At 45.4% G+C, this 57,671-nt stretch carries 56 protein-coding genes, 2 tRNA genes and 1 pseudogene (1 of these 59 running past the window's edge); 17 read left to right on the forward strand and 42 right to left on the reverse strand.

What is annotated here, in order from left to right; translation table 11 throughout:
* Positions 1-53: 53 nt before the first annotated feature.
* Positions 54-1,214, forward strand: a complete 1,161-nt coding sequence (locus OGY04_RS03430) for an IS30-like element ISCfr4 family transposase (protein ID WP_286584749.1) — start codon at positions 54-56, stop codon at positions 1,212-1,214.
* Between the two features lie 776 nt (positions 1,215-1,990).
* Here the strand turns inward: OGY04_RS03430 and OGY04_RS03435 are convergent.
* Genes OGY04_RS03435 through OGY04_RS03445 form a run of 3 tightly spaced genes read right to left on the reverse strand, consistent with a single transcriptional unit; the run spans position 1,991 to position 4,816 of the window.
* Positions 1,991-2,710, reverse strand: a complete 720-nt coding sequence (locus tag OGY04_RS03435) for a DUF554 domain-containing protein (RefSeq protein ID WP_286584751.1) — start codon at positions 2,708-2,710, stop codon at positions 1,991-1,993.
* Positions 2,707-3,321, reverse strand: coding sequence for a UbiX family flavin prenyltransferase (locus OGY04_RS03440; protein WP_277201530.1), 615 nt, complete (start codon positions 3,319-3,321; stop codon positions 2,707-2,709). Before OGY04_RS03440 ends, OGY04_RS03435 begins: the two co-directional genes overlap by 4 nt.
* Before the next feature lie 10 nt (positions 3,322-3,331).
* Entirely contained in the window at positions 3,332-4,816 is a 1,485-nt protein-coding gene (locus OGY04_RS03445; protein ID WP_286584755.1) for a UbiD family decarboxylase, read from the reverse strand.
* A 188-nt stretch (positions 4,817-5,004) separates the two neighbouring features.
* Between OGY04_RS03445 and OGY04_RS03450 the strand changes: the two genes are divergently transcribed.
* The gene (locus tag OGY04_RS03450) at positions 5,005-5,886 is read left to right on the forward strand and encodes a LysR substrate-binding domain-containing protein (RefSeq protein ID WP_172408787.1); all 882 of its coding nucleotides are present in this window, start codon (positions 5,005-5,007) and stop codon (positions 5,884-5,886) included.
* 826 nt (positions 5,887-6,712) lie between these two features.
* The gene (locus OGY04_RS03455) at positions 6,713-7,657 is read left to right on the forward strand and encodes an ArdC family protein (RefSeq protein ID WP_172408788.1); all 945 of its coding nucleotides are present in this window, start codon (positions 6,713-6,715) and stop codon (positions 7,655-7,657) included.
* A 159-nt stretch (positions 7,658-7,816) separates the two neighbouring features.
* Here the strand turns inward: OGY04_RS03455 and OGY04_RS03460 are convergent.
* Positions 7,817-8,218 (reverse strand): annotated as a pseudogene (locus tag OGY04_RS03460) (site-specific integrase); the annotation flags it as partial.
* A 282-nt stretch (positions 8,219-8,500) separates the two neighbouring features.
* Between OGY04_RS03460 and OGY04_RS03465 the strand changes: the two are divergent.
* Both OGY04_RS03465 and OGY04_RS03470 read left to right on the forward strand, forming a co-directional pair.
* The gene (locus OGY04_RS03465) at positions 8,501-9,295 is read left to right on the forward strand and encodes a glycosyltransferase family 32 protein (RefSeq protein ID WP_286584758.1); all 795 of its coding nucleotides are present in this window, start codon (positions 8,501-8,503) and stop codon (positions 9,293-9,295) included.
* A 15-nt stretch (positions 9,296-9,310) separates the two neighbouring features.
* Positions 9,311-11,512 (forward strand): family 16 glycosylhydrolase, encoded by a 2,202-nt coding sequence (locus OGY04_RS03470; RefSeq protein WP_286584759.1) that lies wholly within the window; start codon positions 9,311-9,313, stop codon positions 11,510-11,512.
* 278 nt (positions 11,513-11,790) lie between these two features.
* Here the strand turns inward: OGY04_RS03470 and hchA are convergent, their stop codons facing one another.
* The 7 genes from hchA to virB11 all read right to left on the reverse strand — a co-directional run bounded on the left by hchA (position 11,791) and on the right by virB11 (position 18,772).
* Complete coding sequence (gene hchA / locus OGY04_RS03475; protein WP_172408791.1) at positions 11,791-12,642, reverse strand: glyoxalase III HchA; 852 nt, start codon at positions 12,640-12,642, stop codon at positions 11,791-11,793.
* 665 nt (positions 12,643-13,307) lie between these two features.
* Positions 13,308-14,060: a MobC family replication-relaxation protein gene (gene mobC / locus OGY04_RS03480; RefSeq protein ID WP_172408850.1), complete on the reverse strand. Its 753-nt coding sequence runs from the start codon at positions 14,058-14,060 to the stop codon at positions 13,308-13,310.
* 11 nt (positions 14,061-14,071) lie between these two features.
* A complete protein-coding gene (locus OGY04_RS03485) occupies positions 14,072-15,949 on the reverse strand; it encodes a type IV secretory system conjugative DNA transfer family protein (RefSeq protein ID WP_286584763.1) in 1,878 nt (625 codons plus the stop codon).
* A gap of 707 nt (positions 15,950-16,656) precedes the next feature.
* Entirely contained in the window at positions 16,657-16,962 is a 306-nt protein-coding gene (locus tag OGY04_RS03490) for a hypothetical protein (RefSeq protein ID WP_044711683.1), read from the reverse strand.
* Positions 16,963-17,010: 48 nt separating this feature from the next.
* Entirely contained in the window at positions 17,011-17,313 is a 303-nt protein-coding gene (locus OGY04_RS03495; protein WP_172408792.1) for a TrbM/KikA/MpfK family conjugal transfer protein, read from the reverse strand.
* Positions 17,314-17,357: 44 nt separating this feature from the next.
* Positions 17,358-17,756 carry a cag pathogenicity island Cag12 family protein gene (locus tag OGY04_RS03500; protein WP_172408852.1) on the reverse strand — a complete coding sequence of 133 codons (399 nt, stop codon included), beginning with the start codon at positions 17,754-17,756 and terminating at the stop codon, positions 17,358-17,360.
* Positions 17,753-18,772, reverse strand: a complete 1,020-nt coding sequence (gene virB11, locus OGY04_RS03505; RefSeq protein ID WP_286584765.1) for a P-type DNA transfer ATPase VirB11 — start codon at positions 18,770-18,772, stop codon at positions 17,753-17,755. Before virB11 ends, OGY04_RS03500 begins: the two co-directional genes overlap by 4 nt.
* A 37-nt stretch (positions 18,773-18,809) precedes the next feature.
* On the opposite strand from virB11, the gene OGY04_RS03510 reads away from it, so the two are divergent.
* Positions 18,810-19,817: a hypothetical protein gene (locus tag OGY04_RS03510; RefSeq protein ID WP_057067601.1), complete on the forward strand. Its 1,008-nt coding sequence runs from the start codon at positions 18,810-18,812 to the stop codon at positions 19,815-19,817.
* Here OGY04_RS03510 and OGY04_RS03515 read toward each other — a convergent pair.
* The 17 genes from OGY04_RS03515 to amiA form a co-directional block, all read right to left on the reverse strand.
* Positions 19,748-20,134: a hypothetical protein gene (locus OGY04_RS03515; protein WP_071941327.1), complete on the reverse strand. Its 387-nt coding sequence runs from the start codon at positions 20,132-20,134 to the stop codon at positions 19,748-19,750. The genes OGY04_RS03510 and OGY04_RS03515 overlap by 70 nt on opposite strands.
* Positions 20,127-21,377 (reverse strand): VirB10/TraB/TrbI family type IV secretion system protein, encoded by a 1,251-nt coding sequence (gene virB10, locus OGY04_RS03520; RefSeq protein ID WP_172408795.1) that lies wholly within the window; start codon positions 21,375-21,377, stop codon positions 20,127-20,129. The genes OGY04_RS03515 and virB10 overlap by 8 nt, the downstream gene beginning before the upstream one ends.
* A gap of 19 nt (positions 21,378-21,396) precedes the next feature.
* Positions 21,397-22,296: a P-type conjugative transfer protein VirB9 gene (gene virB9, locus OGY04_RS03525; protein WP_202888930.1), complete on the reverse strand. Its 900-nt coding sequence runs from the start codon at positions 22,294-22,296 to the stop codon at positions 21,397-21,399.
* Positions 22,296-22,979: a VirB8 family type IV secretion system protein gene (locus OGY04_RS03530; RefSeq protein ID WP_286584768.1), complete on the reverse strand. Its 684-nt coding sequence runs from the start codon at positions 22,977-22,979 to the stop codon at positions 22,296-22,298. Before OGY04_RS03530 ends, virB9 begins: the two co-directional genes overlap by 1 nt.
* Positions 22,972-23,109, reverse strand: coding sequence for a hypothetical protein (locus OGY04_RS03535; protein WP_181919763.1), 138 nt, complete (start codon positions 23,107-23,109; stop codon positions 22,972-22,974). Before OGY04_RS03535 ends, OGY04_RS03530 begins: the two co-directional genes overlap by 8 nt.
* 83 nt (positions 23,110-23,192) lie before the next feature.
* Positions 23,193-24,257 (reverse strand): TrbL/VirB6 family protein, encoded by a 1,065-nt coding sequence (locus OGY04_RS03540; RefSeq protein WP_206159633.1) that lies wholly within the window; start codon positions 24,255-24,257, stop codon positions 23,193-23,195.
* Between the two features lie 10 nt (positions 24,258-24,267).
* Complete coding sequence (locus OGY04_RS03545) at positions 24,268-24,495, reverse strand: EexN family lipoprotein (protein ID WP_057067596.1); 228 nt, start codon at positions 24,493-24,495, stop codon at positions 24,268-24,270.
* A gap of 11 nt (positions 24,496-24,506) precedes the next feature.
* Entirely contained in the window at positions 24,507-25,211 is a 705-nt protein-coding gene (locus OGY04_RS03550) for a TrbJ/VirB5 family protein (RefSeq protein ID WP_057067595.1), read from the reverse strand.
* A gap of 20 nt (positions 25,212-25,231) precedes the next feature.
* Positions 25,232-27,976: a VirB4 family type IV secretion/conjugal transfer ATPase gene (locus tag OGY04_RS03555; protein WP_286584772.1), complete on the reverse strand. Its 2,745-nt coding sequence runs from the start codon at positions 27,974-27,976 to the stop codon at positions 25,232-25,234.
* A 10-nt stretch (positions 27,977-27,986) separates the two neighbouring features.
* The gene (locus OGY04_RS03560; RefSeq protein WP_057067593.1) at positions 27,987-28,280 is read right to left on the reverse strand and encodes a TrbC/VirB2 family protein; all 294 of its coding nucleotides are present in this window, start codon (positions 28,278-28,280) and stop codon (positions 27,987-27,989) included.
* Entirely contained in the window at positions 28,280-28,987 is a 708-nt protein-coding gene (locus OGY04_RS03565) for a lytic transglycosylase domain-containing protein (protein ID WP_286584778.1), read from the reverse strand. Before OGY04_RS03565 ends, OGY04_RS03560 begins: the two co-directional genes overlap by 1 nt.
* Before the next feature lie 640 nt (positions 28,988-29,627).
* Complete coding sequence (locus OGY04_RS03570) at positions 29,628-29,837, reverse strand: TraR/DksA family transcriptional regulator (RefSeq protein WP_044711713.1); 210 nt, start codon at positions 29,835-29,837, stop codon at positions 29,628-29,630.
* A gap of 1 nt (position 29,838) precedes the next feature.
* The gene (locus tag OGY04_RS03575) at positions 29,839-30,411 is read right to left on the reverse strand and encodes a DUF2857 domain-containing protein (protein WP_057067592.1); all 573 of its coding nucleotides are present in this window, start codon (positions 30,409-30,411) and stop codon (positions 29,839-29,841) included.
* 17 nt (positions 30,412-30,428) lie between these two features.
* Positions 30,429-30,614 carry an AlpA family transcriptional regulator gene (locus tag OGY04_RS03580; protein WP_057067591.1) on the reverse strand — a complete coding sequence of 62 codons (186 nt, stop codon included), beginning with the start codon at positions 30,612-30,614 and terminating at the stop codon, positions 30,429-30,431.
* Between the two features lie 134 nt (positions 30,615-30,748).
* Entirely contained in the window at positions 30,749-31,669 is a 921-nt protein-coding gene (locus tag OGY04_RS03585; RefSeq protein WP_057067590.1) for a hypothetical protein, read from the reverse strand.
* A 268-nt stretch (positions 31,670-31,937) separates the two neighbouring features.
* Positions 31,938-32,978, reverse strand: a complete 1,041-nt coding sequence (locus OGY04_RS03590; protein WP_199963909.1) for a porin — start codon at positions 32,976-32,978, stop codon at positions 31,938-31,940.
* 105 nt (positions 32,979-33,083) lie between these two features.
* Complete coding sequence (gene amiA / locus OGY04_RS03595) at positions 33,084-33,938, reverse strand: N-acetylmuramoyl-L-alanine amidase AmiA (RefSeq protein WP_045379335.1); 855 nt, start codon at positions 33,936-33,938, stop codon at positions 33,084-33,086.
* 424 nt (positions 33,939-34,362) lie between these two features.
* On the opposite strand from amiA, the gene OGY04_RS03600 reads away from it, so the two are divergent.
* The 5 genes from OGY04_RS03600 (at position 34,363) to OGY04_RS03620 (ending at position 39,503) form a co-directional block, all read left to right on the forward strand.
* Entirely contained in the window at positions 34,363-35,745 is a 1,383-nt protein-coding gene (locus OGY04_RS03600; protein ID WP_057069100.1) for an MFS transporter, read from the forward strand.
* A 68-nt stretch (positions 35,746-35,813) separates the two neighbouring features.
* Positions 35,814-36,893, forward strand: coding sequence for an ABC transporter substrate-binding protein (locus OGY04_RS03605; RefSeq protein WP_057069103.1), 1,080 nt, complete (start codon positions 35,814-35,816; stop codon positions 36,891-36,893).
* Positions 36,894-36,936: 43 nt separating this feature from the next.
* Positions 36,937-37,950 carry a FecCD family ABC transporter permease gene (locus OGY04_RS03610; RefSeq protein WP_057069105.1) on the forward strand — a complete coding sequence of 338 codons (1,014 nt, stop codon included), beginning with the start codon at positions 36,937-36,939 and terminating at the stop codon, positions 37,948-37,950.
* Positions 37,934-38,689 (forward strand): ABC transporter ATP-binding protein, encoded by a 756-nt coding sequence (locus tag OGY04_RS03615; RefSeq protein ID WP_057069108.1) that lies wholly within the window; start codon positions 37,934-37,936, stop codon positions 38,687-38,689. Before OGY04_RS03610 ends, OGY04_RS03615 begins: the two co-directional genes overlap by 17 nt.
* 196 nt (positions 38,690-38,885) lie before the next feature.
* Entirely contained in the window at positions 38,886-39,503 is a 618-nt protein-coding gene (locus OGY04_RS03620) for a helix-turn-helix transcriptional regulator (protein WP_188093464.1), read from the forward strand.
* Between the two features lie 26 nt (positions 39,504-39,529).
* Here OGY04_RS03620 and OGY04_RS03625 read toward each other — a convergent pair whose 3' ends face one another.
* Genes OGY04_RS03625 through OGY04_RS03655 form a run of 7 tightly spaced genes read right to left on the reverse strand, consistent with a single transcriptional unit; the run spans position 39,530 to position 45,400 of the window.
* Positions 39,530-40,459: a transketolase family protein gene (locus OGY04_RS03625; RefSeq protein ID WP_100194248.1), complete on the reverse strand. Its 930-nt coding sequence runs from the start codon at positions 40,457-40,459 to the stop codon at positions 39,530-39,532.
* Positions 40,456-41,187: a thiamine pyrophosphate-binding protein gene (locus tag OGY04_RS03630; RefSeq protein ID WP_057069166.1), complete on the reverse strand. Its 732-nt coding sequence runs from the start codon at positions 41,185-41,187 to the stop codon at positions 40,456-40,458. The genes OGY04_RS03625 and OGY04_RS03630 overlap by 4 nt, the downstream gene beginning before the upstream one ends.
* Positions 41,174-42,334: an MFS transporter gene (locus OGY04_RS03635; protein WP_286584786.1), complete on the reverse strand. Its 1,161-nt coding sequence runs from the start codon at positions 42,332-42,334 to the stop codon at positions 41,174-41,176. Before OGY04_RS03635 ends, OGY04_RS03630 begins: the two co-directional genes overlap by 14 nt.
* 13 nt (positions 42,335-42,347) lie before the next feature.
* Positions 42,348-43,043 carry an HAD family hydrolase gene (locus tag OGY04_RS03640; RefSeq protein ID WP_057069162.1) on the reverse strand — a complete coding sequence of 232 codons (696 nt, stop codon included), beginning with the start codon at positions 43,041-43,043 and terminating at the stop codon, positions 42,348-42,350.
* A complete protein-coding gene (locus tag OGY04_RS03645) occupies positions 43,040-44,272 on the reverse strand; it encodes a beta-ketoacyl-[acyl-carrier-protein] synthase family protein (RefSeq protein WP_057069160.1) in 1,233 nt (410 codons plus the stop codon). Before OGY04_RS03645 ends, OGY04_RS03640 begins: the two co-directional genes overlap by 4 nt.
* Positions 44,273-44,274: 2 nt before the next feature.
* Complete coding sequence (locus tag OGY04_RS03650; RefSeq protein WP_057069159.1) at positions 44,275-44,514, reverse strand: acyl carrier protein; 240 nt, start codon at positions 44,512-44,514, stop codon at positions 44,275-44,277.
* A complete protein-coding gene (locus OGY04_RS03655) occupies positions 44,507-45,400 on the reverse strand; it encodes an AfsA-related hotdog domain-containing protein (RefSeq protein ID WP_286584789.1) in 894 nt (297 codons plus the stop codon). The genes OGY04_RS03650 and OGY04_RS03655 overlap by 8 nt, the downstream gene beginning before the upstream one ends.
* Positions 45,401-46,051: 651 nt before the next feature.
* On the opposite strand from OGY04_RS03655, the gene OGY04_RS03660 reads away from it, so the two are divergent.
* Complete coding sequence (locus tag OGY04_RS03660; protein WP_057068822.1) at positions 46,052-46,567, forward strand: GNAT family N-acetyltransferase; 516 nt, start codon at positions 46,052-46,054, stop codon at positions 46,565-46,567.
* Between the two features lie 332 nt (positions 46,568-46,899).
* On the opposite strand, the gene OGY04_RS03665 is transcribed toward OGY04_RS03660, so the two are convergent.
* The 5 genes from OGY04_RS03665 to mtfA form a co-directional block, all read right to left on the reverse strand.
* Positions 46,900-47,160 carry a hypothetical protein gene (locus OGY04_RS03665; RefSeq protein WP_141711930.1) on the reverse strand — a complete coding sequence of 87 codons (261 nt, stop codon included), beginning with the start codon at positions 47,158-47,160 and terminating at the stop codon, positions 46,900-46,902.
* Between the two features lie 255 nt (positions 47,161-47,415).
* Positions 47,416-48,690 (reverse strand): porin, encoded by a 1,275-nt coding sequence (locus OGY04_RS03670; protein ID WP_349596118.1) that lies wholly within the window; start codon positions 48,688-48,690, stop codon positions 47,416-47,418.
* Positions 48,691-48,954: 264 nt separating this feature from the next.
* Positions 48,955-50,226, reverse strand: a complete 1,272-nt coding sequence (locus OGY04_RS03675; RefSeq protein WP_286584791.1) for a tyrosine-type recombinase/integrase — start codon at positions 50,224-50,226, stop codon at positions 48,955-48,957.
* Between the two features lie 160 nt (positions 50,227-50,386).
* Positions 50,387-50,462 (reverse strand) — tRNA-Asn (locus OGY04_RS03680).
* Positions 50,463-50,594: 132 nt separating this feature from the next.
* Positions 50,595-51,359 carry a DgsA anti-repressor MtfA gene (gene mtfA, locus OGY04_RS03685; RefSeq protein ID WP_032943883.1) on the reverse strand — a complete coding sequence of 255 codons (765 nt, stop codon included), beginning with the start codon at positions 51,357-51,359 and terminating at the stop codon, positions 50,595-50,597.
* 93 nt (positions 51,360-51,452) lie between these two features.
* Between mtfA and OGY04_RS03690 the strand changes: the two genes are divergently transcribed.
* Positions 51,453-51,542 (forward strand) — tRNA-Ser (locus OGY04_RS03690).
* Between the two features lie 169 nt (positions 51,543-51,711).
* Here OGY04_RS03690 and OGY04_RS03695 read toward each other — a convergent pair.
* Complete coding sequence (locus OGY04_RS03695) at positions 51,712-52,869, reverse strand: porin (RefSeq protein WP_020996646.1); 1,158 nt, start codon at positions 52,867-52,869, stop codon at positions 51,712-51,714.
* A gap of 441 nt (positions 52,870-53,310) precedes the next feature.
* Here OGY04_RS03695 and OGY04_RS03700 point away from each other — a divergent pair, with 441 nt between their 5' ends.
* The 3 genes from OGY04_RS03700 (at position 53,311) to OGY04_RS03710 (ending at position 55,958) form a co-directional block, all read left to right on the forward strand.
* Entirely contained in the window at positions 53,311-54,003 is a 693-nt protein-coding gene (locus OGY04_RS03700) for a phosphohydrolase (RefSeq protein WP_111465419.1), read from the forward strand.
* A gap of 76 nt (positions 54,004-54,079) precedes the next feature.
* The gene (locus OGY04_RS03705) at positions 54,080-55,510 is read left to right on the forward strand and encodes a DNA cytosine methyltransferase (protein ID WP_395227200.1); all 1,431 of its coding nucleotides are present in this window, start codon (positions 54,080-54,082) and stop codon (positions 55,508-55,510) included.
* Positions 55,491-55,958 (forward strand): very short patch repair endonuclease, encoded by a 468-nt coding sequence (locus tag OGY04_RS03710; RefSeq protein ID WP_286584793.1) that lies wholly within the window; start codon positions 55,491-55,493, stop codon positions 55,956-55,958. Before OGY04_RS03705 ends, OGY04_RS03710 begins: the two co-directional genes overlap by 20 nt.
* Here OGY04_RS03710 and yedA read toward each other — a convergent pair.
* Positions 55,950-56,870: a drug/metabolite exporter YedA gene (gene yedA / locus OGY04_RS03715; protein ID WP_003834062.1), complete on the reverse strand. Its 921-nt coding sequence runs from the start codon at positions 56,868-56,870 to the stop codon at positions 55,950-55,952. The genes OGY04_RS03710 and yedA overlap by 9 nt on opposite strands.
* A gap of 178 nt (positions 56,871-57,048) precedes the next feature.
* Here yedA and OGY04_RS03720 point away from each other — a divergent pair, with 178 nt between their 5' ends.
* Positions 57,049-57,671, forward strand: the 5' portion of a protein-coding gene (locus OGY04_RS03720) for a DUF808 domain-containing protein (protein ID WP_100272212.1). It continues 289 nt past the right edge of the window; 623 of the gene's 912 nt are visible here — the first part of the coding sequence; its start codon is at positions 57,049-57,051; the stop codon falls past the right edge of the window.

The following is a 57,671-nucleotide window of genomic DNA, read 5'->3' on the forward strand; positions in this document are numbered from 1 at the left end:
TGTGAGTTCAATGGGTCGATGCAACGCTATCCTTAATCAAGGGGGACGTTGCCATGAAACGAAGAACGCGCATTTACTACACGCCTGAACAGAAAGCGATTATCTGGGACAGATATAAGCAAGGTGATTCCCTGCATGATATCGCAAGGATGTTCGACAGATATCATTCTTCTATCATGCCCACTATCCACCAGACTGGTGGATACCGTCCCCCTGTCCGAAAGCGACACCGATTAGCGCTTTCGCTAGACGAAAGAGAAGAGATATCCAGAGGGCTGGTAGCAAAACGCAGCATCAGGGACATCGCTGCCAAATTATCAAGAGCGCCCTCAACGATTAGCCGCGAGGTCAGTAGGCACGGTGGTGCAAAACAATACCGTGCAGCAAAAGCCGATGCTACTGCGTGGGAAAATGCCCTGAGACCAAAACCTTGCAAGCTAATTGAAAGCCCCGCATTGTGTAAAATTATTGCAGAGAAGATGCATCAGGACTGGTCGCCGGAACAGATCGCCGGTTGGCTGAAACGCTGTTATCCGGATAATCAGGAAATGCATGTGTCACACGAAACGATTTATAAAACGCTTTTTATACAAACCCGGGGAGCATTAAAAAAAGAGCTGCAGCAATGCCTTAGAAGCGGAAGAGTCGTGCGTAGATCCAGAACGTCATCGCTTAAAGGGAAAGGATTAGGGTCAATCCCGAACACGATACCTATCAGCGAAAGGCCACCAGAGGCGGCTGACAGAGCTATTCCAGGTCACTGGGAAGGTGACTTGATTCAGGGCTCGAAAAACTCCTATATCATCACCCTCGTAGAACGTCATTCCCGTTTTGTTATGCTGGCGAAGATCAGAGACAACAAGACCATAACAGTTATATCTGCACTCATCAGACAAGCCCGGGAATTACCTGCTGAGCTTTATAAAACATTAACTTGGGATCGTGGCGCTGAAATGACCAGCCACACACGATTTACTATAGCGACAGACATTCAGATTTATTTTTGTGATCCTCAATCTCCCTGGCAACGTGGCTCAAATGAAAATACGAACAGATTGCTCAGACAATATTTTCCAAAAGGAACTGACTTATCGGTTCACAGCCAGCAAAGACTTAACAGTGTTGCCAGACAGCTCAACGAAAGGCCGAGAAAAACGCTAGACTATGAATCACCAGCAGAACGGTTCAATAAGTGTGTTGCGTCCATCAGTTGAACTCACAGTTCAAAGCTGACTCTCAACACCCGAAGGAGATCTTTAGGTGTTGTTTAGTAAACTTGGCCCTCACTCCTTCTGGTGAAAATCGTAATCCGATTGCGTAGGGTAATTACATCCCGGAATCGGGCTAGCATTACAGCCCCCTAAAGGCGTTGTTTGCAAAGGTTCATGTTTATCTGAGTAACTATATTCCTGAATGTGTTGCTCCGAATTTACGGATTGCCTTGTAGAAAAGGGCTGTTCTGGCGGTGTGCTTTGAAAGGCGTACACCTGAGTTGCACAGAGCCACAGTAAGGGCGGTAGGGTGCAGCGGGTGAGTACATTCATATATTCTCCAGACAAAAATTATACCAATTATATGATATATCCGATTGACTCAATAAAGCGTTAACGATGAACGGGAAATATAAGACCAGGCATAGATCTCAACATGCCGATAGTCGCCGGGAAATATTGTGCTCAGATTTTTCGTTAATGCTCATGGTCAGGTAACAAGGGGCGCTGCAGTAATGACTTATGAACCTAATAAAAAATTTCGGCACGACACTTTATCTTTTTATTCATAATAAAATCTCCTTTTTTTTGTGTTAATTACCCTCCGGATGTTTCGGACATTGGATGCCCGTAACACCCGGGGGCTGCGGGTGCGGGCGGCAAAGAGCCCGTGAAGATGCCCGGAATGAATGACAAACCCCCTCAGGAATGAAGAAAATACATAATCAATGCGGGGTACGCCGCTTTGTTGACCACTTTTACTGAAGTACTTTTCTATCTCAGAAGTAGGTTGTCCAGAAAGAGGAAACTGGCATCGCCAGTACCAATGCAGGAAGCATACTGGCTACCGGGAAGACCTTGATACCGGAAATACGCAGGCCAGTCGCCACCATTAGAACGCCACCCACAGCTGAAAAGTCGGCCTGCATAGCAGGCGTGGTCAGAGGTAATATATGTATCGCGCTGTATGCGAGAGCTAACTGGATGATAAGCTGGGGGACAGCGACTAATGCCACGGCGTAACCAAGGGTTGTGGCAAAAATGAGGGCTGTCAGCAAATCCAGGAACGCTTTCGCGATAAGGATACTCGAGTCCCCGGTCATGCCTTCGTGCATCGCACCAAAAATACCGGTGCCACTGGCACAAAAAAGGACGATGATCGCTACATAGTTTTGTAAAAACTGCGCCTGTGAGTCTTTGTCTCCGGGATCGCTTTTCACGACGAGCTCCACCAACCCACGGGCTTTTCCGCCCAGCTGGTTTATCCCTTTTTCCAGATAGCAGAGTTCGCCCACCAGTGTGCCGAGAAGGACGGAGAGAACCATGACGGGCATATGGCTGACACTTGTCACCAGGACGATCCCCATACACAGGGAGGCCGCACCAAAAATGAGCGGCATTGAAGTACGTAACCTTTCAGGTAGACGTGAGCTAATGATGGCGCCTGCCATCCCGCCGATCACGACGGCAGAGCCGTTAAGCCATGGGCCTGTAATCATAGCGATTTACTCCTGTTATTCAGGTTGGGCGTTTCACCCCAGCGCGGCAATGTGTCGCAATCAAGGTCGAGTAAACTCAGCGCCCGCGCAACACTATGGGCGATGATGTTCTCAGTACTGGCAGGGCGTGCATACCAGGCAGGCACGGGGGGAAAAATGATGCCACCGGTTTCGCTAACCTGAAGCATGTTACGAAGGTGCCCGGCATGCAGCGGCGTTTCCCGGACCATCAGAACCAGCCCCCGGCGCTCTTTCAGGGTTACATCGGCTGCCCGCACCAGCAAATTACTGGTAAAGCCTGCCGCAACAGCGGCGAGGGTGTTCATCGAGCAGGGGGCAATCAACATCCCGGATACCCTGAACGAACCGCTGGCGATGTCGGCTGCAATATCATCAAAGGGATAAATTACATCAGCCAGCCCATGAACGTCGTCTTCTGACAGAGTGGTTTCCAGACTGCGGGTCAGATGAGCGGCAGGAGAAATCACAACGTGACTTTCCACGTGAAGTTGTCGCAGATAATGCAGGGCCTGCACTCCATATAAAAAACCGGATGCACCACTGATCCCAATGATGACGCGCTTGCGAGGAGCACATTCAGATGTCGACATTATGGCGTCCTCAGTACTTGAAGTTATCCGGGAGGAAACGACTGATCTCGACCTCCATGAATTCGCTGCGGCGAAACTGGCCTTTCATCGTGAACGGAACGGTACAGTCGAAAATAGTTTTACAGGCGATCCCGTGGTCGCGGACGGAGTAACTAAAAGCCGGGTCAGAGGACGGATCGAGGGGATGGCACCTTACGCCGGGTATGAACACCGTGCTGATATCCCCCTGATAGCGTGTCGTCATTGCCCATATCACGTCATTGAGATCGAAAATATCCACATCGTCATCAACCAGAATCACATGCTTGAGTTCCGAGAATGCGGAGAAGGCCAGAAGAGCCGCCTGGCGCTGACGACCTTCATCGTTTGGCAGACGTTTTTTCACCTGCAATACGGCAAGATATTTTCCGGTCCCGGGTGACGGGCAGTGAACATTTTGCACAAAGCCGGGAAGGGCGCGCTCCACCAGTTGCAGAATACTGGCCTCGGTGGGGATCCCTGCCATATTGGTATGCTCGTCACTTGGACCAATGCAGGTCTGTAGAATTGGGTGACGGCGGTGGGTGATGGCTTTCACTTTTATCACTGGCACCATTTGCTGTGCCTGTCCGGTATAGCCGGGGAATTCCGGCATGGCTTTACCACTGTTGGTATTTTGATCCTCCCTGACCCGATAGTTAGGAATGAGTTCCCCCTCGATAACGACTTCGGCGTTCGCAATGGCCCGGGCATTCACGGTCAGACACTGGCACAGCTCAACAGGCTGTTTACGCAAGCTCCCTGCCACTGACAGTTCGTCAAAACCAAGTGGAGTTGTGGGCGGTTCGAAGCAGGCACCGATTTCAATGGCTGGGTCAACACCAATGCTGATCGAGATGGGAAGTGGGGCCCCATCTTCCTCTGCTTTCTGACGGAACAAATCCAGATGCCGACCGGGAACGAAGTACATGGATATTTCATCCCTGTTTTGCACGCACAGTCGGTGAATAGTGATGTCATGCTCGCCGGTATGTGGATCGGCGGCGTAGCACATACCGAGAGTGAAGTAAGGACCGGCATCCTCCGGCGTATTCGTGGGTGCTGGCAGGATATTGAGGATACTGAAATCCGGATCGGATGCCAGATGGACTACTTCCTGACAGACGGCATTTTCCTGCGGAATAACGACAGGACTTATCGGGGTGCTTACCGCGTCTTTCAGTAAAAAGGCCAGCTTATCGGGTGTGGTATTCAGTAGCCGGGCCACGCGTTTTCGCGAGGCGAGAAGACCTATCAGCACTCGCATATCGGTATAGCCTTTAATCCGGTTAAAGAGCATGGCTGGACCGATACGAGTCGGACGCATGACCGTACCGTGTGCCCCAATGTAGCGGTACACCCCTGACAGTTCTGCACTTGGATCAACGGGTTCATCGGTTTCGATAAGCTCATCATCAAACTTGCGCAGTACGGCCAGCGCATTGCGTAGGTCAGTCACTTTTTGTGTTTGAGACATTACGTTTTCCTCAGTAAGTCGCCGGGAGACAGCATGCCCGGTGTGCTTTTATCTTCATCCTGCAGGCAATCACAGGACGAGCCGTTACATCACTGACAGTATGTGAGGCAACATAAATCCCCGTCTAATCACATTAACGACGTTTTTAATGTGGGATTGTTATCGAAAAATAGTGATTGGAGGAACGTGTGGACTATCGGTATTTGCATGCATTTGTGGTGCTTGCCAGAGAACTGCATTTTGGAAAAGCCGCACTGCGGCTCAACATCACGCAGCCAGCCTTAAGCCGTCAGATTAGAGTGCTGGAAGATCAGCTTGGCATGGTGCTATTTACGCGTGATCGTCGTCATGTGGCGCTGACTGTGGAAGGAACTCAGCTTGCAGCGGAGGCGCGGAGCGCCGTCAGTCATTACGAAAAAATGCTGAGCCGTGCGAGTAGCCTTCGAAAAGGCTATAAAGGACAACTCATACTGGGTTATGTCGGATCTTCCATTCTTGATCCCGCCCTGACACGGTTAATCACCTGTTTTCGCGAGACTAAACCGGATGTTGAGATTGTTATTGAGGAGCACAACGTTGACGAACAGCTCACCCTCCTGCTCGACCATCAACTGGATATGGGGCTGCTCCGATCGCCTGTTCCGCATTTTGCCAACCTGGACTACGTGGATATCGCCACCAGGTCACTCATCGCCGCAGTACCGCACACGCATCCGCAGGCAGGAGTCGGTAAAATAGAGCTGGAGACGTTGTCCGGGGATACATTTATGATCCAGAAAGATCCGCCCGGGGTCGGGCTAGGCTGGTCTGCATTACATGCCTGTGAGATGGCCAGTTTTGTCCCACCCAAAATCTATTTTACTCGCGATGTTGCGGTGGCTATTGGCATGGTGTCGATGGGAATAGGAGTTACGCTGGTGCCAGAAACCCAGCGTTCTGTAACGTTGCCTAATGTCTGCTACTGCCTGCTGCACGATCCCGAGGTCACAACGACCTTAACGCTTTGCTGGCCGAAATTCAGGAAAAGCAGGGAATTGATAGAGTTTGTACGCTCTTTAACGCTTGGTTGAATCTTAAGAAGCTGCAGTTGAGTCATAGCCAGCGATCAAAATTGAGAAGACAAAACCGGGGAGAGGTGCCCGCAGTTTCTGCCCCAGCTCCCATCTTCAGGAAGATGTGTTTCAGGAATGCATTCGTGATGCTGGGGATAGCGGCAAGACGATTTTCTCATCGGGTAACTCTGCGGTATCGGAACAGTTGACGACGGCAGGGTGGTGAATGGGAACCTCAGGATGAAGCGCTCGGGCAAGAGGGATGGACTGTGCTGAAGAGAACACTGACAGAACGAGCATGATGCTTGCAAAAAGGGGACTCTGGATATTCATTGTTTATCTCCTGATGATATTCATCGCTCCAGAGAATACGCTTGCCACTCTTTTTATTTGTTTTCCTGAATTAAAAATGCCCGGTTTTATGTGGTTCTTCCGTAAACGTTATTACATTAATTAACATCTAGTTTCTATCTCCGAAATGAGGTAAAAAAATAATTGTCGTGGTTTTTATCAAACAAATTTACCGGCAGTTCAGATCCGAACTAATACCTGGAAATTCAAACCCCAAACCCCAAACCCCAAACCCCAAACCCCAAACCCCAAACCCCAAACCCCATTTCACCGCTGGCGTGTAAGGGGCTCTATATCTGTTTATTCAGGGATAGTTTTTTCTCCCGTGTGATTTCCGTTCATGTATCTGCTTCCGGTTAATCGTTTCCCAGCACAACCCGTCCCGCAAGGGTAAATGGCACGCCTGCTGCGCCCTTGCGGGATGGAACGATGCCGGGAAAGCGAACCGTCAGGCGATACGAAGACGAAAATCACACCACTGACGGAGAAAAAAATGACTATGTCCCTGCATACCAAGATAAGTGCCCCTAACACGACAGCGGCGACCAGCGTATCCTCGCTGGATCTGTCAGGCTCCTCAAAAACGAAATGTTCAACAGCCAGAACCGATATTTATCAGACTGTTACCGACAGCATAATTGCGGCGCTGGAAACCGGAGTAAAACCTTGGGTGTGTCCTTGGCAGCGAGCTCCCGGTATGTCCGGTTTACCGTCCAATTACGCCACTGGTAAGGCTTACAGCGGAATGAATATCATGTTGCTTTGGTGCAGCGCGTCAAAACAGGGATTCTGTGATTCACGCTGGATGACCTACAAACAGGCAAAAGCGGTAGGTGGGCAGGTGCGCAAGGGAGAACACGGCACTACCGCGATTTTCTATACCACGCTGGAAAAGGAAAATGATAACGGAGAAACTGACTATATTCCTATGCTGAAAGCATTCACTGTGTTTAATGTTGAACAAATTGACGGTTTACTCCTGAGTGATGATGCCGTTTTTCCGGCAGAGATCTTTGAGCCATTACCACGTGCAGAAGCACTTTTTCGTAGTAGCGGTGCAACCATTATTGAAAAAGGACAGAATGCTTTTTTTACACCATCAACCGACGAAATTCGCTTACCTGAACGGTATCTTTTTATTGATGCTGCTAATTTCTACGCAACCGGCCTGCATGAGCTCGTTCACTGGAGTGGGGCAAAAAGTCGGCTGAACCGTGAAATGAAAGGGAAATTTGGTAGCGAGGGGTATGCGTTTGAAGAGTTGATCGCTGAGCTGGGGAGCGCATTCCTGATGGCGGATCTGGGGATAGTTGGAGAAGTTCAGCATGACAGTTATATCGCTTCCTGGCTTAAAGCACTGAGGAATGATAAACGCTATATTTTCAAGGCCGCCAGCGCGGCATCGAAAGCACATCGCTATTTGATGGATAAAAGCTGAGTAGCAAAAAGCCGCAAAGGAATGCGGCTTAATGGGCTGGGGGTACTAAACCAGTAAAGGTTTAGTCAGTAATATTAGTGAAGCAGAGCAAGTACCGAACAGTCATATTCCTGTAGTGGTATTAAGACAACCTTAAGAAGGGACTGATGTATAGCTACTCTTGTATACCCATCCATGGAAAATTCGGTTGTATTGCCGGGTTGATATGTGCAGGTTGGTCCCGACCCAAGAAGTTTTTACTGTGAAAATTGTCAAACTATATCAATGTGGTAACAGCTTCTCTTGTCCCTTTGGTTATTTCAAATTGGACCGGGCTATCTGTTGCAACACGGTTGCTCTGCTTGAAACAGAGTTAACATATGCAACATCAGATACTTTGAGTTTGATCAGATCATAGCCTCGTAGCTTACTGTCCAAGGTCATATTGAACAGAGTTAAATCGCACATTTTACCTTCCATTTCAAGCCTGATTCGGATCCCCCCTGATATGAGATATCTGAAGTGGTCTTTTTGGTCAGTGATACTTACAATACGGTCTTTGTCCCACGGTGACGTGTTCATACTCAAAGCTCCTGTAATGTTGGAGATTTGAGCATGGTTATCCCTCATGAGCGAGGAACGGACAATGTCCCTTGCGCGATCCAAGATTGATTTTTCTTATTAAATTAAGCTATGGCTGACCTACGAACGATAGGCAAAATGCTCCTAAAGCTACGGCTTATGACAGTAAAAAACATATTGATAAAAATCTGAGCTGGTTTAGAATGCTATAATGGAATAATTATTTATTTTCGGCCTTCAGTTTGATCATTTTTAGAAATCACCCTTTTGAAGGAATCTACAATGGAATCAGAAGAAACGAAAGAAGAGAGTTATCAACAGCGTTCGGAGTTTATCAGAAAAATAATTCAACAGCCTGTTGAGGGTGTCATATCTTCATGCACTATACCAAAAAAAATAATTCAATTTTGGGATTCATCCAATACTATCCCTAATGATGTCAGACATTGCATGAAATCATGGCGTATCTTAGAACCTTTTGGGTATGAGTATTTACTATATGATTTCGTTAGCGCCCAAGAATTTATTAAACATAATTTGGGTGAAACATACAGTGAAGCTTTTGCCAAGTGTACTCATCCTGCTATGCAATCAGATTATTTCCGATTATGTTATATCTCGGTAAACGGGGGATTTTATGTTGACACTGATGATGTTTATCTGGGTAGTGAGATAAGTAGTTTTTTCACGGATGATAAGTTAAAAATACAACCTTTATGCTACGATATTTCCACCGATTCTATGATTCCACCAGAAATTTTTACAAAGGAAAATACTTATGAAGAATCTTGGATTTTTTATTTCAACAACAACCCGTTAATTGCTCCGCCTCATCATGTTATCATTGCTAAGGCACTAGAGCAATCCACATACTTACTTAATAAATCAAGCTATCCTCTCACAGATATTCAGTCAACAACTGGTCCTGGTAATCTATCTAAATCTATTTTCTCGTGTCGCGAGGAAATAGATTTATTATCCCAGATTACGGTAGTATCAAACTGGCAAGATATTGCAGAAACTAAGTGGGATTTAGAATACAGAGCTGATTCTAGAAATTGGCGCTTGATGAATTAACATGGATTTTTAATAATGAACATTAAAAATAATTTGAAAGGCATTAGCCGTTTTTTTTATTCTTTTTACTTACGCTCTCGGTTACTTCTCCCAGCGCAAAAATCATCGACCTTTAATACATTAAATCAGAATGAAGGCGTTATTAGCAGGATTTACGCTATAAACTTAGAACGGGAAGCGATTAGATGGGCAGATTTAAATAAAGAACTGGGTAAAATACTAGATAAATCTAATAAAAAATTAACGAGCCAATTAACCAGATTCTCTGCTATAAACGCCAAAGAAATGTCAGACATTCTCAATGAGGAAGAGGTTATTCCTTATTATACTTTAGCAGACCAGTTGTACGTTGACCCTCAACCAAAAATCTTACCCGATAAATTTGATCTCGATGTCCCTATAAAAATGAGTAAAGCGGAAATTGCTGTAGCATTATCGCATCTAAATGTTATTAGGCTTGTTGCAGAAGGTTCTGATGCATATGCTTTAGTGCTTGAGGATGACGTGTATTTTGAAAGAGATTTTGCCAAAACCTTAGATGCTGCTTGGTCTGAAATGATTCAAGCTGACAGATCTTCACCTGGTTTTGATATCTTATATTTGTCATTTAAAGAGGTTATGAATGGCGCGAAAAAGAAAATTATTTCGAAAAGCATATTTAAACCAGAGCGAGGGTTATGGTATTTTTCAGGATATGTATTATCTAAGAAAGGAGCAAATAAAATCCTCTCACTCCTCCCAACTTATGGACCAATTGACTTATGGATAAATCATCAATTTGAGAAACTCGATGTGAGGGCAGTATATAAGTCGATCATTTCTCAGAGGTTGGATTTTAACTCTTCAAATTCCTATTCAATATTACCTACCTTAGTGAAGATTGGTATTATTGACAATGAAAAAGCTTCCAGTTTTAATGAACTTCCAAATTATTGGCCTGTTTTTGCATTTGGTGTAAGTGGTTCGGGTATTTCTTCTTTGGGTATGGCACTATCAATGCTTGGCTATAAGTGTTGTAGTGATATTGATAGACTTCCCAATGCAGACTTAAAAAATCTATTAAGTAATTCAGAGCAGAATGAATTCAATGCTTATGTAAATGTTGGCTGTCTCAGTAAGTATATCGGCATATTAAAAAAACAATATCCAAAAGCAAAATTTATAATTACCACGAGTGAATCAAAAGAAATCGAAGATGTTATTTTTAATATAATTGAGGAGATCGTTGATACTGACTATGTTGTATTGCATTCAGATGAAAAAAACAAATGGAAGGTTATATGTGAATACCTTCAATGCCCACCACCTATTTCAGCGTACCCAGAAATGGCTGACATTATTCCTAGGCAGATTATAGATATCACCAGTGCAGCACAAATCAATAATTCAGAAATTAACATGATACATGACATTTCCCCTTGGATATTAGAAAGAAAGAATTTTTCAGGAAATGGTTTTTTTATAAAAGATAATCCGAAGAGAATTGAAAAAGAGCTTGCTGATTTCTTCATTAATGATTCACTACAAAATATTAATAATAACTATTGGGAAATTCGCGATGATACTTTCCCTGGAAATCTTGGACTGTTTCGACCTCAAAATGTGATTCAAAATGATATTAGTGGTTTAGGTCTTGTAGTTAAGGAGGAACAGTTAGGCGTTAGAGAGTTTAGTGCTGCTGCGATTTCAAGTAGAATGAAGTTCCTATATGGCAGATTTGAAGTGTCCCTACGAGCGGCAAAAGTTGCAGGGATAGTAACCGGCTTCTTTTTACATAGAGATTCGCCTCGTCAAGAAATCGATATTGAGTTTGTTGGAAATCGATCTGATCATATGTTGATCAATGTTTTTTATAATCCTGGTGATGAAGGTGCAAAGTTTGATTATGGATATCGTGGTACACCAACTCTTATTCCTTTAGGTTTTGATGCTTCTGAAGAGTTTCATGATTACATGATTGAATGGAGTCCTGATGAGATAAAATGGTTTGTGGATGGAGTTATGGTTTATCGTAGAGGAGTTTGGGGGCCTACACCTATACCTCATTTACCCATGACCCTTCATGCTAACACTTGGCCAACCCGTTCCAAGGAACTGGCGGGACGTCTCCACACGCGTTCCTTACCCTGTATCACTTATATTAGGAAAATATGTATTGATGCAACAATGGATGTTAATAATCCAAAATTAAATGACCAGACAGTAGTGGCTGGTTAATCATTAGAGTGAAAAGTAAATCTTAGTAAGGCACTGGTAAAAATGTAGACACTATCAGTGCCTTAGTAGTTATCCCTCTGGATGGTTTTTTGACAATAATTTCCGTTTCTGGCACGGAACGGACAGAAAGCAGGGCCACCAAATCTCTCACGAGCCAAAAACCTAAATTATGATCTGACAGATACATGTATCAATGAAACTGTCGCTGTCAGATCAATTACGCCTTACTATCTGAAAATTATTTGATTTTCTGCATCGTGCATTCAAATTAACAATGTTCAGGAGGCATAAACTGAAAGGAGTTCTTTAGCTGCCAATTGACCAAGTGCGTTGGCTGCAAAAGGACTGTCACCTGTCAGTACCTTACGATCTTTGTATACGCTTCCTTTAATATCATCATTAACAATATTCATCCCCATTTGCTTAAGTGCATCGCCAAAATACCATGTGAGATGGCCCGGCATATAACCAATGTCAGGCGTCTGCTTATCAGCTGAATCAGGGAAAGCGCAAATAGAATACTCTTTTAGAGGGTTTTCACCATTGCGCAGCGAAAGGAATGCTGCTGGGCCATGGCAAAGGGATATGACGAAGCGGTCATTGTCCATGAACCAGCGAAGAGTATCGGCTACTGCGCTGCTTTCTGGCAGCCCAATCAGTGCGCCGTGGCCACCAGGAATAAACACGGCAGCATATTCACTTTGCTTGTTCAGGCTATTCAATACATCAGACAATTTTTCAGGATTTTGGAACTTGTCTCTATACCGGCTGAAAAATGGCATAACTTTCTCATCCTTGTGCGGCATGGCCCAGTATTCGAACTTTGTCATGTAACCTGAGATTGTCGCAATGTCAAAATCAAAACCAGCAGCATGCAGGTGATACATTGGAATAAGCGTTTCAACAGGATGGTTTCCCGTTGAGAAAAGAGCCCCGCTATCAGTCATCAGGTAACGCTCATCCGCAGCGATGACCAGCACCTTCTTCCCTCCCATGCACTGTTTGGGATAGTCGTAGTCACTAAGGTCAGATACGGGGCTGGTAAACTGACTAAGGGAATAGTCAGAGGGGAAAAATGCGTTTTCTTCAGCATGATCCACTTTCGGATGTTTACTTTTATCATTTGTCATTACGTATTCCTCGTTGATTGGTGTTAACTCTCTTTCTCGGGCCTGAATTCGCCTGTTATATGGGCGACCAGGATAGCCTGAGTAGTGGTAGTCTCTTCCATACGGTTGCGTACGTATCTCAGGTGATTTGCTACAGCATGCGGAGATAGTCCCAGTAAACCAAGAACCACTTTAGCTTTTGATGACTCATACCCCCAATCTGAACACTCCTTTAATACCCATATTGCCGAATACAGGAATCATAATGTCGTGCAAAATACCACTAACAAAATTATGACAATTTAATAAATTTGAACGTGGCTTTGTGTTCCAGTTTTATGCCAGGAGAAATCATTCGATATCTTTATAAAATATCGTTCTAACTGTAAGTAATTAATATGATTTTTCTCATAAAAAAAACTTAAAATCAGTTAACTTCAGCCCGGAATATGCGTTCACTGAGCGGCCTCTTCATGAACGAAACCGAGAAAAAATAGGCTACAGTCACAACCACACTGTAGAGCAACTTCTCTCACGTGCTGTTTCAGAGAATAGATCTTCTTGCATCTGAAGAATGGTATCCAGAGCTATCCTGATCACCCCTGAATGCAATAGTTGCGTATACTAGGCGCATGACAGAATCATAAAATGAGAGCTATCCCTTATTATCATGACTTCAGTAAAATTTAAATTTGCATTGAGGTAGCGATATCGAGACGTTGCAGTTCGTCAATCGTGTAGATGCGGAACACATTCCTGTGGCGGGTTTCCAGTGGGATGTGTTGATGATTCACGATGACGTACTGGATGCTGTCAAACAGCCGTTCAAGACCGAGTTTTTTTTGCGGGTCTGGCACAATATAAAAAACGTAGATCCAGTCTTTACGCGTTCGGGCCAGTAAATGACTGGCTATGATCGACTGGTAACGGGCTTTGGTTTTCAGATGGCGCTCGGTCTCGATGGCGATCACCGTGCCGCTGGGGAGGGCAATTAGCCCGTCCGGGCGGTGACTGACCTGATAACGACTCAGGAAAGTTGTGCGATCGCCATGTATCCAGCCGCATGCGCCTTTTTTTTCGAGGATGATCCGCGCCATCTGATTATCAAGGTGATGTTCCAGCGTCCAGCCTGTGAGTTTTGAAGGCTCAAACCGGGCCGGGAAAATTTCATCATCAGGCTGTATTACGACCGCCAGCCCGTCGTTGGTTATTCCCCACAATGAAATTTTCTTCGTACGTGATACCAGGACGTGTTTTTGTATTAACCCCATTCCCTCAACTTTTGAAAGCAGGGAATACAGTGATTTATGATCCCTGAAGCCGAACAGCAGCATCAGTGTTGTAAAATCACTGTACGTTTCTTCTTTCAGGAAATTCAGCAGTCGTATTATCTTCTCGCGATGTCGGGTCTGGCGCTCGCGGTATGCGGTGATAAGCATCATTTCCCCTTCTAAAAGTTCAGTAACGAGGGATGATCCTCTTTACCTGCACCTGCACTTGTTGTTGTGTGTTTCTCGTCCGGCTTGTCAAAAAAGAGATCGGGTTGTGTTGTCGTGATAACTGATGTTGATGACGGTCCGGATGACATTTCTTCCTCGTCAAAATTCAGGGCAATGTTGACTCTTGCGGCGGTGGCGGCAACAGCGGGCGATACGGCACAGATCGCCAGTTCCCTTTTTTTAACCCTGATGGGAGAAATTAGTGAAGCAGAGGGGAGGGCTTTGGTGGTGAATATAAAACTGACAAAATCAGGCAGGTTCAGCACCATATTACTGTCGATAAAGAAACGCTCGGCCTGCCTGATGGTGCGTTCACTATCGATAGTCTCTGTCAGCACCGCATCTGTTTTGGCTTTGCGGACTTCGTCATCGACTAATATGGTGCCTGACATTCTTGCCACCCAGTCAGCGGTATCAGGGTCCATGACACGATAAACCAGCTTGAATTTGGCATTCTCCACAACTGCACCCACCACGGCATCGCTTTTCAAATCCGCCGGGCAATCTTTTAAATCGGCAATGGATTGGTGGTCCATAATAATGTGTACACCTTTATCCCGTGCCGCACCTAAGCCTTCCAGCGCAGGCTTGGATAAATGGTATTTCAGTTCGGAAAGGTAAATAGCAATAGGGCGGGGTGTGTGGTTTACCCGATCGCGCCTTTCTGCCAGCTGGTACAGGCGAACCAGCAGCATGCGCTGAGCGGTAATAATTTTGCTGTTGCGCATCGAGCCAATCACATAGCAGCAACCACCGTTATCAAATATTGTATTGAGGGAAAATCCTGCCGGTGCATTGATGGCATTGAGTAAGGCCAGCTCCTCAATTTTCCCGAAAAAGGCTTTTATCTTATCAGCGATACTTTGGACGTATTCCCCGTTATACACATCCCGAATGGTTGAGGTCGTATTACGGGCGACAAATTGTGCAGCTATTCGGGCTGCTTTGCGATCGTCAATGCGATAAAAGTCAGACTCTTGTCCTTTCTCTGCCAGACTGAAACCCGCGACAAAAAGTTCTTCCAGTTCATCAGCGGTGATATCGTTAATCAGGTTTAGCTGGTATGCCTGTTTCCTCAGGTCAATTAGGGCAAAGGATTTCCCTGCATCCTCGCAGGCTTTCCGGTAAAGGTGTGGGGCCCACTCATCATCTTTGGGGTCCATAACAAATACGCCTTCACCGGCCAAAATACTCTGATAAAGTAATATCCCGGTGGCCACCCCTTTACCGGCCCCCGTGGTCCCGATGATATCGGCATGTTGTTTTTGCCAGTCTTTTAACGGCAGGTACATCGGCTGTTTCATTCTGTTCATGCCGATAAAAATACCTTTACTCAGGTTAATATAATCCTCCGGGTTATAGTGCAATGTTTCCGGTAGCAGCGATTTCACCGTTCGGACATCAGTACGTAATTCCCTTTCCAGAGTGGTTTTTCTGACGAACCGACTTTTTACTTTATCGAGTTCAGGTGTTAACACCCTGCGCAGAAGAATATGGAAAACAAAACCGGCTGCGGTAGAGGTAATCAGTATCAGCCAGGAGAGGACAGTATTGCTGGTGGCTATCTTTATTCGGTATATCCATTGAAATAATTCGTTCACCACGGGCGCTATTGTGCCAAACAAAAAGCACAGTATGGAAAAAACTATCACCAGCTTTTTCCATAAAGGGGCTTTGAGTCGTTCATCGCTTTTCATCGACGCGAAGAATGGCATGGTCAGCCCTGAGAATAGCGCTAAAATAGGTTGATGCTGGTGCATAAAAACGAGCAGTCCCAGCATGCCGTCCACTATCGGTGATAGTGAAACGATCAGCTTATTTAACACCATAATGCTTCCTTTATCGGCCATTCGCCCCACGACATCGCCCCCTCAATTCGCCCCACGGTGTTGGGCGAAAAGCTGGGGTGAAAGCAGGGGCAAACAGAGGTGGCTGCGGTGCAGCCATGTGCCGGTAGATAGACTTTCCGGCCCGAAACGACGTGCACCAGTTCATGCGGGCTGGACGCCCTTATTGCCTGGCGCATGGGGGTAATGGCGTGGCTGTACGCCGCGCCAAAACCCCCAGGGTCAACGGCGGCACACCGTCGCCCGCTACGCGCGACCAACCCCTTTAAGACGCGCGTTTCGCCTGTTTTTTTCTCGCAAGCTCCAAAAAACGGGAACGCTGCTTTAAAGGGGTTGGTCGCGCCTGATTGGTAATATCCCCGCTGGGGCGGGAAATATTACCTGGCTTGACGGTGTGCGGGGCAAGCCCCCCACAAAAAACGGCACGTGGGCGTGCCTTTTTGCTCGCTGGGGCGGCAAAATTTTTGCGGCTCCCCCGGCCTGCTTAATTCGCTGTGGGCGAATGTGCGCAGATGGATGCGGTACCTGAAAATTAACAATTTCTGCGAAATTGAATTTTCTGTCCGCGTTCCACTGGCTTATTTCACGGCTTAACAATTTCTCCGAAATTGAAGCCAGAAATTAGCCAGCCTCAACCCCGCCGTCTGTCAGTCTGTGGCGCTGTGAGGCATAGTGTAATGTCCGGTGGTTCACACCTGTTCGCGATATATTTCAGCCCGGCATTCCTGTTCAGCCTTTAATACCTCCCGGTAGGTTTCATCATCGACTTTCGTTCCCTGATTTTCGGCGTATCGTCTGAGTTTGTCAGCATCCTGTTCATTAAGACGCGAAAGATGATGTCGCAATAAACTGATCAGTCTACTTTCATAGATCTCATAGTAAAGGCCGCATCCCTGATTCGCTTCCTCAGAGAACTTTCTGTACACGGCTCCGACCGATATTCTGTCATGATGCATTGAGTGGATGTTGGAAATAAAAAGGTTTTCTTTATCCATATTTATTTCTCCCCAAAAAAAGGTACTAACATAATGGCCGGGGGTTTATTATCCTCTGAGCCTACCAAATCTGGACAGGATTTTATTCACCGCCTCTGGGTCGGCACTGGCACATTCTCCGAGGAAAGCTTTTCTGGCATTCAGTGTATGACCGGGTAAAAATCCGTGTTTATTCTTTTTGACGATATTAAAGAAAGTTTTTTCAGCTGAATGGCACTCACTCCCTCCACTGTTTCCGGTCGCTTTCCCGTACATACAAAGCACGACTTCGCATGGGTCAGAGGCGAAGCAATAAACAGGGAGCACAATGGCAATGCACAGCATTACCGTCGCAATGGAGGCGTATTTCATGATGAAGTCCTTACCATAATTTCTGTACCAGGATATCGGTATATTTAATGTGAAAAATAAATATAGGTATCGCTACACGTCAGGCACTGAGTTGCAGGTTGATATTCAATAACACCATTTGCGCCATGCTGGCGAAGCCAGCTTGTTGCAGTAAAGAATGCTGTGCCTGATGGTGCAGCAACAACAATACGCGTCGAATGCGCAACTGCGTAAAATACGTCGGGGGTCCAAAGTGTCTCGTTAAACTGCGTTGAGTGAACGGACAATAACCACTTCCCATTAACGACTGGGGAAGGATTAATAACGGGGGTGTCATTCCATTGCGATAAATTGATATTCACTGACTCGCCCGATTTATCCCATTCAACAGATACCGGTGGGGGTGGTGACGAACAGCCGGTAAGCACCATTAAAAATAACAGTATATTGATGGTTTTCATTATGCTTTCATCTCCTCGAAGAAGGCATTACGGTGCAGTGGCCGGAAATAGATATCATTCATTCGGCGCACGTTGCCGTCTAAATCAATACTGACAATAACATCCAGACTGTCCAGCACTTTGCGTAACATAAACGTGTAGGGCAGCCGGGCGCATTGTGGGTTTTCATAACAGCGAGTAATAAAACCGTCTACCGCTTCTATTGCTGAACCCGCATGCAGGGAAGTCATACTGCCTTCATGGCCGGAGCCGGTTATTTTGAGAAAATCCCAGGCTTCACCACCGCGCACTTCGGTTAACAATATACGGTCGGGATTCATGCGATAATTCCAGCGCAGAAGACTGGCTGGCGTCACAATCGAGCCTTTTTCATCTGCTGATTCGGACGGATAGAAGAGGTGGACATAGTTTTTATGAACAAAAAAGGTGATTTCCGGATTATCTTCAATGGTCGTAATACGCAAATGGCGAGGAATAAAACCAATCAGCATCTTCATGTAGGTTGTTTTCCCGGTACCGGTTTCCCCGGCCACCGCGATAGTTTTACCGTACTCCACGCACTTCTCCATAAAGCGCGGGATATCTTTGGCGGTATACAGGCTCAACAATTCCTGATCGTGCGTCTGGGTGGTTTCTGCGCCCGTCACCCTGTTATAAAAACCGGCGTCGATATAGCTCTGGTGGGGAATTTGTACCTGTGACGGCTTTCGGATAGTAATGGAGACGGTGTTGCGCTCACAGGCCGGAGGGACAATAACCTGACAACGTTCACCGGATTCCAGCGTGGCTGACAGCCCCGGTTTGATATCTTCAATATTGTCGCAGTGATGCTTTGCCAGGCATCTGGCGAAGTTGTAACACCCCTCATAATCCAGCGAAACACTGTGCAGCTCCCAGATACCATTAATTTTGGTAAATAGCTCGCCCGGGCGGTTGACGGCGATTTCTGTTAGTCCAGGATGAGCAATAAAATCGCCAAAAAATCGCTGTGTATAGCGATCGAGAGAGATGTTTTTCATGTGATATCCTTGTATCGGATACATTTGTGGAGGGAGTATGTCGAAGACGAAAGTACTGTTCGCTTATTGCCATGAACTCGGGCGCTGTTTGTCCATTGATGAAGCGCGAATGGAATTTTTTTCCAGAAAGCCGGAAGAAAGGAAGCGGTTCACTTTTTCATGTAGCGATCGCAACTGTGATGTCACCATTAGCGGTGTTAACTATCACGTCAAAGCTGAAGATGGTGAGAAATTCAAGGCTGCGCACTTCCGTTCACCTCATCCTCACAAGTTCGGATGTGAATGGCTCGAATTCACCGAGGATGCGGATCAGGACCGGCGTCCAGACGAGTCAGAGGCTGATTTCACAGAACGAAAAGCAAAGCAAAAGCTGACGGACTATATCAACTGCTTTGACCCTTCAATAGATGATCCTGATGGCGAACCATCCGATCCCGTGAAGCTTGTTACGCCTGTTCACACAAGAAAAACGGTCGGGGATGATGATAAAACGGGTACAAATGAAGAGCCCCGCTGGAGTCGCTACACGCGAACCAACCAGCTTCAGCGACTTATCGACACATGGCAGGAAGCGAAAGAAACGCTGCCTCAGGATGAGTTCCGGGCGTTGAGACTCAGGATCATGCACCATGATCAGGTCTATCTACATGAATATATAACGCATATACAGCGTGGATTGGCTAATCCGTATTCGGGCGTCATCTATGGTGGTGGGACCCTAATGCATCGGTATGGTCGGGGTTTTCTGATTAATTTCTTTGATAAACATGAGGGGAAGCCTGTTCGCCTGTATGTCAGTAAAGATCTGATGGCGAAAGGACGGTTTGGTCATTATATCGATGAGATTCTGGACACTAAAAACGTCAGATATTTCCGTATATTTTTACTCAATCCGGTTGTTTCCGAACGGGAAAACAGCACAGGAAAAAGCGTTATCAACCTTGAAATATCAAAGCTGCGTCAACTGGCCATTTACTACGAACTGAACTCCAGCAGAGAAGATGAATCTTCATCGGTGGAGACGGAGGGGGAAAGTCCGGCGTAGCGGGCTAATGTTGTCACAAGAATGAGTATATCGGTGACGTCAGGCAGCGATATCTGCTTATGTGCCAGCCGGATATCGTCCGGGGAAAAAGGCGGTGCATCCAAAGGGCCTTCACTGATGGTGATACAGAACGGTTGCTCTTCTCCTGAGTCAATACTGAGTTCTATCAATGCGCCCCCGGCACGATAGCATGTCATGACTATTCTTCTGATTCCGGTAAGGTGTGACAGTAAGTCGTTGACGACAGCGTTGCTGAAATCGTCCCTTACGATGACGTCTGTCGCCGTAACACCAAACAAAAACTTTCGATTACTCACTCTTCATCCTCAGCGTGTAGATGCCTGAAAAATCAATATCCTGCCCTGTGACCAGGTTGATGATTTCACCCTGATTTTTGTAGAGCGTCGGTGGGATATTAATGCTGTTTTCCAGCGTGGTACGTGCCATATCCGCCATAGCCTGACGGCTGTTTTCTGTATAGTCGGTATTCCGATCTTTCTGACCGGCGCTGTTGGATGCCCATGCCCCAATATCAGGGATCATACCGACCAGTAATGCACCTCCAAATCGCTCCCTGAAATGCGAGTCTATCCAGCCATCAACGCCAGCCTCGCCCAGTTCTCCGGCAGCATTCGTATCGACCAGCGGAATATCAAGGAAAGGGGGCTGGCGGGTACGCAGTTTCGTGATGATGATGAATGCGCGTCCCTGTCCATGCGTCATTCCTGTTTCTGCACCAGTCTGGTACATCCCCGTGGCGGTGGTCCCTTTTTCTATCAGCTTTGTATTACCGCTGGCGCTCCAGATGTCTTCGGCGATCGTGCAGCGGATTTTTCCAGCCCGATCTGAGACAAAACGGTAATCCAGTGAGCAGGGAATAGCGGTATTTTCCGGCACGTACAGATCGGGATTATAAGGAATTCGCCGGACCGCTGTCGGGGACTGTTCCGGCTGTGGCGACGAGGTGTTTAGCGGCTGACCGGTATCAGAATATTGTGTCTCTGACGGCTGCCTGGCTGAGGATGCCTGCGTCATTTCCTGATGCCGGGTCCGCACCGGATTTCGTACCGCTGAACCTGAACCCTCCCGGCGCACCAGAAAACGGGCTTTATCTAAGTCGGGCAGAGCCTCCGATCCGTTGGGTGTCGTACTACCAGGGTTGTTGTCCGCCGGTTCTGGTGTTTTCGCGTCGATATAGTGCGTACCCAGATCGGTACGCTGTCGAGAATCGGTCCGATCTGTCGGGGCCACAGTTTCCTGAGGCTTTTCTTTACCTGGCTGCCAAAGAAGATTGTGGTATATCCAGTTACCCCCCCACGCCAGTGCAATCAGGGCAACGGCAGCGAATGCCAGAAAAGCGGTGGCTTTCCCCTGCTGGCGCTTTTTCAGTTTATTGACAGCCGGCTGTATTGGATCGTTATTGTCATCATCCTGCCAGGTGTGAAGCACAGCTTCACGCTTTGCGCGGGCCTCGCGCTCAAGCGCAGCAATATCATCATCCTTCTGTGTCGGACAGGACCTGGATTCATCTGGCACAGGATGCAGATGTTCGTCATTCATGTGTACAGTTCCTCAGCTGTTAATTGGTTGCGGTTTTTACCACTCGCTCAACTTGCGGGGAGACTGTGGCACCATCTGCGACCTGAACCCTGCCGAAACCACGATTTTCCAGGCCGACCACAGCGCCACCGGAACGGAGGACCAGACGGGGGGTAACTTCCTGAATAACCAGTACGGTGAAGTTGCCTTTCCTGCGGACACTGCTGTTAACCACATGCTCCTGGCCGTTTAGCTCTTTTGTCAAAGAGGGAATGGATTTGGCTGGGGAGAAGCCCACGAACGTAAAGCGACCATCGTCATAGGCGAAGTCCGGAACGATACGTGTGCTATTGCTCCCCGGATATTTGAGATAGTCCCAGTTTCGTGGCGTCTGCGCGGCGTTAAGAGCCTGCTGGATATCGGCCTGCTGTTGTTTCTGCTCCCGTTCCCGCGCTTTGGTTGTGACTTCACGGCCCGATTTTTCGTGTGCTTCATCGGGATAGCGATAACTCACCTGAAAAGCAGGCTGCTGCGATGATTTTTCATCGATGACGTTTAGCTCGACGTTATACAGCCGCCGAGTGGTAACGATTAGCATGTTGGTATGCCAGTCGTGACTGTTGGGAGGAATGACCACCTGCGCAGTATTACCGTCCACTCCGGGGGCACCCTGAATCAGGGCTACCGGGCGGATACTGACCCGGTTTGCGTCTGTTGTGGCTTCCCATGCGTCCTCAAAACCTGGTTTAGCACTGATAACCGCTTCGTCATTGTCAAAGATGAGCGTGGTTACGAAACCGGGTCGGGTATTGACGACAGTGACGTTAAACGGGTTATAGACAACCTGCTGGAGACGGGCGTCGTAGCGGCTTGCTTGTGGTATTGCAGCACCCCAGGCTATACCGCACATCGCCAGTGCGAAAAGGATGATAATTTTCATTATTCAACTCCTCTGATTTCACGATCTGCCTGCCAACTGGTCACCGTAAAACCGAACGGGTTAACTTCCCGCTCTGTATCGCTCATTTCCTTACTTGGGTCGGAGTGGAATGTCAGGTGGGCATCCCAGTATTCTGTACGCGTACTGCTATCAGCGAGGCGGCGGATAGTTTTTTTGTAACGGAGGGTGGCGACTTTATCGGGGGCAGTGCCTTCGGTGATCTGATTAGACAGGATGTCGATATGTACGGTGTGGGCCTCATTCTGGTACACCTTATCCGGGGCGTCTTTTCCTGCATAAAGTGCCAGATAATCATCATTAACCTGAGGGCTGTTATAGACCTGTACCGTTGAATAATCGTCCTGTAGGGCAGGGTAAATGTAACGTTCACGCACTCTGACGTAACTTGAGGTCATCGCCTTCTGATAAGCTTCTTCCGCTGTCAGACTCGTTTGTGACGCTCGGGTGACGTGTTCCAACCGTCCGGTATGATTATCAACAGCATACAGCTCAATAACTGTCTGTTTCAGCGGTAATATCAGCACCACAGTGGTGAGTGCCAGTATGGCAATGAGTAAGCCCGCGCCGCCAACCATAAATCCCGCCTTCGTGGCGCGTTTGTCCCGCTCAATCATTTTCTGCTCAAAGGTGCGGGAATCAGCAATGATTGACTGTTCACTCATGATTGTTTAACTCCGCCATCATCTGAGGCGTGTTTACCGGGATGCCATGCCCACTAAAGGCCAGGGGATGGGGTGACTGTGCACAGCCGTAAAGCGCGCACAGTAAAATCAGCGCAATCAAGCGTTTCATGGGATGTTTCCTCAGTGGGTTGGATAGAGGGTAGTGTTAGCGCCGGGGGGATTGACGGAAATAGTATGCAAGGGATGACAAGTTTAACGATGAAATTTCTGAACGGTTGTTTCTCTTGATTTTGCCAGCCGTCGGGCCTCGTTCCTGGCGATCATTTGCTCAATGGCATACTTACGTGCCTGAGCAGCTCTGTATCCCGGGCCGCTGCCGGGTTTATCTGTACTGGCATCTCTCCATCCCTGAAGATTGTCCTGAATTGCGCGGTTTGTCTGCTTCCCGGCTCCTGCGGCTAATTTCCCTGCACCAAACGCCGCTGCGCCTATACCCACGGCGGACAGTCCCTGCATGGAGACAGTCGCTCCCGCCCCGGCTAGTGCTCCGGCCAGTTTTGCAGAAAGGTATACCATTATTGCCGCGCAGACCCCGGCGAGACAGACCTGAGCGCCTAGCTCCACAATATTAGATTGTGCAGATATTTGTGTGGCAATATCTAAGCGGGAGTTTAAATAATTAACGACCACTCGTAGCGACAATGCAGAAAACAGAACCGTTAATATGGCTGCGAAAATATTTTGCAGCCAGTTGTTAAACATGGGACGTAAAAAGCCATACATGAGACAAAAGATGAAAACGGGGGCTGTGATGCTGAGCAGCAAAACCATGACCTCTGCGATCATTGCAACAAAGGCTGTAATAGTCATTAAAACGAATATCCCAAGCCACACATAAAATTGAGCTGTGATGCCCTCGTCTTTTATGTACGTTGAATTATCCATGTCGTGTAACGTTTTGCCTAATACCTTCGCTTTATCCCATAAGCTATCCAGTAGTTGCCATATATTATCGTTGCCGGAAAAGCCGTCTTTTAAGCCATTGATAGCGTCAATGACCCCGTCGAGATAACCGCTGACATTGGCCACAAAGGACAGGATGATGGCCATTCTTATGATGTCCCACATGACGTCCTCCATGGGTGTGGACAACTTACCTGCCAGGCTCTGGTATCCACGCCACATGATATAAAGTGTCGCTGACGTTGCCGCCAGTCCCAGCATCATGGCGGAGTATGACATCATCAGTCCCTTTGTTGCGTCGGTGACTCCCCCTATCAGGTGTTTTTCAACACCGATAAATACACCACCAGGCATATTAACCTCACTATGAATTCAGGTTGGGAGTGGGGGCATTTAACTGTTGAATCTGAAAATGAGCTTCATTGGCATTTTTACAGTTTTCAGAGGCATCGCCGGTTTTCAGGCATTTTTCATATACTGTTTTCAGCTCATCGGGATGATCTTTGTACCACTGGGTCGTTTTGGTTTCGTCTCTGCAGCCGCAAATGATGAGGAATAAAATGGACAGGAACGAAAGGGTTAATAAACGCATGTGAAACTCCTTTAGCGGTTTAAATCGGGGGTTGGTGCAGTTAACTGCTGCTGGTTCCACTGTTTGAGACGCTCATCCTCCAGCACTTTCCCGCGTTTTTCTGCCGCCTTCACACTCATTTCCCACTGATCAGTGAGCGTGTTCAGCATCACTGATTTCAACTGAATACTGTTGGCAAGGTCCTGCGACTCCTTTGAGTCTTTAGAGAGTGCAATACGGTTCGACAGGTTGTTGATCTCGCCCAGTGCCTGGCTGACCTGATCCTGGATCTCGTTAGTCTGCTCAAATTGAATTGCCTTATTGATGACCTGTTGTTTGCAGATATCGGCATAGCTTCCGGACTGCGCCGCGTTGCACGTATCGAAAACCCGGTACTTTGCGTATAGCGCATCGAACTGCCCGGCGGTGCCACCAGAAAGTAGCAGGTCGTTGAGTGTCTGGCCCGGCTTACGCAGTTTTTCCAGATCTGATTTAAGACTCTTCGCCTGATCAACGAAATCAACAATATTCCGGACACCGGTGGCCGTTGCTAACTGGTCTTTATATGCCTGAATTTGGCTCTCATAATGCTGCGCTGTTTGTATCCAGCGTTGTGCCTCTTTCAGCCATTCGAGCTCACGTAGTGGGTCAGCATCCACCAGAACAGGAATACCTGCATGTGCCAGCGGGCTGATGATCACACACGCAATAATTAATGAATGAAAACGCCGTTTCATCATGAACCTCCTGTGGGGTTTCAGAGTGCCTGAGCCAGGTAGGTATCCAGCCATTCATGGGGCTGCATCCCTTCACGGTACAGAGAGTCGAAGATTTCCAGGTTGTCGGCGCTGCCGCTCATGACTTTTGTGTACTTGCCGATACCGGAAAGATCGAGCGTCACACGTGCAGCAAAACGCTTTATGTCGCCGCGTCTAAATTGATTTTTTACCACTACATACTGGCGGGCCTGCGGATCCAGGGCTTTCACGACGTCGAACACCTCCGGCTCAAACTTCATTCCGTCGACATAATGTGCCCGGTCAGCACTGGGGTTAGCTGCCAGGATCTGCGTCCCGCACTGCTCAATCACGGCAGGCGCAATTTCATCCCTGATGATCTCCGCCGGGGACTGTGTTCCTACAACCAGCATCCCGTTTAGCTTGCGGATAGTTTTCAGCCGGTTATAGGCAAAATCCTTAAATACCGGATCCCGTAGCCATTTCCAGAACTCATCCATGAAGATAACCAGTCGACGTCCGTCGAGTAAGCTGGTAATGCGGTACAGCAGATAAAAGGAGATCGGTGCGCAGATATTCGTATCGTCAAGAAACTCTGTGCCGTCAATGCCAAAGTTATCGCAGCGACTGATATCGAAGGTGTCTGATGCGTTATCAAACACCCAGCCAAACTCGCCACCCTGCGCCCACTGTGACAGGCGAATACTCAGGCCATTCTCCTGGGCTTCTCGGGTCGCAGGCTCCGGAAGATTCTCCAGTAAACGGGTGATCCCATGAATACGGTACTGTGGTTCATTACCGATCACCGCCAGTATGGCATCATTTAGACGTCGTTCATTGCGGGGCGTGATGGTCGCACCGTTACGCGTACACAGCAGTTTCATCAGCTGACTGATAAAACTGATATTGCGTTTCGTGGGCGATAGCGAAAATGGGTTCCACCCGGTGGGCTCGCCATGTGTAATACGGTAATAACGGCCTTGCAATGCCCGGATATTCATTTCAGCGCCACGATCCTTATCCAGATAAACGGTTGTCAGTCGTTTGGTTTTTGCGTCGGGAGAAAAACTCTCCGTACGGCTATATTTCTGCTGCATGTTTTCCAGAAACGTCATGAGCATGGTTTTACCCGAACCGTTGGTACCGAGAATGCAGGTACTGGCTGGATTCTTCTCGTTGAATTCATCCTTATCCGCCAGCGTATTGTGAAGGTTCAGATAGTAGCCATCCCCTGATGGGGCACGCAGTAAGGCCATCGCATCCCCCCAGGGCGCATTATCGCGCTTGCCGGGATAGAAATTGTGTAGCGAAGCCAGCTCGACAAAATTCTGACTGCTCAGCTCACCCTTGCGGGGCCGCAAATGATAATTGCCAGGCAGTTGCGCCATATACCCGGCTGAAAGAGAAAGCGCGGCGGGAACCGATATAATGCCGAGGTTGTTCAGGGCATTGCTGATTTCGCTGGTATCGGCTACCAGACTATCCAGCGTCTGGGAAAACACCATGATGGAAAAATGGTGTTTTCCATACGCAATTTTTCCCGATGTCAGCAGGTCAAGCGCCACATCCAGATCCAGCCGCTGAGACACCGCATCATCATCTGAACTCATTAACAGACGTCGGGTGCGTTTGATGGCCTTCCGGGCTTCTTCCCGTGACATGCAGGTGTAGGACTGTGTGATGACATAATCACAGGGGGCATAAAGCAGAGAATCCATCATTCCAGTTGCTGTTTCTTCAGGGAACTCTTTAACTTCCAGACCCCGGAAATACTGGGTGCCGCCGGTATGGTTTATCTGTCCAGACTCCCCGGAGAAAAACAGCGCCGCCGATCCCATGACGGAATATGCAGGAGCACGGGTGACGCGGATCCTGCGCCATTGGTGCGTCAAGAGATACTCGTAAAAGGATAACTGGGAGGAGAATACCGCCTGTTCTTCGCTGAAAGTACCAAGAGAGTGTGCGGCGTAGCGTGACAGAGCGGTATCGAGGGTACCTTTAATTTCCAGCATCCCCTGCAACACACCGTCAAGCTCTTTCAGTTTCTGGCCGTCTTTCATACGCCGGTGTCCGGCTTTTTCCAGACTGGCAAAAGGGCGGTAGCAGGCAGTCAGGAACAAGCGGTTACGGCGAAACGGGTTAGCCTCCAGCGAGGCATAATACAGACGGCTGACTTCATCAGCGTAAGGGTTGCCGGATACCTTATGTAGCGAATCGGTAAATGGCTCCCTTACGTTATGGATATAGAAGGTGACCGGCATCCCCTCGAAAGAGCGGATAATTCCGTGCAACTGGTTACGGTCAATATTGAGCGTTTCTTCTGATTCACAATCGAACGGAGTGCCCGTCAGTTCCCAGGTACAGTAGAGGTCACTATTGGGTGAGCGGACGACATGTTGATGAATATGCGATGAATACGGAATGTATTTCCTGAGCGTGGCACTCTGATTCAATTTCATGACGTTGAGAAACTCCGTGATATCAACAGCATCATGCTCAATGGGCATAAATGCTGTTGCGCCAAATAGACGGTTTGCCGCAGGTTTTCCTCTTGCCCTGAGCCAGACGGCTATCAGGCTGAACCGCATGGGTTCATTCTTGGTAAGCGATTTCATCAGCAGAAATTCAATCGGGAGTAGGGCGAGGAAAGCGACGGAGGTCCAGACAGCAATGATGATGGTGATACCCGTGACAGCCAGTAGAGGCACCATCGGCACTCCCCATAGTGCCGCCGGACGTCTCATTGCCTTAAGCAGCTTTGCCATAGATAACCTCTCAGCTCATCAGCAGTGCGCCGATTTCACTGCCTCCACCAATCAGGATGCCGCCAATGATGATGTAGGCGCACTGGGACAGGCTTTCGCCTTTCCAGAGTGTCTTGTAACCTACCCAGATCACGGCCACGGTAATGGTGATGGCCGCCAGGCCATTAAGGCCGGTGGCGACTTTTTCCATCACGGTATTTGCGCGTTGAAAGCCATCGGCAAAAACCGGAGGTACAGAACAAACGATGAGTGCAAATGCGGAAACATGACTGAAAGCGGCCTTAAGTTTGCAGCAAAGTGTCATTATTCTTTCTCCTCACGGGGTGACAGGGAGAGGCTCCGGCGCAATGACGGCGTAGAGATCTTTTCTATGGCAATTTTCTTCTGGCGGAATTTTGAGGGGACGCCACGAACCACGCCCTTCGGCCAGATCACGCAGGGACGTAACTGGTCACCTGCAGGCGTAGGCTTCAGGAACGGCGGGGGTGTCAATTTATCCTCGTGGGTTCCGGGTACGGCATAGTGGGGAGCAGCAGCGTAACCGATTCGTTGCACATAGCTGGTTCCGGAAAAAGCCGCTTCCGGCTGTTCTCCGGTACGGAAATTGCCGGAGTAGTAGCAACTCAGTGCTCTTTTCAGCGAGCCGCCGCGTCGGTAACAGTCGTTGAGGATGTGTTCGAAAACAGACAAATTGGTACAGGGATCAAGCAGCTCAGAGGCTGTCACACCGTAATGATGGAAATTGGTGCTGGTAATTTGCATCAGCCCCACAGAATAACGGCGGCTCTGCGCCATAAGGCGACCTATGATTCGCTCGGCTCTTTCCCGGCTGGTGGGCTGATGAGAAATGATTTTATTGTGACCGGAGGTGCCTGAGCCCTTTGGGATAATTTCGGCGATCGCATAAGGGTTAAAATTGGACTCCACCCTTACGACGTCGAGTGCTGTGGACGGATGAATGCTGGTGGCACACTGCATGGCCACCGCCAGAAAGGCAGATGTGGAAAGCATAGTAGCCTCGGGAATGCGGGCAGCGTACATAGCCAAAGAACCATGCATGCTGAGGGAAACTTGAAGGGGTAATGTGTGGTTTCGAGATTGTGAGCACTTTGCGCCGGATTTCCGAAGCCATAATAAAGGGTTTCATGAGATATTCTTTACAGGGCTTTTGATTCGGGTAAATGCGGCACTAATGTTTTTGAAGTAGATGTTTTATTTCAGCGTGTCTGTTGAAAATTCAAGACCGACAAAATGATGTCACTTGGTTTTATCTGGATAGTCTCTAATCAAAATAATAATTAATGGGTCACATCCCAATTCTGCATTCCGATTTCAACGGGTCAGCGAGAACATTCAGCGGCACACTGAATTAAGGTTGTGTGATAGCCTGATATAAATTATTAAAGAACGGTGCTCGACCAAGGCTGAATAAATTCCTTACTGTCAGGTCGATGAGCAGAAACACTATCAGGATGGATTTAATTAATATAAATTGGAATGATAAAGTGAAAATGAAATGCTAAGAGTTTTTTGGGGATGAATTTTAGTAGTGTAGGGGGGAGGGGAGATATAATCGGTGATTGTATTTTTACTAATAGTGAAATATAAAGACGTGCGGGGTTTTAATTCCCTGCACGTCTTGCTGTTAAAATTATCGTTTGCGTCGCTCAAGCATTTCCTGGCATTCTCTACACGTTGTTACTCCTGGGAGAGTGCGCCTCCGCTTTTCAGGAATTGGTCTGCCGCAGAACTGACAGTGATACAGGGAAGGCGTTGCTGCTGGTTTGAAACGGCTTTGTTCAATCATTTCCTCCAGACGTTGCTCATTGAATTCCTGGTCGCGATCAACTTCGTCAGGCATATCATGTCCTCCTGTCTGTCCTTCCCTGCTCGCAAAATGTGATTCGGTTACAGACAACAGTGAGTGAGGGGGGATTGGGCTCCGAGGCTAATTCTTCGGTGATCTGCATCATGATATTAAGTGCTTCATTAGCATCAGGGCTTTTTCCTTTTAACGCCTTCCATCGACACCATATTGTGGCATCCATGGTTTCATCAGGAAGAGGTGTGCGCCCATACGGTACAGATATGCCTTGTAATCTGCGGTTGAGACAGACATCGTTAGAAGTAAGACCGAAATAATGCTTTAGTAATGCTATAGATCCACCTAACCGGATCGCCCGATTAATTTGCTGATGATACTGGGTTTCAGTACGTACTCTTTCCAACCGTTTGCGTAAAATGTCATGGTGAATTTTTACCGCAATAAATGATACGGGAGAGTGGCAGATAGAAAATAATGAATCAAAGGGTAACTGACTGATTTCGTTTATTTCTTCAAGGGTAAATCCAAGTGTTTCAGCGTAAGATAAGTCACCTTCCTTCAATGCATATATTACATCCGTAAGTACGTAATAATTCAGCGAGGGAAACATAAGTTATCTCTCTTGTCTTAGCGGTTAGCTAATTTACGATTAATCCATTCGTCAATCTCCGACTCGAGCCAGGCTACGCTGGCTGGGCCGATTTTTATTGAGAGTGGGAAACGCTTGTCTTTCATATACAGATAGATTTGTGAACGTTTAAGACCTGTTTTTTGCTCGACTTGTCTGAGGCGTAATAATTGATGAGATGGCATTTGTTCCTCCAGGGGCTTATGGCATTGCTATCATAAAGGAACACAGAATGATGTTTAGATAAAGACCGTGAACCCGTATCACGAAAATATTGACTCGTAATACGGATCTGAGCGATATATACACTGAGGATGTACTACTTCACTGTAGTTTTATACGATAAAGGGGAGCCACGCTCCAGCGCCGTTTTTAGCGTATCACCGCTGAGATGATCGGTGATGCCATCAGCAATTGCCCATTCCTCAAATATAGACAAGAGTTTGTAAGGTTGTTTCACCAGAGGGCGTATAACCTCATTATGATGACAGGCTAACCAGAAAAGCCGGGATAAGGGCGTAGATATTCTCGTCGGAGATAACGTGGAGTTTTTGTCAATGGTTAGCTTTTCTATTAATCTCTCAATTTCAACACATTTGATAACGAAACAAGCATCTTGTGGCAAGTCATGCATTGGGAAGTAGCATGGAGCCGTATATTCCCGCTTTTCATTCCGCCAGGAAGACTCTTTGATTATAGAGGTGGCCTCATCCGATAAGTATTTTATCTTGCTCTGAATTTGTTCTTCCCATGATATTTTATTGAAAAGCAAAAATAGATCATTTGCATTCGTAACAGTAATGCCAAAATTAATGGCGTCAGGATTGTTAATAGGTGGTGATATTCTGAGTGAGTCTGCTAGATATCTTTGAATGATAATGTATTCAAATCCAAATAGGTTAGTATCAAAAATATTTCTGCGAGATGAAAAGTAATCACCTTCAGTAGATATGATAAGATTCCTATTATTTATGAAACACTGCTTATCAAGAAAGCAGAGTCTCTTTAGTTCTGAATTGTCCAAAATAGATATTTTTACCTTTTCTCCATTTTTAGCTATTTTTCGTAATATTACCGGAGACTGGAAGTAAATGGATAGATTGATTTGCCCATAAAGTGCACATCGATATATGGTACTTTCTGTAATTGAAGTGTCGAATGTCTCATTAATCACTTGCACAGCTTCGTGTATTGTTAACCAGTTTTTTGCCATAAGCTTGAGATTGCTATTCCAGGACATGAATAATTTTCCTTTATTTGTTTTTTTTTGGTATTATCTGATGCTATATGTTAATTGATTGCTATCAATGTGGGGCATACTCCAGTGTTTATAGGCATGCGAGGTTCAGAAAAATAAATTATCTTATTGATGTTTCTTCTTTATAGCTTGTAAGTGGCTGTCACCAATGGTGCAAGGGAAAGGGTCTTTATGGGCATATATCCTATCCGTTAATTTTAGCCATGCTCTGTTGTCCAGAGTCAGAATCCATCTAACTCTGGATACGTTTTCACCAGTGATAACTTATCCCTGTATCAAGTTTATCTGCACAGTCAATCCCGGCAGGGCTATTTCTGATGTTATTAAATTTATAATCTAAAAAGATCTGCATATTTTTGTTGAAGTAGTAGCTAAAGCCTATTTCTTCATAATCCAGTACTCGGGTTCGTTGGCCAGCGATTGTTTGCGTCAGGTGAGTGTAACCAATGCTGGGCTGAAATTTGTCGGTCAGCGTATATTTACCCAGGGCTTCATAGCTGAAGGCGTTGGTATTATTATTGTGAGGTTGGGGGTTGATGGCATCATTACTCTGCGTGAAAACAGTGGCCAGATAAAGTTTTTTGCTCTGGTACTTAAGCCCCTCTGCGAAAGTCCGAATGTTTTTTTTGTAACCGGCATTTTGTTGCTGTGAAAATGTGGTCTCGGAAGATGACGCAGCAAAAATTGCACTGAGCTTTGGCGTAAAGAACCAAGACAGGGAAGTACCAATACCATTGCCGTTCTGTTGTCTTAAGGCTCGATTTTCGTTGTTACTTTTGAACTGGTATTGCATCGCTAATTTCACAGTCTGTTGAAAGACCGATAATTTTTTGCGCCACGTCATAAGATTAAGGGCTCGGCCACGCATGAAGTTGTCAATGTAGTTATAGGACATTTCCCTGAATAAGGGAGAGCGGTCTGTTATTGAGGTAACGTCGTACAGTACCCCCCAGTTCCGGCCGATATCCAGGCTTCCCCAGTACGGGTTGTCTACACCCAGAAACGCGAGCCGGGTTGCATTTCTGCTGGCATCTGATGCACTAACCGTATATTCCCAGTGAGCGTAGGTTTGCCAGTTGTGGGTAAGGTCATGCTTTCCAATCAACCCAAAATAGAGATAGCTACGATCGCCATCATCTTTGATGTTATTACTGGTAAAACGTCTCGCAATGATAGTGCCATAAAAATCGAGACTTTTACCGTCTTGGTTCAGAACGTTGACCGCAAAAGAGTACGGTGAGAAGAGTAGTGTGATTGATATAAAATAATAGCGTAGGTCATGCAATGTCATGATAAACATCCCTAAAGATGGCTCAGCATCTGAATGGTGGCAGGGTGGACAACTTACCGAGACATATGCTCATTGCTTAAATCCAATAGAATGAGATTATTATCGTTATGCTGAAACGTTTTGTTTGTGGCTAAAATAACTGATGATGCCATTAGAAATGGCGGATGCAATTTTGTTGCGGAATGCCGTTGTGCCTAATAATTTCTCCTCCTGTGGGTTGGTGATAAAAGAGGTTTCAACCAGGACAGATGGAATATAGGGTGATTTAAGTACTGCAAAAGCTGCCTGTTCTGTATGGTTTGAATGCATATGGTGGACTGGAGAAATGTGGTGAACTATATGTGATCCCAGTAAAAGACTTTCCCTGATGGTTTCAGTCTGTTCAAGATCGAAGATGATTTTGTCGAGATACTTGTCCCTGTGAATGATTTGTTTTCCAGCAATATTATCAGCAGCATTCTCACTTTTGGATAGATACCTTGCCATAGCGCTGCTGGCTCCCCGTGTTGAAAGTGCAAAAACGGAAGCTCCATGGGCTGCAGGACTAGCGAAACCATCGGCGTGAATGGACATAAATAGATCGGCTTTGTGTGCATGAGCAATCTGTACGCGATCGTATAGTGGAATAAAAGTGTCATCCGATCGCGTCTGTAGTGCATTTATACCGTGACTATTGAGAATGGCTTTTATCTTAAAGGTAATATCCAGTACAACATGTTTTTCCAGAGAACCTTCACAACCCACTGCGCCAGAATCAATCCCCCCGTGTCCAGGATCTAGCATTATCGTAAATTTCCTGCGCCCATTTATTGGGAGGGAGGTATGCTTATGATTTAGCTGAGGTCGTATATGTGCGTATGTAAGCGGTATAGCCAGTGTATTGGTTGCGAGAGCCGCTAAACCAGTAAGAATCAGTTTTCGTCGGGTAATGTTGGTGTTCAATGCAGCCGCCTCATACAGATGAATTTGTTATGTTATAACGTTATGAATTATTTGAGGTCGAGGACTTGAATGTTATTTTTTGTTGCTTCGAGTTACTTAATATTAATCACTGGAAAAACAGGAGGCTCCCAATGTATTGATAAATTGGATTTTTAATACTATCACTGCCTCTTATCGCTTGAATCATGATGACATCAGGCGTCCAACAATGATCGCAATCTGCAAGAGTACTGCTGATTAGCTCTTGCCCCGTCGTGTTTACTTAAAATCCTGAATTATCAATCAGGACGATGGACTCCTGCTGGAAACATATTGATATAGATCTTTTCAAAAGATAATTATTCTCATCACTGTTGGTTATGTTATAACGTAACGAATAAAGGTGTGCCGAAATATAGAATGAGTCTATCCATTGTTCGATGACTTATTCTGGGGAGGAATTATGTCAACTGAACATATCAAAGAAGAAAAACTCAACATCGGTGCCGTGCTGGCTGTATCACTTAGTACAGTGATTGCGATGCTGGACAGCACTATCGCAAATGTTGCCTTACCTGTTATTGGCAAAGATTTTGCCGTCTCAGAAGCTGCATCTATCCTGATAATCAATGCTTACCAGTTTGCTGTGGTCGCTTCATTGCTGGTATTCGCTGCATTGGGAGGCAAAATAGGTAACAAACGTATTTTTATTCTTGGGGTGATTTTTTTTGCGCTTTCCTCGTTAGGATGTGCACTTTCTGAAACGCTGATGATGCTGACGGCTTTTCGCGTCATTCAGGGCTTTGGGGCTGCGGCCATTCTAAGTGTGAATGCGGTGTTGATTAAAGAGATCTATCCTGCTCGGCTGTTAGGTCGTGGATTGGGGATTAATGTAATGGTGGTGTCTGTTTCCGCAGCGGCGGGGCCGTCAATTGCTTCAGCTATTCTATCAGTTGCAAACTGGAACTGGTTGTTTTCTATTAATGTACCGATCGCTTGTATTTCATTGCTTCTCTGTATTGTATCGTTCAAACCGACACAACGTACCGAAAACCGGTTTGATAAAGCGGGTGCGTTGCTGGTTTTCCTGACGTTCGCTTCGTTTTCAACGATGATGCTGGGTTTGGCGAGGAACAACGTGTTAGACGTTATCCCAAGCTCGATTATTCTTGTCGTGCTGGCAATCACTTTGTATTTGAACCAAAAAAGAAAGGTTACTGATGCTTTGATCCCGGTTGCGATATTTCGCAACAGGACATTTTCTCTATCGTTATTAATGTCTTTGTTATCATATAGTACGCAGTTACTGGCATATGTCACCTTACCATTTTATTTTCATAATGTATTAAACCGCAATGTCGTTGAAATAGGCATGCTGTTAACGGCATGGCCGCTGGCGACAATGTTGACCTCTCTGGTCGCGGGTGAACTAATCAAAAAGTACGAGCCCAACCTGGTAGCATTCACCGGACTATTACTACTTCTGATAGGTACTCTGTTAATGACATGGCTACCCGTACAACCCTCGAATATGCAGATCCTCTGGCGGATCGCTATCTGTGGTTTTGGTTTTGGACTATTCCAGTCCCCTAATAATTTTCTCATTATGACTTCGGTCCCACATGAAAATAGCGGTATTGCCAGCGGATTATTAGGCAGTTCACGTCTGATTGGGCAGATTATTGGTTCTGTGCTGGTGGCGTTTTTCTTTAATATGTTTGGGCGTAATGTAACGAATATTAGTCTTTTCGCCGGGGCATTGTTCTCATTTATGTCTCTGGCGGTGAGTTATCTCCGCTTTAAATCTTCATCTCATGACGTCGGTTTTTTAAAGAAGGTAATATGAATTAGTCAATAAAATAATCACGTGATGCTATTAAATTACAATTCATTTAAAACATTGAGGTGCTAAGTATGCTTAATGGAAAAATATTATTCTCATTATTCATATCATCGATGATATTATTATCAACGGCAAGCTATGCCAATAGTAGTGAGGTGAGTAAGACGATAAATGACCAATATATGAAAAATTCTGAAGAAATACCCATAAAATTCAACCGTATTATTATCACCGGAAATTGTCCCTTTGGTGTAATTATGGCAAGTGATTTGGCATATAAACATGTAGTGGGCGTTGGACCTTGGGCTTTTCTGCATTCAAACATGAAACTTCTCAAGGATATGAAGCCAGATATCGACCGTATCACTACTGACTTTATTAATAAAGACTATGTTGTAAATATGGAGTCCTTACTAAATTTACAACCAGATATTATTTACTATTATGGTAAAAGTCAGAATGATAATCTGGAGCGGGCAGGGATCCCCACTATTAATCTTGATGCTGGTGGTGACACGAAATTTGAGCCAGTAGTAACGCAGACTTATTGGGAAAACGAATTTAACCAGACCCTTGGTTTACCTCACAGTCACAAATTTTCGGATGCATGGAAGATAAGCCTCAATGAGGCAAAACCCTATGCCGAGAAGATCAAATCACAACATATTCGGGCATTGTATCTTGAGCAGAGTGATGGGAAAGAACTCAAGGTGAGTGGGCCGAAAACATATGGTGATACCTATCTTAAGATGGCGGGGATGGAAAACGTAGCAAGTGATCTGGTGGTAAAAGGGGATGCTGGCAGGTACATTAATGTTTCAATGGAGCAAATAATTCAGTGGGATCCCGATGTTGTATTTGTGGTCTTTGGTAGCGCGAAGGATATTCTCAATAATAAAAATCCCGGGCAAGACTGGCATAATGTAAAAGCATTTAAAGATGGGAAAATATTTTCTACACCCGTGGGGCTACATAATTGGGGAGGATTGTCTGCTGAGACTGCGCTATTACCATTGTTTATGATTAATAAATTTAACCCTGACTATATAACAGATGCAGAATTGAAAGTTGCAACACGGTTACACTATAAAAAAGTATTTGATTATGAAATTCCGGACGCGCTATTAACCGATGAGTTAAGACAGCGGTAATAAAATAATTCGGCGCATAGGTTTTAATTTTGAAAGGTTAGTTATGCAGGAAAGACAAAAATACCGCATGCTAATGTGGATTTCAATCGTATTGTTACTGATTGTGGCTATGATTTCTTTGTTCATAGGTCGCTATACATTATCTTTCCCCGAAATAATGACGGAGGTATTACATGATAATGGTCGCCGTTGTTTGAGCGCAGGATTCTCGGTTATATGCAATCTACGGTTGCCAAGGATTATTGCCGTCATGATGGTAGGGGCAGGGCTATCAGTAGCAGGCGTGACGTATCAAGCGGTGTTGCGAAATGCGCTGGCGAGCCCGGATGTGCTCGGTACATCTTCCGCCGCAGCGTTCGGCGCAGCACTTGGGATACTGCTAGGTTTTCCACTACAACTCAGCGCTTTTTCCTCTTTCTTCTTTGGCATTGTCAGCCTTTTATGCGTGATGGGACTTTGCCATTTCAAGAAAAACAATGGGGAGCTCACGACTATCCTGTCGGGCATCATAGTGGCTTCGGTGTTTATGTCTTTTGTATCAATCATTAAATATGTTGCCGATCCACAGGACGAACTCCCGGCTATCGTCTTCTGGCTTATGGGGAGTTTCGCTTCTCTGGTCAAAGAGCAGGTTTATGGACTCATCCCGCTATACATCATTTGTTATCTGGTTATCTACAAACTTCGATGGAAAATCAATGTGTTGTCTTTGGGAAATGATGAGGCCAAAATTGCTGGAATGAACCCACAATTGTTGAATGCAGTTTTGCTAATCACAGCCTCAATTTTGGTGGCAGCATCAGTCACCATCGCTGGCGTGGTGGGCTGGGTTGGTCTGGTTATCCCGCATCTGGTTAGAACGCTGGTCGGGTACAACCATAGCAAGCTGATCCCGGCTTCGGCTGTATGTGGTGCGTTGTTTTTATTGGTCATCGACAATATTGCCAGGACCCTGACTTACGCAGAGATCCCCATTGGAATACTTACTGCTCTGGTTGGTGCGCCTTTATTTGCTGTACTGTTCATCATGAGTAACCGATATGATCGAAGTGAATAATCTGACGTTCGCGTTCAAAAAGAGTAAAACTGCCTTTAACAATATCAGCTTCTCCATTGATGAAGGTGAGGTACTGTGCGTATTAGGACCGAATGGTGTTGGCAAAACAACATTGCTTAAAACGGTTACCGGTCTGTATCAACCGGTTAGTGGCTCATGTCATATTGGCCGAGTGGGAAACCGGAAAGCTCGTATGGCGTATGTCCCGCAGGCCAAACGTGTTCACTTTTCTTACAATGTACTCGATTTCATCTCCTTTGGGTGCCCATTACGGGGCGGAATGCTGGCATCTCCTGGGGCGAGGGATATCGAAAAAGCGGGGCAAATATTGTCGGAACTTGGTGCTTCATATCTTGCAACCAAAGATGTTAACCAGATCAGTGGTGGTGAGCTACAGATGTGTTATATCGCGAAGGCGCTGGTCTCAGAGCCGGACATCCTTGTGCTTGATGAACCTGAATCAAATCTTGATTTTAATAATCAGTCTCTCATTATCAATTGGTTGCACACGTTGTCGCGGGAGAAAAATGTTACTATTATCCTGAATACGCACTTCATCAATCATGCAAATAACATTGCAGATAAATGTCTGCTGATGGGCAAAGATAGTTACTGTTTTGGAACTACACAGAGTGTCTTACAAGAATCTCTCCTCGCCGATTATTTCCACGTCCCCGTTAAACGCTGTCATTTTGAACACAACGGAATACAGAAAGAATCATTTATTGTTGCATTGTGAAAGAGAACCAATGTCGAAGAGAAAATAAGAGTTGAGGGGTTTTTATTGCGAAAAAGTTTGAGGTAGGTAGAAATTTTGGTAGACATATAACTTGCGATTGAGCAATTGCCCAACTATATATATGCGATAAAATAGCTGTGCTCGACGCATGAAATAGCAGCTTCATGTTGTTATGAATAATGCTCAAGGTGTAACTATGATTAAAAAAATCGTTGAAGAATATCTTAATCAGATATACATAAAAAGATACTCAATTATTACCATTAATTCTCTTGATGAGGTTTCCATCATATCTAACATGCCTCATTGTTGGGAACGGGATTTTCTAAAAAGAGAGATGCATCTTCGAAGTAATATTGTGATGAAAGCTAGAGATAAAATAACTCCTTTCAAGTGGTCTTCTGTAAATAGTAATAATGAAGATATTAAGGTTTTATCCAATAAGTATAATATCCGCAACGGGGTGACTTTTGTTATAAAAATTAATCATGACGTGGTTATTTTTACAATGTACTATAATGAGGGTGATGAGAATTTCATAAGATGCTACTCTAGAAAGAAATATAAGATATTGTATGATGTTATGAGTCTTTTTGAAGCCCATTATGAACAAGCACCAAAATATGTATTCACTGTACGAGAAAAGGAAGTTATGAATTTGCTGAAGTTTGGGAAAACTTATATTGAAATAGCATTAATTCTAGGTGTCAGTGAAAGGACCGTCAGATTTCATATCAATAATATTCTCGATAAATTGAATGTGACATCAGTTCGTTATGCGATCTTTAAAGCGACTTCCGAAGGTTTGATCTGACAAGGTGTTCCTTGCCAGATCATCTATCAGTGACGATAGAATTCTGAAAGGCGTAATCTCAAGCCATCGGTATCTAGTCCATGAGCCCGCATGTGCTCTTCTGGTGTCCCAAATTGTCTGAGCTCCTTTAGTTTTACACCAATGGACAAGATTCTGTTTGGTATATCGGACAATGCCTCAGCTATAGCATGAGTTGTCGTTCCTTCAAGGTATGGTTCTACGATTGCGACATCAGGAACTGAAAGAGTATTCAGCAAAGTTACAGTGTCGAAAGGTGTGATCACAGGCGCATACAATACTGTTAAGTCTAGATTCTCTGTAGCTGCTAAGACATTTTCAGCAACTGGTCCCACTGCGATTACAGTGCCTATATGTCCTGTTTTCAGCACTATAAAACTGTTTTCACCAGACCAGTATGTACGCTGGTTTGTTTCAGTCGAAAGCCGGATGTAAAACAGACCAATATCATTTGCAGCCATACGAAGCGCGAATTCAGCTTCCTCGGCATTTCCTGGAATGATGATTTTCCAGTCTGCAAGTGTACTCAGCAGAGACACATCTGCCGGTGACTGATGCGTGCGCCCATCAACCGACAAATCATAAGAGGCTCCGGCGCTGACCAGCACCGCACCGATATTCTGATGATTCAGTGCAATTTTAATCTGCTCGAAGGGACGTTCTATCAGGAAACTAGCAAAGGTATGTACAAATGGGCGCATGCCTGACATCGCCAGACCACCTGCAATATCAATCATCAGTTGTTCCCTAATCCCGACATTGATAACCCTATGGGGAAAATCGCTTAGAACATTTGTGAATCTCTCTGCGGTAATATCAGCAAGTACCAACGCAATATTGTCATTTTCTCTTATCAAGTCTGACATGACTACAGCAAAACGCTGTCGCATTGCGTTTATTTCTGCAAATCGTTGATCCCAGGTTAGAACTGTTTTCATCTTATGCCCCTGAATTGTCTACGAGGTTTACCTGATTTTGTATCTACAGTGGCAATGATAGCGTGAGGCTTATGGGGATGTTCTCTTATAAACGCCTGGTACAGTTCCTCATGATCTCTGCCATTGACACAGGTGGCCTTCCAGCCCTCATTGGAAAAACGACGTGAGATCCCTCCCGGCCAACCCAAAGTGGATGAGTCATTGTCTATGACTACGACATTCAGCTCTGATAGCCCATGTCTGCCTGCAAAAGGAATCGCCTCAAAATTTGAACCTTCATCGAGTTCCGCATCCCCCATGAGAACCCAATGTTTTGGGCCTATAATTCCTCTGGCCCGCAGTGCTAAAGCTGAGCCAATAGCCATAGGTAGGCCGTGCCCTAAGGAACCGCTGGAAATTTCTACACAGTCTAGTTTTGTCCTGTCCGGGTGATACCCAAGTTTGCTGTTGTATTCACCGTAGGTTTCCAGTAATTCCTTAGAAATGAAACCTTTTAATGCCAGTACGGCATAAAAGGCCATCGGTCCATGGCCTTTAGATAAAAAGAAGCGATCCCTATACTCATCTTGTGTCTTATCGGGAGAACAATTAAGCACTTTGTCATACAACACCTGGATGACATCAAGCGTGGAGATAGAAGAAGGTTCATGTTTTTCATCTCCTGTCATCAAAGATAAATAATGATTCAGAAGTTCTCTATTGCTAAGCGCAGCTTCAGTATTTTTCATTAACATTTTCTCGCGATTTTATGAACATCGGAATTAAAGTAATGATTGCGCAGCTAATCAATACCACGTTCCATCCGTATAGGGTATACAGATAAGAAGATATAAATCCGCCAACTGCGCCCCCCGTAACGAAACTCGTCATATAGCAACTTGCGGCCCGAGCTTCGTTTCCATTACAGGCAAGAAATAGCCCTCGTTGGTTATTTATATGTATTAACTGAATAAGTGCATCAATTAATAATGCACCTATTACTGCAATTGCTAATATACTTCTAAAGAATCCCATTATCACCAAAGCTACCACAATTAAAAAATATAGTGCATTATCTTTATAGTTTATGCTTTTCAGAATTACGGGGGAGAATAAGGCAGACGAGGCCCCTGCAACTCCTGTAAGGGAAAAAAATCCAATTTGGGATTGGCTAAGATGAAAAACGGTTGATAAATAAATTGATACGTTGCTCCAGAATGCAGAAAATAAGAACATAATGAAAAACGCACTCAGACAATAATGCATAATAATAGTATTCTGTGATAAGCTGCTTATATTTAGATATAAAATATGGTTATAAGATTCTTGAACTTGATATTTTCTATTTTGTGGTTCGGAGTAATTGAAGAAAAGTAATAAACTTGACAGAAGCATCAGTATTGTCGCAATAGCATATATCGACTTCCAACCCCACATTTCACTCAATAAACTTGACAGGAAACGGGAGAAAAGAATTCCTGTTAATACACATGCCATTATTCGACCTATAATTCGTGTCCCGTCATTTTGTTTGCTCAACCCTGCCGTAATTAAAGGGATTGCGGATGTACCTATTCCAATTAAAAGTGCAGTGGTAGATAAAATATAATAGCTTTTTGTTATGGAAAATATCAATAGAGCAAGCGTCGAAACTGTGTACAGTAATGTGATTAACAGTTTTTTGTTATAGAAATCACCCAGCGGAATTATAAAGAATAATGATAATGCATTACCGATAAGAGAAAATGAATACAGCATGGATGCTTTTACATAAGGAATCATAAGTTCATTACTAATCATAGGGGCCAGTGGTTGAACGTAATACATATTGGCTGCGGTAAAGCCACATATTATTGGTATAATGTAATTTATCATTAAGCAATTTCGCTTTTCCATGCTGCACCTTATGTCATTTCCAATAATCTGCAGAGAGCAGATTATTGTCGGCCTCATATATGAGTTCTTCATTAATATCGGTGAATTTATTCACCATATACTTCACACCAGTAGCGACCATTTCTTCACGCTGGTAGTTATGTGGCATCGATGCAGGAACGCCGATAAACCCTGCTCCGAGTGACTTACATACTTCAGCGACCCTATTAATATCATCAATGAAAACAACCTCATCAAAATCCAGACCAAATATTTCTTTTATGATTTCATACATCCCGGGGCGGAAAGCATTAATGTCAATATATGGAATCTTTTTATCAAAGTAATTTTCATAGGATTTTAAATACGTGTCGAAGCTATATTCCTTATTTCTTCCCCCATAGCATGTAATGCGTGAACCTGTATTGTTCAGCAATGCCAATGTTGATTCGATACCCGGGAGGACTTCAACTGGGTGATCTTTCAAGTAATCCTCTCTTGTTTTGAAAAAATCCTTAATGACTTTTTCACCTGAATAGGGCAGTTTACAGGCTAGTGCGAGGTTATGGCCGGCAGTTGCTTGTGGTGAACCCCAGACGCTACGTTCGATCAGTGAGGAGTAATTCACACCAAGTGATTCAACAAAAATTTTAATTGCCGGGCTGTAGGTGTCATTCAGAACAACACCATCACTATCTATCGCAAATAATTTGATTTTTTTGAGGTTCATATCATTTCCCCTCTACTGTATTGGGAAAAAATAAGCGCAGAATTTTGCCCGCCAAACCCAAGGGATGTGCTGAGTATATTTTTAATACCTGCCCCCCGGATAATACCTGTTGCGATATTTACTTTTATTGCTTCATCAACATTTTGTAACCCGGCAACAGGCGGAATTTCATCATTTAGCATCGTGAGTACAGAAAAGACGGCTTCCATAGCTCCTGTTGCGGCGAGACTATGCCCGGTAACGCCTTTAGTTGATGTCACCCAAGGATAGTCTCCGAATATATTGGATATAACACATCCCTCAAGGGAGTCATTCAATGGTGTAGACGAACCATGTGCATTAATGCATTGAATATCGCTCGGAGTTAAAGAAGCATCTTCTAGAGCCTTATAAATTGATTGAGATAATCCGAAACCATCAGGTGAGGGCGATGTAATATGATGTGCATCATTTGCTGAACCATATCCGGATAACGTCGCATAGATCCTGGCTCCGCGAGCTAGCGCATTTTTCTCATTTTCTAATACCATGATCGCTGCCCCTTCAGAGATAACAAAGCCATCCCTTTCTTTATCAAACGGACGTGATGCTAGCGACAAGTTACTATTTTTCGAAAGTGCGCCTATTTTTGTGAAAGAGGACACAACCAATGATGTGATCGGTGCCTCGCTGCCTCCGGCAAGAACATTGTCGCATTGTCCGCTTTCAATAAGGCTTTTGGCTGTTCCAATTGCATCGGTACCGGATGAGCATGCTGTACCAATCAGGTATGTTGGACCATTAATACCGAGTTCAATTGCTATATTACCAATCGCCATACTTCCCATTGTAGACAAGAGATAGCGAGATCCAATAGTCCCGACGTCTTCCTGTATTGCTCTTTTGTTCAGTGCTTCTAGATAGGTTATACCTGCAAGCGAATTACCGAGTACGATACCTGTTTTCGGCCCTCTGTAAGCTTTGCCTAAACCTGCATCCTCGACAGCGCTACGCGCAGCATATAATGCATACTGAATAAAAGGGTCGCTCCGCCAGATCAATGATTTACTCATATGCTGATCGGGTATGAAATCCTGAATAGGGCATGACCATGAGACTTCAAGCCTTCTCAGGCGGGGATCAGGTTTTGCCATTCCCAGTCCCTGAAGCAGGGTCGAGTGGCATGCCTCTGGGGAATGGCCAGCGGAGGAGATAATTCCCATCCCTGTAACCACGACTTTACTTTTCATAATCATGCGCCTTTTAATTTTGCATGTTGTAATCCTCTGATCCTTTCCATAATACTTTGCAACGTATCTTTATTGACCAGAGCTAATTGGCCACTTTCAATATTAAAAGTTCTTTCGATTTCAATCTGAAATTCCACTATGCTTATAGAATCTAGCCCCATATCATCAAGAGTTCTGTCATCCTGAAGGTCTTTTTCAGAAACACCGAAGACATCTGTCAGTAAACTTCTTAATCTATTCATATTCACCTCTCAGTACTAAGCTAACGGTTGCCAATGTTTTTTTATTCTGGGTTATATCAATATCGAATGAATAGGTATTGTTTTGGAATGTAATCTTTTTGATTGAAACGATTGCAGGAATGAGTTTTTCCACATAGCACATGAAATGTGCTTCCATACTCACAAGAATAAATCGTTCGGTTTCTTCATGCATGTATATCGATAGGTAACAATAACATATTTGTTTTGCTGATTCAGTTATGTTCAAACCTGTGATGTGATCTTGCTCATGATCATTCAGCGATTTGTTATTTTCATCAATCTTTATTCTTGCATTGATATACGGTCCGTTATCATTCAAATCTGCCAGAATGACATTATCAAGTTTTGTGTAACAAACACATTTAGGCGATAGAGGGATTGCGATTGATGAATTTGTGGTTTCAACTGGTGTTTTGCGAATGAGTTTATAACAATGACTTGTTATATATCTTACACCTATTATTACGGTGCCTATGACTATGTCTTGTAATTTAAAAGAAAAATTAAACTCATTTTTTATTGTTTTAATTGTAATTGGGTACTTGGTGTGAATATCTGCTATAAGGTCTTCAGTAACTACGGCTTTAGATGGGTAACATGTTAGGGACCAGTTATTGAGCAAGAATTTATTACCTAACTTGATACCAAACTCAGTATGCGACAAATATGTTTCAACCTGTCTTGCACATTCCAGTAGAAATAAAGGGTTTATCCCATTTGCACAGGCGAGAAAGTCAGAGTAAAAGTGATGCTCAGGGACTAACTTAAAAGTAGCCTGGAAGCGATTATTGGAAAGGCGTGAGGTGTTTTTTAGGAATATCTCACTTTTGTTTTTCTTATGCGTATATAACTTAATATTTTCCATTTTTTCACAGAACCCTTAAAAACATCAAACTATTAAACACTTTTGAATATGAGATGAAACTGTCAGTTCTGACAGGGAGGGGTTTATCAATGAAGTTATAAAGCATGTTTAACATTAGAGGTTGGACTTTTGCACACTATCCTAACTACTGTTCTTCTTATTGCGTCAGTTCGTTACCGTCAACAAGCGGTGATGAAGTGCTCTGTTCGTACTACGGTCACTGCACCGGTTTTGCTGAAGACCGTTTTTTTCCAGAAATTACAGGGATAGGGCGGACACCACACCGTTAGTCAATCCTGATTCGGAGCTTAGTAGTTCCGGATTGCACAAGCCATGTTGGTGCGACTCCTACCAGAATTCTAGTTGAGTCAGAAATGTGGGCAAGTGCACTAAAATTAAATTAATAATCTTTTATATTCTGCTAGTTCACTTTTATTTCTGTATAACGTCACTTTATTGGATCGTCAGCGTCAAGCTAATCGATAAATTTAATTCCAAAAATAGATGAGGATTGATATGTCACTTGGTGAAAAGATGAAAGTGTTTCGATTTAGCCATGCAGATTTCAGGGAGCACTACCTGCCAGTAAGTGGTGTACACTGTGTTTTTATGTGGCTTTAATGCTATTATTTTTTAAATAGGGATGTAGTGATGGAGTTACTAACTAAACGATTGATTCTAAATCCATTTAGATTAAGTGATGCTCCAGAGTTACAGCGACTGGTCTGTGATCCTAAACTCGCACAATGGACTCGTTGCTTTAGTTCTCCTTTTTCAATCGAGGAATCTGTCGACTGGTTGAACAAAACTATCCAGAAAACGAAGTTAGGTGAAAATGTTACGCTATCTATTCATTTGAAACATGGTGGTAATTTAATTGGTGCTGTTTCTTTTCAAAAAAAAGACATGCTAAAGGCAGAGGTTGGGTATTGGTTAGGTGTGCCATTTTGGCGTAAAGGATATTGTACAGAAGCTTTAGGTGCGCTTATCGATTTTTCATTTACAACACAAAATGTAACTCAGATAATTGCTAGGTGTGAAAAGGATAATATAGCGTCTCAGAAAGTTATGATTCGTTGTGGTATGCACTATATCAATGAAAATCAGGGGGTTGCAAATATTAAAAACCGAGAAGTTAAAATCGTTACCTATGTGAGGTTTAGATGAAGAGATATATTCATGTGTTATATTTGACTCTTTGTAGTTATGGGGCAAAACAAGTTTATCGATGATGATTAATTACAGAAAACTAAGTCATGGTCTCCTTTTTTCTTCACAGAAAAAACTCTGCAGGTCTGTCGCTTGAAAATAGTTCGAATGTTAAAATAATTTTTTATCTCACTTTATTTTTGCCGATAAGCACGGGAGGCAAACTCTACAACTTTTCTTTTGAAACTAAAATGTTCAGCTATTGAGTGAGCCAGAGATTAAGAGATGTCTTATGGAAGGACCGTGCTCGAACTATTTTCGAAATATTTAGTTCAGCCCTGATTGATAATTTATTTCAGTTTGTCTTTTATGCAATCGACAAATGGCTTAACTGTTTGTTTTTGCAGGGTAGATAATTCAGTTGCATTTTTATCAGTGATGCCAACAAACCTATTTATTTCCTTCTTGTTAATAAAATCATATTTTACAATAACATGATAATTATGATTATCTGGTATGAATTGTGAGCATGATGATAAATCATCATAGGCATAACATCCCACGGAATAAATTGCTGACAACAATGGGATAGTGTAGATGTAATTCTTCACGTGAGTTCCCCTCATGAAGTATATTTGTTAAGCATGGAGTGCACCGACAAAATAAATGTTAGCCTTCAGAGGAAACCTATGGTCACCTATTTTCCTCCTCTCCTGAAACTGGTGCGGCTAATTTATTGTTGAAAACATAATTTGTTCTGTCCGTTGCGGCAGATTTATGACTACTTATTGTTACAACATCAACGGAGGAAATGATAGCCCAAATATTTTTTGAACTTTACTAATATAGAACTGGGTCAAATCACATTAAATGAAGATACGTAGGCCAACCGCCGCCAGATGATCTGATACATTATATGACGCATCAGTGTTACCGCTTGCTTTCTCATAACCGTATTCAATATAGGTCACTGCGTTTTTCCCCAGCCAGTAATCGGTACCCAGCGTGGTGGACTGGAAGTGTTGACCGTCCATCGCATCACCGCCTTCGGTCCAGTCAAAGTTGGCATAGACGCTCCACTCAGGGGTAATTTTGAACTGTGAGGCATATTCCAGACCCAGAATCGTTTCTTGGTCGTTAGTCTGTTTGCTGGCACCGCTGGTTGCTGCCTGAACGTCATCAACTTTGTTGATATAGTAAGTCGCTTGCACGCCGTTATACCAGGTGAAACTATTAAAGCTGGTTGTGTACTTAGCGTTCATCCCCATCGAATAGGTATTACCGTTATAAGAAGGGCCGGTCACCGTTGTGACTGGAACAGTACCACCGTGTGGACCTATGGGCACATCCGTGGTTATGGTACCCTGATTTACAGAATAGTTGTTATAAGCTGCCGTACCGGAAAGTGAGAAACCATTATCGAAGCGATATTGTGCTGCTAACGCAGCGCCGCCGTGAACAGTCGCGGAACCATCGTGGTACGCATCATGCATATCCGGTCCGTTGCCGTAACCGCTGCCAAAGCCAATTTTATCGACATCGTCATTCCCTTGGCCCATTACACCCACCGTGAAGGCCTTGGTGTTGTAATAATAAATAACAGCCGAGTTAATAATATCGGTCGACATACCAGTGGTATCATGTTTGGCTTTGCCACCGTATGCATAGGTGGTATCAATTCCCAGCCCCCAGTCGGTTGGGGCATATTGCTTACCGAAAGTCACCACCCCATATTTATCATTACCTATCCCCGCATACGCCTGACGGGTATAAACATCGTTACCCTGATTATCAGTTGCGGAATCCAGACCGTGTATGCCAGTTTCATAATAACCTGCCGCGTAATAGCCTTTGTCATTAATATTGTGTCGTAGTGCGACACCCAGACGTGAGTCGTTGTTTTGTATATTATGTTCTACACTGTGCGCTGAATCGTCCTTTGCCATGAGACGTAAGGATCCCATAACTGAAATGGCTGTATCATCATTTTGATAAATCATATCCCCCTTCGTCTGTGTAGCGGTATATGCTGGAGCCGCATGATCCCCGCTACTCGCCTGTGCACAGGCAGGTGCGACTATCGCTGCAGTAATAAGTGGAGCAACAATAAATGGTTTAAGTCGTATGTATTTTACGTGCATAGAAACCCCATGATCATTGTTTAAGTTTATTTTTAGAGTGTTTTTTAAAGATGGAGAGTCTATTAAAAGCTTTTGAATATAAAATAAAACTGTCAGTTCTGACAGGAGTTTTCTTTATTTTTAATTAAATTATTAAGCATTTTTTCAGAGATGTGGATTTATTACACGGTATTAGCGAAACGGTTTTCCATGAAGTTTGGACAAAGTAAAAAGCCGCATCAGTCTGCACAGATGCGGCTTTGATGTGTCAGGACGATTGATTCATTAGGCTGGTTGAAGAGTCGCTCTTTCTCTCCCCAAAATATAGGGCGGTATATAGGTTTTGCGGCAAGTATCCAGATAATCCGACCACCACTGCATCATTGCCTTTCTTGCTTCCAGATGCTCTGCCCTGTGAATATATGCTTGGCGCACGGAGTTACGTTCCTGGTGACTCATTTGCCGTTCAACAGCATCCTGTGACCATATACTGGACTCCATAAGGGCGCTGCATGCCATTGTCCTGAAACCGTGACCGCAGATTTCCACTTTCGTGTCCCAGCCCATCAGGCGTAGTGCCTTGTTTACTGTATTTTCACACATCGGTTTATACGGGTTATGGTCCCCGGGGAACACGAGTGCATTATCTCCTGAGATATCTTTAATCTTTTTCAGGAGCGCGATCGATTGTTGTGAGAGGGGTACGATATGAGGCCTGCGCATTTTGGCACCACGACCAGAGTAACGCACGCCTTCAATAGCTTCGCGCGTGGCGGGTATTATCCAGACCTGATTTCCGAAATCAATTTCATGCCAGCGGGCAAAACGCAATTCACTCGAGCGAATGAATAGATGCAGTGTTAGCAGGATGGCAAGGCGGGTGAGTTCACGGCAATGCTGAAAACTCTCAATGCTCTCAAGCAATTCTGGAAGACGCTCCAGCGGTAGAGCGGGGTAGTGACGTTTTACTGGTGGAGCCGTCACTCCGTCCAGGTTTGCTGCCGGATTAGAATCGATTAATCCATGATGCACGGCGTAGCGCATGATATTCCGGAGGTGCTGGCGTGTACGGGATGCAACTTCCAGTAGACCCTTTTCCTCAATTCCTTTTAATAAAGTGATGAAGTGACGGGGTTTCAGTTCTGAAACTGACATCGTACCAATGACCGGGAATATATGATTATTCATGCTGGCGAGCAGACGGTCGGCGGTGTTCTGTGACCATTTTTTATTGCTCTTATGCCACGCCAGTGCCACGTTTTTAAACACTTTCTTTGGTATACGAGAACTGCGTTCAACTGCTCGCTGCTCTGCTGGATTGATGTTCAGTACCAGCATTTTGCGAATACCTTCACGTTGACTACGGGCGTCTGAGAGGGAGATAACTGGGTAGGCACCGAGTGCAATGCGGGATTCTTTGCCCTTAATACGGTACTTGAGATACCAGTGACGTGAACCGCTCGGTTTGACCAGGAGGTACAGACCGTGTGAATCGGAAATTTTAAAGGGTTTATTAGATGGCTTGAGACTGCGGATTTTGGTGTCAGTAAGAGACATATGGGGTCACTCCATAGTAAAACTAACCGGACCCCAGATTTGACCACCAATTTTTCCCGATGCGGAGGATAAAATCAAAATGCATCGGAAGAAGTTTTCACGCTAAGCTGTTGTATCAAAACCAGACAGGCATTAATGAAGCTGCACGAAAACGAGAATTTGGCTCCTCTGACTGGACTCGAACCAGTGACATACGGATTAACAGTCCGCCGTTCTACCGACTGAACTACAGAGGAATCGTGTGAACGAGGCGCATATTACTGACCTCACCATGAGGTGTCAACAGTAAAATTAGCGCGTCATTTCAATTGGTTAATTAATCTTCAAATTCAGCGTTAATGCACATTTGGTGAGCGACAATGGCCACCTTAGCGGGTATCGCGTAACCGCTCCATGGGGTTCTGGCGGTAAAACTGAATGAAACGTTGCCATAATGCCGGAAAACGTGGTGCAAATAATTCAGGGGCACTGAAGAAATACTCCGATAGAACGGCAAAGCATTCGGCAGGATCGGTCGCTGCGTAGGCATCTATACTGCACGCGGTTTCACCGACCAGATCAATTTCATCCTGAATGTTATTCATTGCGGCGTGCAGGTCGTGCTCCCAACTGGCAATATCTCGCAGAGGGATCGCCGGAATACCGCTGGCGCGGTCGCCATTACGCATATCAAGCTTATGTGCCACTTCATGGATGATCAGATTAAAGCCGGAGGCATCAAAAGAATCCTGAATGTCGAGCCAGTTGAGGATTATTGGACCTTGCTGCCAGCTTTGCCCGGACTGTACAACACGTTGATTATGTACCAGCCCAATATCGTCTTCCCATTCATCGTCCACGACAAACGGGGCAGGGTAGATGAGAACTTCATGAAACCCGTCGAGCCACTCGATCCCCAATTCCAGAACAGGCAAACAGAAAAGCAGCGCAATGCGCGCACTTTTTAGTGGATCCAGCTCAAACCCCTGAAGCGCTACCAATCTTTTTTGCTGTAAAAAGCGCTCGGCCAGGGCGATAAGCCTGGCTTGTTCTTGCTCGGTGAGATTCACCAGAAGAGGAATAGCCAGGGCGTCGTCCCACGGCCAGTCGTCACTCCGGGTTGTTTCTTGCTCTTTCCAGGGCCACTTAATCATCGTTTTGCTCGCAAACTCGTCACTTGAACGAAATTGACGGAACGGGGTCTGTTAAAATGCCAAATTACCTGGCATCATGGCAACCGCCAAAACGGAGAGATGCCAGAGCGGCTGAATGGACCGGTCTCGAAAACCGGAGTAGGGGCAACTCTACCGGGGGTTCAAATCCCCCTCTCTCCGCCACTATTCAAGCACTTGCACGCCTCGCTTTCAACGACAGTTCTCATGGATGTTTTTTTCTTTGAGTATCCTCACAAGTTTATCGTTGTAATGCCCGCGTGGTAAAAAAATACGTTTCGTATAAATAAAAAGCCCGCTTCATATGAAGCGGGCTTGCTTATTTTTGCGTCAATTAGAACTGGTAGACTAAACCAACGGCAACGATGTCGTCAGTTGCGATACCATTGCTTTCATAGAAGCTGTCGTCTTCATCCAGCAGGTTGATTTTATAATCGACATAGGTGGACATATTTTTGTTGAAGTAGTAAGTCACACCCACATCAACATATTTGACCAGGTCTTTGTCGACATAACGCCAGTTACCACGACTCACTTCCTGACCACCTAAATCCTTGCCTTTAGACTGCAGGTAAGCGATGGAAGGGCGTAGACCGAAGTCGAACTGGTACTGCGCAACTACTTCAAAGTTCTGGGTTTTGTTGGCGATACCGTAATCACCGTAAGCGGTCATATTGCGAGTTTCTGCGTACATGGCAGCCAAGTAAATATCATTGGCATCATATTTGGCACCCACGGTCCAGGCATCCGCTGTGTCACCGCCTGCATAGCTGTTGGCATGGCTACTATCGCCACGGCCAGCAGCAACCTGATTGTTAGAACGGTCAGAACTGGAGTATGCAGCGCCAAGACTTAAACCGAAGTCGAAGTCATAAGAGGTGGACATACCGAAACCGTCGCCGTTCTCACGTGTCAGGTCCCGACCTTTACCATTACCGGTACCTTCGCCTGAACCACCGTCTTCATTATTGCCCTGATACTGCAGGGCAAAGTTCAGGCCATCAGCTTGCCCAAAGAAGCCTTTATTGCGATAGGTGGCTACGCCGTTGGTACGACCTGTCATATACACGTCGGTTTGGGTGTAGGAGTCACCGCCAAATTCTGGCAGCATATCTGTCCAGGCTTCTACATCGTAGACGACGCCGTAGTTACGACCGTAGTCGAAGGTACCGTTCTGGCCAAAACCTAAACCGGCGAAGGCCAGACGAGTTGCAGAATTTGCGCCTTCACCTTCAGCAGTATTGGCCTTAATGTTGTATTCCCACTGACCATAACCGGTCAGCATGTCGTTGATCTGTGTTTCGCCCTTAAAGCCCAGACGGGCATAGGTCTGATCGCCATCGTCGCCAGGGTTATCAGAGAAATAACGCAGACCATCGACTTTACCGTACAGATCCAGTTTATTGCCGTTCTTATTATAGATTTCAGCCGCATTTGCTGCGCCTGCAGCTAATAAAGCAGGGAGAAGCAGTGCCAATACTTTTCTTTTCATTATGTATTCCCTTTGCATGATAATTAAAATGAATATGTAGTACTATCCGAGTGACTACATTTGGATACTATCTATGAAGTTCATTTTATTTAAAATATAACATGTAACAAATGTATTTAAAATATTTCAAAATATTTCTTTTGCATCTTTATATAATTATATATGTGTGTTGATTACATTAGTATTTGTCATGTAAATGGTTTTTGATCAATGAGTTATATGTGTTTATCCATTTATTTGCTATGTGCATTTTATTTGTTTTGAATATTTGTTTTTAATATTCATGTAAATTACTTTTCGATATTTTTGTCATGGATTTTATAAATACATGTGGGTTTTGTTTTTAGTGTAATAATAAAAAATGATTATGTAATGAGGCGGGCAGTGGTCTGCAATGAAAATTGTTGCTAAGGTGATTTTCTTTCTACAAAGGGAGATAGCATGAAACTGCACGACTGGCAGTCGCGATTTGAAGCCTGGTTAGCTGATAACCATTCTGGACAAGATGCTGCACATGACATCTTTCACTTTCGACGTGTGTGGATGACGGCGCAAAAGCTGAGTACAGATGCAACCGTAGACTGGCTGGTGGTGCTGACCGCGTGCTACTTCCACGATCTCGTCAGTCTGCCAAAGAACCATCCTGAGCGTCATTGTTCGTCGGTACTGGCAGCCAAGGAAACACGTCGTGTTTTGATGCGCGATTTTCCGGATTTTCCACAACAGCGGTTATCGGCAGTGTGTCATGCCATTGAGGCGCATAGTTTTAGCGCCAAAATCGCGCCAGAAACCCTTGAAGCCAAAATCGTGCAGGATGCAGACCGGCTTGAGGCGCTGGGTGCAATTGGTTTAGCACGCGTATTTGCCGTTTCAGGGGCGTTGGGGGTTGCGCTGTTTGATGCGGAAGATCCGTTTGCCCGAAAGCGTAGCCTAGACGATAAACAGTACGCGCTCGATCACTTCCAGACCAAGTTATTGACGTTGCCGTTGACGATGCAAACCGAACGAGGGCGGCATTTGGCACAACATAATGCGGATTTTTTACTGACGTATATGGCGAAGCTGAGCGCGGAGTTAAAAGGAGAATACGAAATGCTGGATCTTGACGCGATTCAACCCTTTAAAGCGCGCTAGTCGCCAATAAGGCTGAAACGTCAACCGTGCTAATTTATGTTAATCTGTCGGTTATCCATTTCTGCCGGTTAAATGTATGCAGGATAATTTTTCAGTAGCAGGCTCCATGAACCCGATGACAGATGAAAACGAGACCGACGTGCAGGTGATGTTGGCTAAGTTGCTTGAAATATATGACGTGAAAACGCTGGTTGCTCATCTGAATGGCGTTGGCGAGAACCGCTGGAGCCCGGCCATTTTTAAACGAGTGGTTGCTAATGAAACATGGCATCGCCTCAGCGACCGCGAGCTCATTCATCTGAATACTTTGTTGCCGAAACCACCTGCGCATCATCCGCATTATGCCTTTCGCTTTATCGATCTTTTTGCTGGCATTGGCGGTATTCGTCGCGGCTTTGAAGCGATTGGCGGGCAGTGCGTGTTTACCAGTGAGTGGAACAAGCATGCGGTGCGCACCTATAAAGCGAACAACTACTGCGATCCGCTCCAGCACAACTTTAATGAAGATATTCGTGATATCACACTCAGCCATCACGATGGGGTGAGTGACCAGCAGGCGGCAGAACATATTCGCCAGCATGTTCCTGAACATGACGTGCTGTTAGCCGGATTCCCTTGTCAGCCATTTTCTCTGGCTGGTGTATCAAAGAAAAATGCGTTAGGGCGGGCACATGGTTTCGCCTGTGATACGCAAGGCACGCTATTTTTTGACGTGGTGCGCATTATCGATGCGCGTCGGCCCGCCATATTTGTGCTCGAAAACGTCAAAAACCTGAAGAGTCACGATCAGGGCAAAACGTTTCGCATCATTATGCAAACGCTGGACGAGCTGGGTTATGACGTAGCGGATGCGGCGGATAACGGCCCGGACGATCCGAAAATTATCGATGGGCAACATTTTTTGCCTCAGCATCGAGAACGTATCGTGCTTGTCGGCTTCCGACGCGATCTGAATTTGAAATCAGACTTTACGCTGCGGGATATTGTCACGCGTTATCCGCCGCGGCGTACCACGCTGGCGGAACTGCTTGAGCCGACCGTCGATGCGAAATATGTACTGACGCCGGTGTTGTGGAAATACCTCTATCGCTATGCGAAAAAGCATCAGGCGCGGGGCAATGGATTTGGCTATGGCATGGTGTATCCCGGTAACCCTGATTGTGTAACGCGCACGTTATCTGCGCGTTATTATAAGGATGGAGCGGAGATCCTGATTGACCGTGGTTGGGATATGGCGCTGGGTGAAAAAGATTTTGACGATCCGCAGAATCAGCGACACCGCCCACGCAGACTTACGCCCAGAGAGTGCGCGCGTCTGATGGGGTTTGAATCTCCGCAGGGCTATAAGTTCAGGATCCCTGTGTCAGATACCCAGGCTTATCGCCAGTTTGGTAATTCGGTGGTCGTTCCGGCATTTGCGGCGGTGGCCAGGCTGCTGGAGCCGAAAATCAGGCAGGCAGTTGCTATTCGCGAGAAAGAGAACCAGCGTGGCAGACGTTCACGATAAAGCAACACGCAGTAAAAATATGCGGGCGATAGCTACCCGCGATACCGCAATTGAAAAACGCCTTGCCAGCGTGCTGGCAGAGCAGGGGGTAACGTTTCGCGTGCAGGATGCGACGTTACCCGGTCGCCCTGATTTTGTGGTGGATGATTATCATTGTGTGATTTTTACTCATGGCTGTTTCTGGCACCACCACGATTGCTATTTGTTTAAAGTCCCCGCGACACGAACGGAATTCTGGCTGGAAAAAATAGGCAAAAATGTCCAGCGCGATGTGCGGGATTGTGAAAAGTTGCAGGTTCTGGGCTGGCGCGTACTTATTGTCTGGGAGTGCGCCCTGCGTGGTCGCGAAAAGCTGGACGATGAAGCGTTATCTGAACGTGTCATCGAGTGGATCTGCGGCGGTGGTGACACCGCGCAGATCGACACTCTCGGTATTCATTTACTGTAACGTTTTTTCCGACGGGGTAGCAACGGCATCCGCTTTAACAGGGAACAGGTATTTCCCCAACGTTACCAACACCACAGCAAACACGATCACGCCGAGCGCCAGCCATTCGATAGGGGCCAGTCTTTCTCCCCCCAGACCGGTACCTAACAGCACGGCAACAACCGGATTGACGTAGGCATAGCTGGTGGCTAGCGCCGGGCTGACATTGCGGATCAGGAACATATACGCATTAATGGCAATAATGGAGCCAAACAGGGCCAGGTAAGCCACCGCCATAAAGCCTGAAAATGTTGGCATGGTGGTCAGTTTTTCCCCGGAGAGTAGCGATGCACACATCAGCACAATACCGGCGGCTAACATTTCAATGGCTCCGGCCATCATGCCAACGGGTAGGGTAATGCGTGAACCGTACACCGAGCCAAACGCCCAGCTTATTGAACCGATTAGGATCAAAATAGCGCCCCACGGATTGCCACTTAAATTGCCCCCGCTGTTCAGCATGATGATCCCTGCTAGCCCAATCGCTATCCCCAACCATTCCAGCTTGCGCGTTTTGATGCCAAAAAAGTGGCTAAAACACAGCGTAAATAACGGGACGGTGGCGACCACAACGGCGGCAATACCGGAAGGGACATTTTGGTGTTCTGCGACGGTGACCAGCCCATTACCTACAGCCAGCAGCAGGATACCAATTAACGCGGCGTTCAGGATTAGGCGTAAGGGGGGCAGCTTGTGCCCGCGAATAAGTAAGAAACTTGTTAATAAAATGCCCGCGGAGAGAAAACGTACGGCTGCCATCATTAACGGCGGCCAGCTTTCAACGCCAATGCGAATAACGAAGTACGTGGAACCCCAAATGATGTACAGCGCGAATAGCGCACTGAAAAGCGGTAACAATTGCCTGAAACGCATAATCCCTCACGGTGGAAATAAAAAGGTGCAACATAGTAAACGTCAAAACTATCTTACTGGCGAGATTTATAATTACGTGTTGATGTTAAAAACTTGTTGACCAGAAAGGTCAGTTTCAGCATGGCGTGTTTTACTTCATACTTATGACTGCAAAAAAATAATATTGAGGGTGAAAATTTTGGCAGGAAGTAGCTTACTGACCTTACTCGATGATATCGCCACGCTACTGGATGATATCTCAGTGATGGGAAAACTGGCCGCGAAAAAAACCGCGGGCGTGCTGGGGGATGATCTGTCGCTTAATGCGCAGCAGGTATCGGGCGTGCGGGCGAACCGCGAACTCCCGGTGGTCTGGAGTGTGGCGAAAGGATCGTTTGTTAACAAAGTTATTCTGGTGCCGTTGGCGCTATTGATAAGCGCATTTATTCCCTGGGCGATCACCCCCTTATTAATGGTAGGCGGGGCGTTTCTCTGTTTTGAAGGGGTGGAAAAGGTTCTGCATACCCTGGAGGCGCGGAAGCACAAAGAAAGCCCGGAAGAGCGTCAGCAGCGTCTGGCTGCTCTGGCCGCACAGGATCCCCTCACCTTTGAGAAAGATAAAATCAAAGGGGCAATACGTACCGACTTCATTTTGTCTGCCGAGATTGTCGCAATTACGCTGGGTATTGTAGCGGACGCACCCTTGCTGAATCAGGTGTTGGTGCTATCAGGTATCGCGTTAGTGGTGACCGTGGGCGTGTATGGCCTGGTCGGGATTATCGTTAAGCTTGACGACATTGGGTACTGGTTGGCAGAAAAGCG

The organism is Citrobacter sp. Cpo091, from assembly GCF_030332645.1.
In the GTDB taxonomy this organism is placed as follows: domain Bacteria; phylum Pseudomonadota; class Gammaproteobacteria; order Enterobacterales; family Enterobacteriaceae; genus Citrobacter; species Citrobacter portucalensis.

What these genes read in the sequence shown, in the direction of transcription:
- OGY04_RS03430 (WP_286584749.1), top strand. Translation starts at nt 54, where the DNA reads ATGAAACGAAGAACGCGCATTTACTACACGCCTGAACAGAAAGCGATT.
- OGY04_RS03435 (WP_286584751.1), bottom strand. Translation starts at nt 2,710, where the DNA reads ATGATTACAGGCCCATGGCTTAACGGCTCTGCCGTCGTGATCGGCGGG.
- OGY04_RS03440 (WP_277201530.1), bottom strand. Translation starts at nt 3,321, where the DNA reads ATGTCGACATCTGAATGTGCTCCTCGCAAGCGCGTCATCATTGGGATC.
- OGY04_RS03445 (WP_286584755.1), bottom strand. Translation starts at nt 4,816, where the DNA reads ATGTCTCAAACACAAAAAGTGACTGACCTACGCAATGCGCTGGCCGTA.
- OGY04_RS03455 (WP_172408788.1), top strand. Translation starts at nt 6,713, where the DNA reads ATGACTATGTCCCTGCATACCAAGATAAGTGCCCCTAACACGACAGCG.
- OGY04_RS03465 (WP_286584758.1), top strand. Translation starts at nt 8,501, where the DNA reads ATGGAATCAGAAGAAACGAAAGAAGAGAGTTATCAACAGCGTTCGGAG.
- OGY04_RS03470 (WP_286584759.1), top strand. Translation starts at nt 9,311, where the DNA reads ATGAACATTAAAAATAATTTGAAAGGCATTAGCCGTTTTTTTTATTCT.
- hchA (WP_172408791.1), bottom strand. Translation starts at nt 12,642, where the DNA reads ATGACAAATGATAAAAGTAAACATCCGAAAGTGGATCATGCTGAAGAA.
- mobC (WP_172408850.1), bottom strand. Translation starts at nt 14,060, where the DNA reads ATGCTTATCACCGCATACCGCGAGCGCCAGACCCGACATCGCGAGAAG.
- OGY04_RS03485 (WP_286584763.1), bottom strand. Translation starts at nt 15,949, where the DNA reads ATGGTGTTAAATAAGCTGATCGTTTCACTATCACCGATAGTGGACGGC.
- OGY04_RS03490 (WP_044711683.1), bottom strand. Translation starts at nt 16,962, where the DNA reads ATGGATAAAGAAAACCTTTTTATTTCCAACATCCACTCAATGCATCAT.
- OGY04_RS03495 (WP_172408792.1), bottom strand. Translation starts at nt 17,313, where the DNA reads ATGAAATACGCCTCCATTGCGACGGTAATGCTGTGCATTGCCATTGTG.
- virB11 (WP_286584765.1), bottom strand. Translation starts at nt 18,772, where the DNA reads ATGAAAAACATCTCTCTCGATCGCTATACACAGCGATTTTTTGGCGAT.
- OGY04_RS03510 (WP_057067601.1), top strand. Translation starts at nt 18,810, where the DNA reads ATGTCGAAGACGAAAGTACTGTTCGCTTATTGCCATGAACTCGGGCGC.
- virB10 (WP_172408795.1), bottom strand. Translation starts at nt 21,377, where the DNA reads ATGAATGACGAACATCTGCATCCTGTGCCAGATGAATCCAGGTCCTGT.
- virB9 (WP_202888930.1), bottom strand. Translation starts at nt 22,296, where the DNA reads ATGAAAATTATCATCCTTTTCGCACTGGCGATGTGCGGTATAGCCTGG.
- OGY04_RS03530 (WP_286584768.1), bottom strand. Translation starts at nt 22,979, where the DNA reads ATGAGTGAACAGTCAATCATTGCTGATTCCCGCACCTTTGAGCAGAAA.
- OGY04_RS03535 (WP_181919763.1), bottom strand. Translation starts at nt 23,109, where the DNA reads ATGAAACGCTTGATTGCGCTGATTTTACTGTGCGCGCTTTACGGCTGT.
- OGY04_RS03540 (WP_206159633.1), bottom strand. Translation starts at nt 24,257, where the DNA reads ATGCCTGGTGGTGTATTTATCGGTGTTGAAAAACACCTGATAGGGGGA.
- OGY04_RS03545 (WP_057067596.1), bottom strand. Translation starts at nt 24,495, where the DNA reads ATGCGTTTATTAACCCTTTCGTTCCTGTCCATTTTATTCCTCATCATT.
- OGY04_RS03550 (WP_057067595.1), bottom strand. Translation starts at nt 25,211, where the DNA reads ATGAAACGGCGTTTTCATTCATTAATTATTGCGTGTGTGATCATCAGC.
- OGY04_RS03555 (WP_286584772.1), bottom strand. Translation starts at nt 27,976, where the DNA reads ATGGCAAAGCTGCTTAAGGCAATGAGACGTCCGGCGGCACTATGGGGA.
- OGY04_RS03560 (WP_057067593.1), bottom strand. Translation starts at nt 28,280, where the DNA reads ATGACACTTTGCTGCAAACTTAAGGCCGCTTTCAGTCATGTTTCCGCA.
- OGY04_RS03565 (WP_286584778.1), bottom strand. Translation starts at nt 28,987, where the DNA reads ATGCTTTCCACATCTGCCTTTCTGGCGGTGGCCATGCAGTGTGCCACC.
- OGY04_RS03570 (WP_044711713.1), bottom strand. Translation starts at nt 29,837, where the DNA reads ATGCCTGACGAAGTTGATCGCGACCAGGAATTCAATGAGCAACGTCTG.
- OGY04_RS03575 (WP_057067592.1), bottom strand. Translation starts at nt 30,411, where the DNA reads ATGTTTCCCTCGCTGAATTATTACGTACTTACGGATGTAATATATGCA.
- OGY04_RS03580 (WP_057067591.1), bottom strand. Translation starts at nt 30,614, where the DNA reads ATGCCATCTCATCAATTATTACGCCTCAGACAAGTCGAGCAAAAAACA.
- OGY04_RS03585 (WP_057067590.1), bottom strand. Translation starts at nt 31,669, where the DNA reads ATGTCCTGGAATAGCAATCTCAAGCTTATGGCAAAAAACTGGTTAACA.
- OGY04_RS03590 (WP_199963909.1), bottom strand. Translation starts at nt 32,978, where the DNA reads ATGACATTGCATGACCTACGCTATTATTTTATATCAATCACACTACTC.
- OGY04_RS03600 (WP_057069100.1), top strand. Translation starts at nt 34,363, where the DNA reads ATGTCAACTGAACATATCAAAGAAGAAAAACTCAACATCGGTGCCGTG.
- OGY04_RS03605 (WP_057069103.1), top strand. Translation starts at nt 35,814, where the DNA reads ATGCTTAATGGAAAAATATTATTCTCATTATTCATATCATCGATGATA.
- OGY04_RS03610 (WP_057069105.1), top strand. Translation starts at nt 36,937, where the DNA reads ATGCAGGAAAGACAAAAATACCGCATGCTAATGTGGATTTCAATCGTA.
- OGY04_RS03615 (WP_057069108.1), top strand. Translation starts at nt 37,934, where the DNA reads ATGATCGAAGTGAATAATCTGACGTTCGCGTTCAAAAAGAGTAAAACT.
- OGY04_RS03620 (WP_188093464.1), top strand. Translation starts at nt 38,886, where the DNA reads ATGATTAAAAAAATCGTTGAAGAATATCTTAATCAGATATACATAAAA.
- OGY04_RS03625 (WP_100194248.1), bottom strand. Translation starts at nt 40,459, where the DNA reads ATGAAAACAGTTCTAACCTGGGATCAACGATTTGCAGAAATAAACGCA.
- OGY04_RS03630 (WP_057069166.1), bottom strand. Translation starts at nt 41,187, where the DNA reads ATGAAAAATACTGAAGCTGCGCTTAGCAATAGAGAACTTCTGAATCAT.
- OGY04_RS03635 (WP_286584786.1), bottom strand. Translation starts at nt 42,334, where the DNA reads ATGGAAAAGCGAAATTGCTTAATGATAAATTACATTATACCAATAATA.
- OGY04_RS03640 (WP_057069162.1), bottom strand. Translation starts at nt 43,043, where the DNA reads ATGAACCTCAAAAAAATCAAATTATTTGCGATAGATAGTGATGGTGTT.
- OGY04_RS03645 (WP_057069160.1), bottom strand. Translation starts at nt 44,272, where the DNA reads ATGAAAAGTAAAGTCGTGGTTACAGGGATGGGAATTATCTCCTCCGCT.
- OGY04_RS03650 (WP_057069159.1), bottom strand. Translation starts at nt 44,514, where the DNA reads ATGAATAGATTAAGAAGTTTACTGACAGATGTCTTCGGTGTTTCTGAA.
- OGY04_RS03655 (WP_286584789.1), bottom strand. Translation starts at nt 45,400, where the DNA reads ATGGAAAATATTAAGTTATATACGCATAAGAAAAACAAAAGTGAGATA.
- OGY04_RS03660 (WP_057068822.1), top strand. Translation starts at nt 46,052, where the DNA reads ATGGAGTTACTAACTAAACGATTGATTCTAAATCCATTTAGATTAAGT.
- OGY04_RS03670 (WP_349596118.1), bottom strand. Translation starts at nt 48,690, where the DNA reads ATGCACGTAAAATACATACGACTTAAACCATTTATTGTTGCTCCACTT.
- OGY04_RS03675 (WP_286584791.1), bottom strand. Translation starts at nt 50,226, where the DNA reads ATGTCTCTTACTGACACCAAAATCCGCAGTCTCAAGCCATCTAATAAA.
- mtfA (WP_032943883.1), bottom strand. Translation starts at nt 51,359, where the DNA reads ATGATTAAGTGGCCCTGGAAAGAGCAAGAAACAACCCGGAGTGACGAC.
- OGY04_RS03695 (WP_020996646.1), bottom strand. Translation starts at nt 52,869, where the DNA reads ATGAAAAGAAAAGTATTGGCACTGCTTCTCCCTGCTTTATTAGCTGCA.
- OGY04_RS03700 (WP_111465419.1), top strand. Translation starts at nt 53,311, where the DNA reads ATGAAACTGCACGACTGGCAGTCGCGATTTGAAGCCTGGTTAGCTGAT.
- OGY04_RS03705 (WP_395227200.1), top strand. Translation starts at nt 54,080, where the DNA reads ATGCAGGATAATTTTTCAGTAGCAGGCTCCATGAACCCGATGACAGAT.
- yedA (WP_003834062.1), bottom strand. Translation starts at nt 56,870, where the DNA reads ATGCGTTTCAGGCAATTGTTACCGCTTTTCAGTGCGCTATTCGCGCTG.